The organism is Anabaena sp. CA = ATCC 33047, from assembly GCF_963870205.1.
GTDB lineage: Bacteria > Cyanobacteriota > Cyanobacteriia > Cyanobacteriales > Nostocaceae > Trichormus.
This window is the reverse complement of the sequence record NZ_CAWMSA010000020.1, coordinates 38893-81012: the sequence shown is the minus strand read 5'-3', so window position 1 is coordinate 81012 and position 42120 is coordinate 38893. Positions and strand designations below refer to the sequence as shown.

Genomic DNA, 42120 nt, shown 5'->3' with positions numbered 1-42120 from the left:
CTCCCCTGCCTCCCCTGCCTCCCCTGCCTCCCCTGCTCCCCCTGCTCCCCCTGCTCTGGAAGCTTACTCTCTGGGGAATCTTAATTTAGCTTAATGTTTTTCTCAGATAACATTGCTTTGCATAAACAGGTTAAAAGTTGTAAATTACCGATATTTTAAAATATAAGCTTGATTTAATAAGGGTTTTAGAAAATATTATGTTTCTTGAAGCTAATGCACTGAGTGTACCCGGTCACTGTGTTTTTTAATGAAAACTTAAGATTTTTGACAGATTGACCTTTGGGGGGCGATCGCTCGTATTGTAGAAGAGAACGGATAGCTGATTGGCTATTTTTGACTTGATTTTAGAGGATGTCGGAAATGTCTACCTTTACTAACTATCTTCGCTCGTTGATGCTTTCGGTTATTTTTAGTTTCGTGACTCCTTTCGTGTTCATCGGTGGCGTATTGCTATTTTTGGGTGTCAGTGGCTATATTCCCCTTCTGCAAGAGTTGGCTGAATTATGTGCCTCTGGTATCTTGACTTTTTTATCTATTTTTGGTAATGGCTCTAGTTTGAATGGGATTTTGGTAATTAGCCTCACTTGTGGTTTTGTGGGTGGGCTGTTTGATACTTACGTTTACTACCGTTACCAAATTTTGCGTCTTGATTCCTAGTGAGAGAATTGCGATCGCCAGATGTTGAGCAACTACATACCAAAATGCCAAGCATTCTCAAAACTAGAGTGTTTGTAATTCCTGACAGCAGTAAGTATTGGAGTTAATCGGTGAGTATTAATTAAGTTTATAAAAAAGCATCAATTAAAAAGTCATTAAATTACTAAAATCTATATATTTACTACCTTGCCTGAGTACAGCTAAAATTTTTCATGCTGGCATCCAGGAAACAAACCTATGTCTATTGACAAGGAATGTCTTTGTTGCTGGTTTAAGTTGTCAGGGATCAAATTCAATTGCTATGCAACGAGAATAGCAAACAAACATCTACGCCAACCAGAAAAATTTCATTAAAATTCTGAATGGTACTGCTGAAAAGAGAAGTGCTAAGGCGATAAATTAGTATTTTTACTTAGAAATCAGCACTAGCGATGCTCACAGAACTCGCCCTAGTTGGGTTATTTTGCCGCTATACCATTTATATTGAAATTATTACTAGGTTTTTTAGTTGCTCATGGTTTGGCCTTTCAAGTCCAAGTTTCGGAAACAAATTGCACGAATTGAAATTACAGGTGCGATCGCTAGTGCTACGCGCAAACGGGTATTAGAAGCCTTAAAGACGATTGAGGAAAAGAAATTTCCCGCTTTACTGCTACGCATTGATAGCCCTGGAGGTACTGTTGGCGATTCGCAAGAAATCTACAGTGCGCTCAAGCGTTTACGCCAAAAAATCAAAATTGTTGCCAGTTTTGGCAATATTTCCGCGTCTGGTGGCGTTTACATTGGTATGGGTGCGGAACACATCATGGCTAACCCCGGAACTATCACGGGTAGCATAGGTGTAATTCTGCGTGGGAATAACTTAGAACGCCTGTTAGAAAAAATTGGTGTTTCCTTCAAGGTAATTAAGTCAGGCCCTTACAAAGATATTTTGGCATTTGATCGGGAATTAACCGAGCCAGAACAACACATCTTACAAGAGTTGATTGACACCAGTTATCAGCAGTTTGTTCAAACTGTAGCCGAGGGGCGGTCTTTAGCAGTAGAAAAAGTGAAAAGTTTTGCTGATGGACGGATTTTCACTGGGCAACAAGCTTTAGAATTGGGTATTGTAGACCGCTTGGGAACGGAAGAAGATGCCCGACGTTGGACAGCAGAGTTAGTTGGACTTGATCCTGAGAAAACCCCCTGTTATACCTTAGAAGAACGTAAACCCCTATTAAGTCGGATTTTACCAGGGAGTCGTCAAGTTTCTTCTAAACTAGGCGCAGGAGTTGACTGGCTGGAATTTGAAATGTCTACCAGTGGTTTACCGTTATGGTTATATAGACCGTAGCGCAGAAAATAGGGAAGTGGGGATTGGGGGAATGAGGGGGATGAGGGGGATGAGGGAGATGAGGGAGATGAGGGAGACAAGAAGAATAACTAATGACTAATGACTAATGACTAATGACTAATGACTAATGACTAATGACTAATAACTAATTCAGGAGGATTTTGGCGTGGAGTGGCGAATGCAAGCGATTCGTGGAGCAACAACAGTTTCTGAGAACACAGTAGAAGCGATGCGAGAAGCGGTGACAGAACTACTAGACGAACTGGAAAGACGAAATCAACTCCACCCACGGGACATGATTAGTGTTACTTTTTCTGTGACGCGAGATTTAGATGCGATTTTTCCGGCGGCGATCGCCAGACCTCGCCCCGGTTGGGATAATGTAGCTATGCTAGATGTGCAGCAAATGCACGTTGAGGGTAGTTTACAGCGTTGCATCCGGTTTTTAATCCACGCCTATCTACCAGTCTCTACCCCCGTTTATCATATTTACTTGCGCGAAGCTAAGAAACTACGTCCTGATTGGAGTTTACCCCAGGCGTTACAAGCCCCACCGCAAGCAGTAGAGTCAAAAGTTTAACTCGGTTAGAAAAACTAGCTTCCGCCCGATTTTGCTAAATTCCAGGGCGGATAATTTTCTCAGCTACTTGGGGAAGCGATCGCTGGAGGAAAAACAACAGTTTAGTTTTACCGATTCGCATCTCATAGCGATCGCTTGTAAAATTATCCCAGAATTCATCTACCAACGCATCAGGTGAGATTTTCCCTTTACCCCGTCCTTGAGTCATCGGTGTATCCACTAAAGGCGCAATAATTTCAAACACTTTAATAGATGTGCTTTCCAATTGCCAGCGCAAGGCTTTTGTAGCAATATGTATTCCCGCTTTACTACCGCAGTAGACAGGCGCACTTTGTTTAGGAACTAATCCTAAACCAGAGGAAACATTAACAATAGCCGCTTCTTTTTTTGTCAGCAAATGGGGTAACATCAATTTAATCAATTGCAATGGAGCAATTAAATTAGTGCGTAATTCTGTCTCAATTAACTCTAATTTTATCTCTGGATTAATAAATTCATAGTTGTATTGAATCCCTGCATTATTAATCAAAATATTTACATTTGGGTAGAAATTAACTAGCTTTTGCAAAGCCTTGAAATCATTTAAATCAGCAACTTCAGTGATTATTTCAGGGAATATTTTCTTAACATCAGCTAATTTTTGGGGATTACGTCCAGTAATAATCACTGTATTGTTTTCTTGCAGAAACTTTCGCGCCAGTGCTAAACCAATTCCTGATGAACCGCCAGTAATTAAAACTGTATTACCTTGGGTTGACATTGTAAATTTCTTCACTGAACACTTGACAGCAACAGCAGCTACAAGGATTTGGGCAGCACTGAACCAATAAGGTGTAGATGGGCTAATGTTTTGATATAACCAACCAGCTAACAATGGGGCAATCATTCTAGCTAAAGCTTGTACTGTCTGAATATTGCTGTTGATTCGCCCTTGAGTTTTTTCCCCAACGCTTTTGGACATCAATCCAATTAAGGAAGTTTCTGCTAAAGGCTGTCCAATTCCTACAAGTACAATACTGATATAGAGAACCATCACTGAGCCAGTGATTGCGAATACGCCAGACAAAGTAAAAGCTAATCCGGTGATTAACGCACCATAAAATGCCATGCGGACTTCGCCCCATCTGGGCAATAACCACGGAATAATAATTGCTTGATCGAAAACACTAATTACACCAAATAGGGCAAATAACGGGGCAATTTGTGATGCTTGCCAATTAAATTGCTCATTTGCTAAAGCAGGTAAGTTAGAAATGAGCACAAACATCGCCATATTGACAATCAAAAAGCTTAACATCAGCCAGCGCAGATGCGGCAGTGCGAGACAGGCTTGCAATTGCGTGAAAGGATTTAACTGAGCAAAGCTAGGTTTGGGAGAACCCTGGGCTGGTGGTAAAGTTTCTGGCATGGCGAAATAGCCCCACACCAAAGCCACAAAAAAGGCGATCGCCACAACATACACAGGTAAACTAGGATGAATCCCAGACATTACCCCACTCACAACCGGGCCGACAATCAACCCCAGGGCTATCATCGCACTCACCCAGGAAAAAGCACGAGTGCGCTGTTGATGGGTGGTAGAATCTGCGATCGCAGCAAACACTATGCTAGCAGTACCATCAGTTAGCCCCACCATCAGCCATCCCGCAAACAGTACCGCTAATGCGCCGCCACTCCCAAAGATAAAATATCCCAAACTAGCCCCGAAAAGGCTCACCAGCATCATAAATCGCCGCCCATAGACATCACTAAGACAGCCAATTCCTGGCAGCGTCAAAAATTGGGCTAGTGAGTATGCGGCATATAGCAGCCCAACTTCCCACGCTGTGCCACCATAAAGCCCCACCAAAGTCGGCATAATCGGATTTAGGACTCCGAAGCCCAAAAATGCTAAAAAGCCTGTGTAAAGGATAAAAGGATGTAATGTTGTCTTCACCATTGCCAGTTGAGAGCGGTAAGCATTTGATAACATCTTGTTTAGATGTAATCTGAAACAATGGTGAAGTCATTAACTTATGTTAATTTTGCTGAAGATTTTTGCGAATGCGACTGAGAGACACAGGTGAAATTCCCAGATAAGACGCAATATGATATTGCTTAACTCTATTTTCTAAATTGGGGTACTCTTTCAAAAAGTTTTGATATCGTGTGGTAGCGTCATCAAGAAGTAACTCCGCCTCCCGTTTCTCCTTCTTAATAAACAACGCCTCAACCAATTTATGATTAATAGTTTGCCAGCATGAATGAACTGCACATAATTGCACGTACTGACTATAATCTACAACTAACAATAAAGAGTCTTCTAAAGCTTCAATAAAAAATTTGGCAGGTTGGTTTAAAACTAGCGCACTGTAGGCAGTAACAAAATGATTTTCTGGACAAAAGGATTTTGTGAATTCAGTCCCGGCTGAATTCACATAGTAGAGGCGTAAAATACCTGAAACCACAAAACCAATTTGGGAGGGAATTTCACCCGCCCGCATCAAAAAATCTCCATTCTTTAAAGTTAGTGGTTGAAAGACACGAGATAATTTTGCAATTTCATCGGTTGGAATCTCAACCAGATTTTGCAAAACCTTACTAAGTTGGAGATATGCAGAACTAAACATAGAGTTTAATCTTTCGAGAATTCTATTCCTGATGATGATGAAATCGAATTCCTAAAAAGATGTCATAAACAAACTCAAAAAAGTCTTTTTTCTGCAACAAACCTGAAGTTTGATAACAGCCTTTCTCATCTAACAACGGTTTCATCACATAATAAGCTGGCTGGTAATTGTACCAGGGAATAGAAGGCCACAAATGATGAATTAGATGATAATTCTGCCCCATAATCAGGATGTTGAGGAGTTTTCCAGGGTAGACACGGGCATTTTTCCAGCGATCGCGCTCCACAAACGGACGATGAGGGAGATAATCAAAAAATAACCCCAATGCTATCCCCACAATAAAAGCCGGGATAAACCAAAAATTGAGAATATAGCCTAAAAAGTGGTACTGAACGGAAATATACACAATTGAGACTACAATCAAGCGGCTGATAAACCACTCTAGTAATTCATACTTACGCCACAGTTGCCGTTGAAAGAAAAAGACTTCGTGATACAAAAACCGCACAGCAATTAGCCAGAGAGGCCCACCAGTGGAGACATAATGATCAGGGTCGTCTTTAGGGTGGTTAACATGGCCATGATGCTGCAAATGCACCCGCGTAAACACAGGAAACGCAAAAGCCAATATCAACGCACTACCATGTCCTAACATCGCATTAATTACCCGGTTGCGGTGGGCAGACTTATGACAAGCATCATGAATCACTGTCCCCGCACAATGCAATGCTAGGGTGTTAATGCTAAAGCATAACCAATGAGGCCATTGCCAAAGCCAATAACCAAAGTTAGACAACACCAACATGACCACAGCTGACAGAAATAACAGCATTGTGGGGTTAAAATCACCAGGAGGCTCTAAAAATTCCTTCGGTGGGACTTTTAGCGGCTGCTGTGCCTCCAATGTGAGCATTACTATCTCCTTTTTGTTCAAACATTACGAATATACGACAAAGATTAGTAAATAATAAAGTTTTGTAAGGTTTTGTTGAGCAAGATTTATCTACAAACTTTGTCTAGTATTAGATGAATAACGCTATCATTCCAGACAAGACTTGATCATTTGCTGATTAGGGTGTGCTATCCGCATCAGGAATAATCTTGATGTAAAAATTTCTCAGTGAGGAAGGATGTAACCCAGATTGGTGTACGATATCTACTCTGTGTCACAGTTCCGCCACCTCTAGCGTCGTTTAAGTCACGGATATAGCAGTGACTGAAAATCAAACGCTCCTCAATTTACTATGACTCACTAAATAGCTCCCTTGAATCAGCCCCTATGCAATTAAGAGATTCTGTACGCCGGACAAAAATTGTCGCAACAATAGGCCCCGCCACTAGCAGCCCAGAAATGCTAAAAGCAATTATTGAAGCGGGTGCAACAACGCTGCGGCTCAACTTCTCCCACGGCTCTCATGCCGACCATCAGCGTAATATTCGCTTAATTCGGCAAACTGCCTTTGAACTAAATCAGCCAGTGGCAATTCTCCAAGACTTGCAAGGGCCAAAAATTCGCTTGGGAAAGTTTGAAAACGGGTCTATAGTCTTAGCGAAAGGCGATCGCTTCACCTTGACAAATCGCCCAGTTGTCGGTACTCAAGAAATAAGCTGTGTCACCTACGATTATTTAGCAGAAGAAGTCCCCGTAGGCGCGAAAATTCTCCTCGATGATGGTCGAGTAGAAATGATGGTAGAGGCTATCAACCGTGAAAAAGGTGATTTACATTGTCGTGTCACAGTTGCAGGTAAATTATCTAACAACAAAGGTGTAAACTTCCCTGGGGTTTACCTTTCCATCAAAGCCATGACCGACAAAGACCGCGAGGATTTAATGTTTGGTCTAGACCAGGGTGTAGACTGGGTAGCATTATCCTTTGTGCGTAACCCCCAAGACATCATCGAAATTAAAGAATTAATTTCCAGCACCGGGAAACAAGTCCCAGTCATTGCCAAAATTGAAAAACATGAAGCTATTGAACAAATGGAAGCAGTTCTAGCTTTATGTGATGGCGTAATGGTAGCCAGAGGTGACTTAGGTGTAGAACTACCAGCCGAAGATGTACCCGTACTGCAAAAGCGGTTAATTGCTACAGCCAACCGCTTGGGAATTCCCATCATCACCGCTACCCAAATGCTAGACAGCATGGTGAGTAACCCCCGTCCCACCCGTGCGGAAGTCTCAGACGTAGCCAACGCCATTTTAGATGGCACAGATGCGGTAATGCTTTCTAATGAAACGGCTGTAGGTAGCTACCCAGTGGAAGCGGTGGCGACAATGGCCAGAATTGCCGAACGCATCGAGCAGGAAGAAGACAACGCTGCCAAATTACGGCAAGTACGAGATAATCGTCGCTCTATCCCCAACGCCATTAGCCAAGCTGTCGGTCAAATTGCCGAACAATTGGGAGCAGCCGCAATTATGACACTCACCCAAACCGGGGCAACAGCTCGCAACGTCTCAAAATTCCGTCCTCACACACCCATTTTAGCCGTTACACCCCACGTTAATGTCGCCCGACAGCTACAGATGGTCTGGGGAGTTAAGCCATTATTAGTCTTAGAATTACCTTCCACTGGTCAAACCTTCCAAGCTGCAATTAATGTGGCGCAGGAGCATAAATTGTTGTTTGAGGGTGATTTGGTAGTGATGACAGCTGGTACACTGCAAGGCGTTTCCGGCTCAACCGATTTAATTAAAGTTGAGGTAGTAACAGCAATACTCGGTCAAGGTATTGGACTCGGACAAGGTTCAGTCAGTGGTCGTGCTAGAGTAGCTCACACAGGTTTAGATACCAGTAACTTTAGCCCTGGTGATATTTTAGTCGCTGCTCACACTGGTGCTGAATATGTAGATGCGATTCGCAAAGCCGGCGGAATTATTACAGAAGATGAAAGTTTAACCAGTCACGGTGCTGTAATTGGGTTACGTCTAGGTGTACCCGTAATTGTGGGTGTGAAGAAAGCTACAGAACTAATTCGTGATGGCGCAATTATAACTATGGATTTGCAACGGGGTATAGTTTACTCTGGCGCAGTGGGAACACCATAAAAATTCAAAATGCAAAATGCAAAATCCAAAATTATCAAAAATAATTTTGGATTTTGAATTATCTCACATTATGGCTGTTGCTTAATCACAATTTTTGTAGGGTGGGCATTGCTTGAGATGCGCTCAAATCCTCAGCTTTACGTTTTTAGCAATGCCCACCTGACGCTGATTGAGAATAGTGCAAAATGTCAGATTTTGTAGTTGTTAACAACAGTTAAAACACATTTTCCATAATTATTTTATTGAAAATTTCAGTTTAATTAATTGTAATATTTCTCCATATTTTAGCTTCAGCAAAGCGACTTAAGTGCTTGACATTGGTAGTAGCAATTACAATATAACGAGCCGGAAATTCTTCTTTCAACATTTGCCACTGACTACAAATAATAATATCAATATCAAGACTTTTATTATCTGCTGTCGGGACACCTTGAATGCGAGCGTCAGCCCAAAGACTTGATGCTTTTTTCAATAATTCTGATGTGACTGGTAGGAAAGAAATAATTTCTCGAAGTTCATCTAAGCTTTGAATGCTGGGCGGTTGAGTCTGCTTGAGAGATGTTAATATTAAACTTCTTCTAATCTCGTAATCACACAATTCAGAAGAACAAACATAAATTCCGCGAGAAAGTAATCTATAAAGCCATTCTTCACAATCAAATACTTCACCAGTTTTGTGAGGATTAGTTAGAATTCCCAGCACGCCTGAATCAATAAAAACTATCATGACTCTGAATATAATTTTTGTCCCGGAAGTCTTTGTTCATCAACAGTCTTTTTGAATTCTTCAAAAAATTTTTGTCGCTGTAATGATTCAGTATCAGACATATTTTTATTCTGTTCAATAAGTTTTGCTAAAAGTTCCATAGCTCGTTGGTTTTTCAGCAATTGCTTTTCTCTATCCCATCCTGATTGATTTGTGCTATCTGTGTTGTCTTTCTCTAATTCCAGAAATTTTTTCAAACTCTGAGCATCAGATAATTCCAAATTAATAGGGTGAGGATATCCTTCTAAAATCAGTTGATAACTACTATTGTCACTGTCGCTAGCTGGAAGCAGAGCAATAAACCGAGCAACATTTAAAATTTTGCCACTAGGTAGTTCTATTGATGTATTCATGTTGTGATTAATCCGCTTTATTTTCAAAATTTACACGCTCATAAATCTGGCAATGGGGAATTTGACAGTTAGCAGAAACTCAAGTTAAATTTAGCCTACCATTTTTGACTATCTCCCGCCCAGATTATGCAGAATATTCTGTGACAATTAGCAATAAATTATGTCAGTTCAATTTGACAATCATCACCAATCAAAAATCGTAAGGCTTTAGGACGACGGGGAGCAATAGTTAATTGTGCGCGTTGACCAATGACGCTATCAATAATACGCTGATTAATTCCGACAATTTTCGCACCTTCTAAAATGACGCTGTGTTCTAAATCTGTATCGATCAGCGTGGTATTATCAGCAATGCTACTATAAGGGCCAATGAAGCAATTTTCTAAATAACAATTGCTGCCAATAACTACTGGCCCGCGAATTGTACAATTAATAATCTTAGAATTAACACCAAGTTGAACTCGTCCAATTATCTGACTTTTGCCATCAACTTCGCCTACATTAGATGTTGTTAAATAGGTATCAAGAATTATCCGGTTAGCTTCTAGTAAATCATCTTTTTTACCAGTGTCTAACCACCACCCATTTAGATGACAGGCTAAAACTTGTTTTTGCTGATCTATTAAACATTGAATAGCATCAGTAATTTCTAACTCGCCTCTTTTTGAGGGCTGAATTTGAGAAATCGCATCATGAATAATGGCAGAAAAAAAATAAACACCCACCAATGCTAAATTTGATGGTGGAACTTTGGGCTTTTCAATTAATTGTAATACTCGCCCTACATCATCCACCTTAGCTACACCAAAGGCGGTAGGATTGACAACCTCATGCAAAAGAATTAAAGCATCTGGTTGTTGTTTGGTAAATTGTTGCAGAAAGTTTTTTAAATCCCCTTGTTGAATCAGGTTATCACCCAGATACATAATAAAGGGTGAATCGGCTAAAAAAGGACGGGCGACTTTGATAGCATGAGCAAGTCCGGCTGGATGGTCTTGTAAAATATAGGTGATTTTAGCTCCAAAACGCTGGCCATCTCCGGTTTTTGTTTGTACTTCTTTCCCTGTTTCTGGGCTGATGATAATACCAATATCAGTGATACCAGCCGCAACCATTTCTTCAATTCCATACCATAAAATTGGTTTGTTGGCAACTGGGACAAGTTGTTTTGCACCTGTATAAGTGAGTGGACGTAGACGTGTACCTTTACCACCGGAAAGAATTAGTGCTTTCATAATATTTATGAGTTTAACAGTAAGTCTTTGAGCATTAGTCTTAGTCTTTGTCGCCAATGGGGGGGGTAAGTTCCGAGAAATTGTGATATTTTTCCACAAGCCAAAACAGAATAAGCCGGGCGACGGGCTAAGGTGGGATATTCGGCTGTAGTGATAGGAACAATGTTTTTAATTGTGAGGGGAAAGTTTAGCTGTTGAGATTCTTCCCAAATAGCCACAGCGAAGTCGTACCAGCTAATAACGCCACTGTTGGTATAGTGATAAATTCCCGCAATTGCTGGTGTTAACTGGGGTATAATTTGGGCGATGACGTGAGCGATATCTTGCGTCCATGTGGGAGTACCAATTTGATCTGCTACTACACGGATTTCTTGGCGTTCTTTACCGAGTCGTAGCATAGTTTTGACAAAGTTACTTTTACCAAATGTTCCATAAACCCAAGCTGTGCGGAGAATGATGTGATGGGGGTGAGTTTGCCCAATTGCTATTTCTCCGGCTAGTTTGGTTTTACCGTAAATATTTATGGGGTTGGTTGTATCTGTTTCTTGGTATGGGTGACTTTGTTCACCATCAAAAACGTAATCTGTGGACAGGTGAATTAAAAATGAGCCGAGTTTTTGACTTTCTTCGGCAATAATTTGAGGTGCGGTTGCATTGACGGTTGTGGCTAGTTCTGGTTCGGTTTCGGCTTTGTCTACAGCAGTGTAAGCGGCGGCGTTAATGATAATCTGTGGTTGGATTTCGCGGATAATTTGACGCAGGTTTTCGGGTCGAGTTAGGTCTATGCTAGGGCGTGCAAGTGCGATAAGTTGGTGATGGGGTGAAAGGATTTGCTGGATTTCTTGCCCGACTTGACCGTTGCTACCTAGTAGTAAGATTGATTTAGTCATATCTTGCAACATTCTCAATCAACTTCAGGCGATGCACAGCTAAAAATATAAAACTCCGAATTTAAGCAAATCTCAAGCAATGCCCACCCTACAAAAGATGTGAGTTTACTCATAGACTTGCGCGCTTTTAAATGGCTTACCATTGCTATCTTTGGCTGATAATATTGGTGGTTGTTTAATAGGCCAGTCTATGGCTAAATCTGGGTCATTCCAGAGAATAGTGCGATCGCCTTGTGGATAATAGTAATCTGTAGTCTTATAAATAACTTCGGCAAGTTCGGAAAGTACGAGAAACCCGTGAGCAAAACCTGGAGGTATCCACATTTGTTGTTGCTTCTCTGCACTCAGTTCATTACCTACCCATTGTCCGAAGGTGGGGGAACTTTTTCTTAAATCTACGGCTACGTCAAAAATATTACCAACAACGACGCGAATCAGTTTACCTTGGGGTTGAATGATTTGATAATGCAGTCCGCGCAAGACATTCTGTTTTGAACTAGAGTGGTTATCTTGCACAAAGTTGGCTGTAATACCCAGTTTATCTATAAATTTTTGTTGATTGTAGGATTCAAAGAAAAAACCGCGATCGTCTGTAAATATCTGCGGTTCGATGAGGAGAACATCGGGGATGGGGGCGGGGATGATGTTCATGGGAATGTTTTAATAGATGCTGGGTAAATCTGGCGATGTGAAATTTCGTAGTTTACAGCAAGTTAAAATTGTAACGGCATCGTCTGATAGGTTTACAAGAAGCGTAATAAAACTTCAACGGTCGTTTTTCCCGTGTTTTCCCAACTAAACTGATTTGCTCTAGCTATACATTGGATGGAAAGCTGCGATCGCAATTCTAAATCATTCACCATCATCTGCATCGCGTCGGTGATTTCTGCTGTATTGTAGGGATTGATCAGAATCGCCGCATCACCAGCTACTTCCGGGAGAGATGACAAGTTAGAGGTGATGACTGGTGTACCGCAAGCCATTGCTTCTAGTACCGGGAAACCGAAACCTTCCCACAGACTAGGAAAAACGAGAGCGATCGCCTGATTAATAATTGTAGGTAATTCACTGTAAGATACATAGTTGAGAAACTTTACTTGATTAGTTATCCCCAATTCTTTAACCTGCATTTGTAAACTTGGCGTGTAACGCGAATCAATAGGGCCTGCTAACCATAGTTCATATTCACTCTGATTTTTTAACCCAGCAAAAGCGGCGATTAATCGATGCAAGTTTTTATAAGGTTCGTGTCGCCCAATGTAGAGAAAATAGTTACGGGTAGGTAGATTTAAATAACGAAAGTGAGTGCGATTATATGCTAAGGGAATAGGAGTAATTTTACTGTCTGGAATTTGATAAAATTCGGTGATGTCCCTAGCTGTAGCTTGAGAATTGCAGATAATGTGTTGAGCCTGTTTCAAAACTTGAGGAACGTAGTAACGATAATAGGGTGTGATAGGCGAGAAGCGTTTGGGAAAGCGCAACGGTATTAAGTCATGAAACATGACAACATTACGGCAATTACTATATAAAGGTGCTTCTGGTATTGGACAAAATAACAGATGAGATTTCAACTGATGATAAATTTTTGGCAACTGCAATTGTGTCCATATTAAGCGACGCAAATGACCTTTTGCGCCTTGTACTGCTGTTTGATTAGGCGGTACTAAATAGCAATTATAGTCAGCCAAATTTTGAGCAACTAAGAGTGTAGGCTGAAGTTGTTGTAAGTGAGGTAGAAGGTTCAACGCATAAGTTGTTGTTCCTGTGGGTTTGGTTAACAGAAATGCCAGATTAATTAATAGATGTTTTGTCACGCGCTCAGGTTATAAAAAATTTATTGCTTAAGTAGCTGGTTGCAATTAAATATAAAATGTGGGATGGGCCGGACAGCCCGTCAACAGGCTAGAAGCCTGTTCCACTATCTAACAATTAATTAAGCCTACTTACTTAGTAAGTAACTGAAGAATTTTTGCAGTTGCTAATCCTCCACCATAGAGATTTTCGGAAACTTCCCTACCAGAAACATTCAGCAACGCATCTGATATACCATTAGCCACATCTGAAGAATTTAGCGGTGGTAGTAGGCGATTCCAACCCAACTGTACTAACTCTATCCACTCCGTTTCTGCTCGTAAAGTGACACAAGGAACACGATAGAAAAATGCTTCTTTCTGCACCCCACCGGAGTCAGTCGCTATAAGTTGAGCATTTTTCTCTAACATCACCATGTCTAAATATCCTACTGGCTCTATTAATTGTAGGGACTGACTAGCTTTTTCCCATAACCCTGCGCGCGACAAAGCAGCACGAGTGCGGGGATGAAGCGGTAAAACTACGGGGATATTCTGAGATATTGCCGCTAAACCTGTAAAAATTGCTTCTAAACGCTTGGGGTCGTCAGTATTTTCTGCACGGTGAATAGTAGCCAAAATGTACTTTTGCGGATTTAGACCAAGATGTTCTAAAATCAGACTTTTTTGCTCGGCTTTTACTGCATAGTCAATCGCCACATCATACATGACATCCCCAACCAAGTGAATTTTTTCCTCAGTAATTCCTTCATGGCGTAAGTTTTCTACGGCCGCCGTAGTGGGTGCCAAGAGTAAATCGGCGGCGTGGTCAGTGAGTACACGATTGATTTCTTCTGGCATTTGGCGGTTAAATGAACGCAAACCAGCTTCAACATGAGCTACAGGAATGTGTAGCTTGACTGCGGCGATCGCTCCTGCCAAAGTAGAGTTTGTATCACCATAAACTAGCACCCAATCAGGCGACTCAGCCAGCAAAACTTTTTCAATGGCTTCTAACATCCTTCCTGTTTGTGCGCCATGACTATCAGAACCAACACCTAAATGATAATTAGGTGCAGGAATCTCTAACTCTTGGAAAAACACATCAGACATATTTTCGTCATAGTGCTGACCCGTATGCACCAGCACCTCTTGAATACCAGGATGAGATTGTAACCTTCTAGAAACTGCTGCTGCCTTAATAAACTGTGGACGTGCGCCAACAATTGTGAGAATTTTCATGTGTTTAGTGTGCTATAAATTGTATACAAATTTATTAACTACATTTTCAGTTTTCAAAATTCACATTCAAGCGTTCTGCCCACAAAATTAAGTTTACCCAACGCCAAATACGGAAATCAAAAGCAGATTTTCCCTCTACTACTGCTTGAAATTCTGCTCTTATTTGGGGTAAATTCCAAGCAGGAATTTGGTTGGCAATTTCACTGTTTAGCACCCCTTCCACCCAAGGACGTAAACTGTTCAGCCATTTTTGCTCAGGTGTAGCAAAGCCGATTTTATCTTGACGGTCTAAAATAGCATTTGGGACTATACCGCGCATCGCTTGGCGGAAAATTGCTTTAGAAGTTCCATCCTCAGCAATAATAAATTCTTCTGGTAAAGAAAAAATAAAATTCACCAAAGCAGGTGTTAGAAAAGGAACTCGACTTTCAATCGAGTGTGTCATCGAATTACGGTCTTCATAACGTAAAAGCATTGGTAAGCTGGTTTCTGTGAGAGCAGAATAAAGTTCTGAGCGTAGTATTTCTTGAGCAAATTTACCTTGATAGATTGTAGGAATTAGTCCATTTTGATGCAACCAGTTTCTATTTAACCAGCTAGGTTTCACGTCTTTGTTCACTAATTGTCTGACTGATGCTTGAATATTTGGGGGTAAAAGTAGTCCTATAGCCCTTAACAACAACTTATTTTGATTAGTCCCTGGTAATTTTGCTACCCGTTGCCAAAACTCTCTAGCCTTTCTATATTGCCCTTGACATAATAAAGAAGCGAGTCGTGCAGCTAAGTAGGGACGGTATCCACCCAAGAGTTCATCTGCTCCCTGTCCGTCTAACATTACCTTAATTCCTGCCGCTTTTGCCCCTTGGAAAACTCGATACTGAGCATAAATGCTGGTACTACCAAAAGGTTCATCTTGCAAGTCAATGAGTTGATTCAAATCGGTGATTAAGTCTTCAGGAGCAGGTTGTATTTTATGTGCGACAACATTCGCCGCTTCTGTGATTGTATCCACCCATTTTTCTTCACTCAGAGATGAATCTGAGGCGATGTAGCTGAATGTATGGAGTTGTAGTTTTTCACCTTGCAGATGTCGCATTGACATAATAATGGCGGAAGAATCTATACCTCCTGAAAGAGCAGCCCCGACTGCTACATCGCTGCGTAAATGTAAATTGACGCTTTCTAAAAACAGGTGTTGTAGGTGTTTTGTAGCTTCTGTAAATGATATATCTAAATTTTGGTTTAGCTCTAACTGCCAATAACGCTCAATTTGGATTTGCTGGGGTTGCTCTAGAGAAACTTTCAGGAAATGGGAGGGTGGTAATTGTTTAATGTCAGCGAATAGGGTTTCATCACCATAATCAGTTAACCCAGAACGTAAGTAATCGTAGAGTCGCTGGGGGTTGACACGGCGTTTAATCCCAGTTAGCTTTAAGAGTGCTTTAATTTCTGAAGCAAAAGCTAGTCCATTTTGATAGTAGGTGTAATAGAGTGGTTTAATGCCGAAAAAATCGCGGGCTAGAAATATTGTGCGTTCCCAAGTGTCTAGGATAGCAAAGGCAAACATCCCGACTAATTTGTTTAAAGCTGAAACACCCCACTGGGCGTATGCTGCTAACAGCACTTCTGTATCGGAATGGGAATAAAATGGATGTCCTAAAGCTTCTAGTTGGGTTTGCAGTTCGATGTAATTATAAATTTCGCCGTTAAATACAATATAAAATCTGCCGTTGGCTGTTGCCATTGGTTGCCAGCCAGCAGAGCTTAAATCTAAAATTGATAGACGACGATGCAGTAAGTAAATGCGGCTAGCTTGCAAAGTTTCAGGATTGCGGGTAATCTGGACAGGAGATGTTCCTGACCATCCTAAGAAACCTAAGTCATCAGGGCCGCGATCGCCTAAAGAACTGCTGAGAGATTTTAAGATATGGGAATCAATCTCTGAATCATCATCTAATAATATGCCGGCAATTCCACACATTAGCTGATATTACGTCGCTTCATAGTGGTACTTTGTAATACTAGCCACATATTCTAGATTATGCCATTTCTTCACATATTCCAAAGCTAACTCAGAATAATTAGCTAACATATTCCTATCTTCTATACATTGTTTGATTACTTCATAAATATTATTTGGGTTAGCATTAATAATCGTTTTTAAAACATCTGTTGCCATTTCTTGAGGTAGGAAATGTAAATCTTCCTCAGCAATTCTTGCTATGACTGGTTTGCCCATTTTCATAGTTTCTACTGCAAATCCCCCGTACCAACCGATTAAAATTTGGTCTATGACTAAATCCGCCGCTTGATAAATTTTCATAGCTTGTGCATGAGGAATATTTTCCACCAACAGCACATCAATAAATTGACCATGAGTTTTTTGTAATTTCTCTAAAGCAGCTAAAATATAAGTGCTGCCTTTGGCTTCCCGGTTAGTTGGTGCATGGACAATCTTGATTTTTTTATGATTTAATTTAGGCGGAAATAAACCTCTGTCATCAACACCAACTGCATAAGGTAAAAAAGATGATTTTTCTGGAGGTAAAAAATAAAGCAAATCTGGATTTAATGCCCAAATATGCTTGACATAACGCTCCATTTTTTTTATACCTTCACGCCGAAAATGGTCTAACTGACCTGAATTACATTGACCATTATAACAGTTGGGATTATGACAAGCTGCTATTTGTGTCCTTTGCATAGTTGGATATTTTTGTCTGATATCACAACCGTTATAGGTAACAAATAGTTGACTTTTTTTGGGATAAAATGGCAGTTCAACCTGATTCAGATATTTAGCAGGGAAATGAATTAATGATGAGCCGAAATTAAAATGAAAAACATCATATTTATTTTTGATTTCCCAAAAAGTTGATAATAGTTTTTCTAACCGTAAAATTTTCAATGGTATATTTTGAATATTTAAATTTATATCAGCAGGATATTCTAACCAATTTTGTTGGGCAACTAACACCGAACTGGTTAACCCTAATCGCTTTTCTCCTTGAGCTAAACCCCAAGAATGACCACCAACAGATGTAGGTAAGTGTAGGATTTTCAAATGTTTTTTACCTCAAATCAACTGGTATTAATGATTAACTTTATTTGAATTTTCTGCAATAGTTTTTTCTATACCTATACTAAAAGGTGTAAACTTAGTATGGATTGTATTTAATAAGTGAATATCAGCAATTAAATCAAATTTTCGATATTCTTCTATCACTTCTAGATTCACTGATTTATGTAGAAAACTCCCTATAGTCTCAACAATCTGTCTCAGAGTTAAAACTTCATTTCCTGCTAAATTTACACAATTAATGGGATGATGATATAACAAAATATTTGTTAATATTTTTAGTAAGTCATCAATATAAAGCAAAGATATTTTTAACCCATCTAAATCATCTAAATCATGGGGATTTCTTGCCAGAAATATATTTTTTTCCTTATGTACTTTTTCAATTAAATTAGGGATAAGCTTATCAGTTTGGCTAGGGCCATAAACACCAAATAACCGAGCTATAGTAATATCCATATCATTACTAAACAAGGCTAGTGCTTCTTCTGCGTGAATCTTGCTGAGGGAGTACCAATTATTTCTGTTTAGGGGTGAAGTTTCTGTTAAAGGTTGGAAGCTTGGTTGATAGACATTACCCGTAGAAGTATAAATGAATCGCTTCACTTTCGCTTTACGTGCCATATCTGCTACTTTCACAGCACTAACAACATTGACATTGAGTAAATGTGAAGCTTGATCTGGAACTTGGCGATAGTGTGGTGATTGTGCTAGATAAACTACAGCATCAGTGCCAGGGCTAATAGAAAATGTGTCTGATAACATCCCAGTTTTTGGATCAATACCATTTTCTTCAGCAGAACTCACACCATAGACTTCTAATTCCAATAATTTTAAGTGGTTAAACAGATGCTTTCCTATAAATCCTTTGTATCCAATAATCAGTATTTTCATCTGGATATTCCTAAATCTTTATAAGCAGTTTGCAAGCGTTGGGCAAAGGCTTCAAGAGTAAAGTATTTCTCAATATATTGGCGGCTTTTAATACCAATATCCCTGAGTTGTTCTCTACTGTTATATAGTTTCAATAAGTCGGCTTTGAGCGTATCTATATGTGTATTAATAATTGGGCATTCTTCAGGGTGTAAAAGGTATTCTTGCGGTTTTCTAATAAAACACATCACAGGTTTTCCCATCGCCATGCCTTCCAGTGCAAAATAGCCATGAAAGCCTATTAAGCACTGATCAAAGATGACATCGGCGGTACGATATATTTCTAAGGCTTGTGCGTTTGGTATTCTTTCAACAAGACTCAATTCTATAGCAATACCTTCAGCTTGCAGTGTTTCTACTGCTTCTATTAAAAAGTGAGTTCCTTTGAATATGCGATGATTAGGCGCGTGAACAATATGCAGAGGTTGATTATGATTTATTTGCGGATAATTTGGTTGATACTTATCTCTATTGTGTCCATCTAAATCTACAGGCCAGAAAAATAAATCATTGCGGCTACCGGGAGTATATTCAATCATATCTCCCATTGAAAACATTGCGGTTGAATATTGTTGAAGCTTGCCTATATATTTTAGCCGTTTAGATTCATTACATATACAAGCTTGACCTACTAAATTGCACTCTGTACAGCAATTAGGTTCACCGAGTTTTTGTGTAGTTATTTGACTGCGGACATCAGCCCCGTATGTCCAGAAAAAAACCTGTATACCCAAAAGCTTATATACAATTAATTCTTTGAGATTGATTTGTAAAGGTTGCCAAGAAAAAAGTAAGCCGCGATCGCAATATAAATGTAACCTGTCAGCCCAAATACAAGCCCATCCAAAAATCAATAATGAGCATAATTTCCCTACCAAGGGGAAAGTAATCCATTGACTCAAATTGTAGTCAAAAGCTTGGGTAATAAAATAGGTTTCATAAACTAATGATTTTGATTTCACCCCTAACAGACTCTCGGCTTTGGCTTTAAAAGCTAGAGTGATAATAGGTGTACCCAACCACAAGCTTTGTACTGGAGATGAATGTAATTTTTTATAAATAAATCTGAATGGGGATAATAATATTACTAGAATTATCACCCCAATAGATAAAACATCATAAATTAGCCTAAATATAGTTTTCACGGTACTGGCTTGGTTAAAAGAACAGAGATACCATTAGGATTTGCTGGATTAAATTGATAATCTTTAATACCTAATTCCCTCAGCCAACCTTCGACTTCATCCTCAGTATGTTGCCAAGCATTATGAGGATGATACCAATCAAAGTTAACCATATTATTGGTTTCAAAATCAAATGCTTCATTCCAGAAACATTTTAAAAAATTGTAGTAAAGTAATCTTTGCACATCATGAGTACCAGCAGGGATACCGAGAACAGGAATTGGTTGAGTTAATGTAATTTTAGCATTGAGGCGGCTTAATTCTCGTCCTAACTCAGTGATACCTTCACAGGCTTTGTAGCAACTCTCTGGATCAAGTTGAGTAAATGATTCTCTAATATATTGGTCGCAAAATTGCCGGGCTGCTCCCATTTTTTTATAAACATAGAAAAATAATTGACCACCCGGTTTGAGTTTTTGATAAATTGCCAAGAAAGCTTTCTTAGTGTCAGGAGTATGATGAAGTACACCATCAGCAATAATAAACTCAAAGAAGTTATCGTGAAATGGCATATCCATTAAGTCAGCCTGAACTACATAACAGTTTGGCAGATGTTTTGTATTTTCAAATGTAGTAAAAGCTGCTTCAGAAATATCTACTGCAAAGACTTTTCCTGGAGTATTTTCAGCAATAAATTTTGTATTAAAGCCAGAACCAGGGCCAACTTCCAAAATATACTCAAACTTTTGATAAAAAGCTTGTAGTTCTTCTAGAGTAGAAAAACCAAATTTTTTGCAATACCATTCATACAAAAATTCTTGATGACTAGATTCTAATCCATAATTTTGGAAGCGTCTCCACTTGTCGGAAAATGTTTCATTAGTCAGGGATTGCTCTTTAGCGGATTCTCTTTCAAACTCCTCAGCTATAGACGGTAAGTTATATTTTTCTTGAAACCAATTTAAATTAGGTCTTAATGTTCCCTGTAAAAAACAAGGAACACCTTTTAAAACTGGATACCAAACCGGGGAACTGCTGTTTAAAACACCTTCAATAACTTCTTCTGCTTCTGACTGAAAAGTAGTAATTTCTATATCATCAAGCGTTCCAGGTGTACATAAATAAGAAGCCAATTCTGTTTTCATATTATCTATTGCCTTTTGATTATCACCTAATCATATATTGTTTAGTAAGTTTTTGCTTTGATTGAGAAATTTATCATATTGTTCTACTTGTGTTTTCAGGGTATCCCATGAACTATGATGTTTATCTATCCACAGTTTTGAGGCTGATGCCAAATCAGATAATTGGGCAGGATTTTTAATATATGCTTCCAGATTAACAACAAGTTCATCTTCGTTTTTACAGTTGATTACAGGTGGTATTTCACTGTAGTGCTTGAGAATTTCATTTTCATTAATATAAGTACAAATAGGAGCAGCAACGGCCATTGCTTTAAATACAATTCCACCAAACGAGCCAAGTTTAAATTGATCAACTACTACATGACAGGCTTTCGCTGTGCGTTCAAATTGAATAGTTCCCATTGGCTGACTCCAAAGTACGAAATCAACACAATTTTTAGCAGATAAAAGCTTGATACTATCTTGAACATTTGCGCCCCACTGACAACATACCAACCCGACTTTATAACCTGCTTGGCGCAGATGACAAAAGGCATTTAAAAAAATATCATTACCTTTATCGGCATACCCACTTCCAGATACCCAGTCATGACGTGTAGGAAAGAAAAACAAAAAGTCTGCGTTCAATTTCTTACATAGTTCTTGTCTTAATTCTTGCCAACCGTCTACTTGTAAACCATGATTTTCGTCGTAGGGATGATTCATCGCCGAAACACGGTTATCTGCTAAAAAGATGGCATTATTGATGCAGTCTGAGTTGGTGACAAAAACGTGTTCAGCTTCACTATATGCGATTGATGTTAATCTTCCCCGCGCGGTGGGTTCAAAAGGTATATCTCTTAATGTTCCGTGTTCAAAAGCGAAATAGGGATGTTTTGCTAATAAAGGTAAAATGGGGTCTGTAGAATAGCCTTGAATAATATCATAGTTATCGAACAGCTTTTTCCAAAATGGAATAATATGACGATAAGGTTCTAAGTCATCAAAGGATAGTTGATCTTCTCGTTCAGGAAAATTTCGTTGAAATAATTCAACTATTTCCTTAACTCGCTCATCAAATTCGCTACTTTCAGTTTTTTTTGGTAAGCTATTTCTAGATGGAATTAAATTAATTTTTTTAGAAAAATTATCAAAAAAGCTAGTTTTCTGTTTAACAATAGTTATGGTATAGGATTTTAGGCAATAAAAAAAAATAAATATGTAGTGAAAAAACTTAGATATAACCAACCTAGTCTTTTTAACACCCTTGAGAAAATTGAAGATTTTGGCAAGAAAAGGATATTTAGATAATAGCCGATTTATCAAGCAGATATACAATCTTCCAATTTCTAGGGCTTGCCACCACAACCAGGCTGAGATTTTTCGATTTTGACGTTTTGCTACTAAATAATAAATACAAAACTTGAGGAAACCTTGAGCAAACCACTTAGGGCGTTGAAAGTTTTTTAAATCAACTGCATTCCAATTAGGGAAAAATTGGTCTTTAATTTCTCCTTGAAAGTCTGCATCTTCCCATTCGGGACAACCCATAATGTGGTAATAATCATAGCAAATAACGTCACAATCAAATCCTAATTTGTTCAGTAATTTAGCGTTATTGTAGGCGTTGTTGGCTATGTTACCTATGTGTAAGATACTGGGCGATCGCCCATATTTCTCTTGGAATTTTTCTACTAATATCAAATAGTTCTTAGCTGGGATTTCCTGCATATTATTGGTAAATTCAGTTAACGAATTTTATTTTTTTAATAAAGATATTAATCATGTTGTTGAGCAATTGATTTATACTTCTGGATAACTCTGATTAAAATTATAATTTTCCAGAATCTATGGTGAAATTGCCGAATATTTTTGCAGTCCAGCCTTCAAGGAATTAATTACTAGCTGTTGATCGCTTTCATTCATGCCAGGGAATATTGGTAATGTAATTGATAAATCTTCAGCATCGGCTGCATTAGGATATTGTTCCGCTTTGAGATTATATTTATTTTGATAATAACCAAGGCGGTGTACAGCATGAGTTCCCGGCCTAGTTTGAATACCATCTGCTGCCATTGCTTCCATAATTGCGTTGCGGCGATTGACACCACCTGCCATGATTCTGATGACGTAAGATTGGTAACTGTGACCACACAGATGAGGTATAATTGGCAAAGCAATATCAGCAATGCCTTCTAGATAGAGATTGTATTGTTTAGCTAGATTGATGCGCTCAGATAAAAGTTGATTTAACTTTTGCATTTGTGCTATGCCGATCGCTGCTTGAATATCAGTGAACCGCAGATTATAACCCAAGTGATCAAAGCGTCCCATATAATAAGGCTTTGTAGCTTCAACATCGGGATTGGGCGAAGCACCATGATTTCTTAAAACTTTGAGTTTTTCTGCTAACTCTGGATTATTAGTTGTCACCATTCCACCTTCACCTGTGGTAATGACTTTCCGGGGATGAAAGGAGAAACAACCAATATCACCCAATCCACCGACTGGTTTGCCATTATATGTAGTACCAACGGCGCAAGCAGCGTCTTCAATGATGGCAAGATTATACTTGTGTGCGATCGCTAAAATTTCTGTCATCGGTGCAGCTAGTCCAAATAGATGCACTACCACTACAGCTTTCGTTTTAGGTGTGATAGCTGCTTCCAAAGCCACAGGATCAATGTTAAATGTATCTCTTTCTACATCAGCAAAGACTACCTTTGCACCAACATATTCTGCACAATGAGCAGATGTCACCCAGGTGAATGCAGGGACAATCACTTCATCTCCTGGTTCTAATTGCAAAGCCATAGCGGCCAGATGTAAACCAGCAGTACAGGAAGTAGTGGCTAGAGCATATTTTACTTGGTGTTGCTGTTGGAATAACTCCTCAAATTGGCGAGTCATTGGCCCCTGTGTCACCCATCCTGAGTCCAAGCATTGCTTGATCATCAGGATTTCTTGCTCGTCGAATGCTGGGGAAGTTATCTGCATTTATTTACCTATAAATTTATCTAAAATTATGCGATCGCCTTCATTTCGGTCTACCAACTCTGTGAAAACTTTGGTAACACTATCTGCTATGTCTAATCACTCGAATTTGTAGCCGTGCGATCGCCACTCCATAGCCACTTTTGAGCTAATCGTAGTTCTACCCGAACCACTCAGACCTGTCAACCAAACTGTCACACCACGCTGTTGCAGTTTTATTTAACCTCCACTAATCCAGCCAGACATAAAATTATAGTGATATGTGGTAGTTTGTCAATCTGAACCACAAGAAAATTATTGGCTCGCTGCATCTGCTAAAGCCTGTCTGAGTTTGCTCCGAATCTGATTTTCCTCTCCCATCCTGGCTGGAGCAGACAAATTAGACACTGGATTACCAACTTTCAGGATAGAGCAACCTATTTGTTGTAATTTTTGGGCAAAATTATCAATAATTGCTTCTGGTGCTTGTACTAACTCTTTATAGGTAATTACCATTTTCCTTTCCTGAGCAACTTGCCCTAAATCTCTATCAATCGCATGACGAATTCCTAGCAACTGTCGGGCTATTTGCTCTTCAGGAGGTAGGTTTTTCAGACTTGCGTAGTTTCTCGTTCTCAAAGACCACCATTTATCAACAGAACCCAGCCTTTCTTGACGCACCCGCCACACTGATTCTGCTACATCAATTAAATTTCTCTGTAAATCTATAAAAAAGACGTTAGGAATTTGCTTTAAAACCGGAATAAAAAAGTCACATAATAAGCACTTAAATAATACTGGTTTTTCAAATACATTCAAAATTGCATTTAATTCTGCACTTAATTGAGCGATATTGACTTTTTGTAAATCCCTTGTATCTGGTTCATGGACATCTTCACAAATTCCCAAATGGCGCGACCAAAAATAACCAAATTCATGGGGTTCTTCAATCCGTTTTGTCACGCCGTGCTGACTTTTGTATTGTCGGCATTCATGAAAGCGATCGCCAATCAGAATTTTTTGCATCACAGCACCCACAGCAGGAGTTTCATAAAATCTAGCCATCAAATTTGATGGATAGCCAATATCTAATCTAGATGCTAATATCTGACTTAATAAAGTAGAACCTGACCTTTGAGTTCCCAAAATTAATATAATCGGATAATTTAATCCCAACACTGCTTGTTTTTCGACCATATTTTGCAGTGGTATGAGCATTTGATTTAAATTTTCAAAAAAGTCTTCTTCAAATTGATTTTTTTGAAAATTAGGTAATCTTTCTTGTGTGTCAAAGGAAGAAACTTCTTTATAATTCTTATTCATGATGTAAATATTATTCTTATTTTTGTAAAACGTGAAAAGGCAAAACATAAAAATATGGGTATTCAGCCAATATTTGTTTACTTGTCAATTGACGTAATGAGGAGGAATTGTCATATTCCTTGATATAATAAAAGTAGGGTTTATCTTTTGTCCCCCAACGAGATTTAAAATTATAAACTCCAGTTTGCGTCAACCATGTCCCCCCCCAATTCCAGTAAAGACAACCCCGTTTTATCGCTTCTAACATAGCTTCATAGATAATCAGACTCATAGGTTGATAAATCCGATAGCTTGCCAGTGTAGCTGGTGTATAATACTCAGCAGTGCAATTGTAGAAAAAAACTAATAATCCAGCAATAATTTGCTCATCTTTTTCCGCTAAATATATGCGATAATCGCGGTCATAAGTAAATGTTTCTCGAATAGCAGAGAACACTGACCAAGGTTTCGGGATTCCCCCAATGGCTAAAATATTCTCATGATGTAAATCTGCCAAAGCTTGTAGTGATGCCAAAGAATCGGAATGATAGATATAAATCTCACTTTTCTGTGCTTTTCTCACACAGTTACGGGTTTTTTGGTGGAATAATCCCATAAGCATTTCGGAAATGCTGTCATCGTTGCTAGTATTGGTAGGTAAATCAACTAATTGTCCAATGCGTTTATCTCGGAATGTATAGGAACAGTGAGATTCATAGAAATTGACATCAGAATCTAAAGGATTAGATATTAATGTAGAAACTACTACAGATTCTTGACTAGCTAAACAGTCAAAAGCATCCAACAATTCTTGTTGAACTTTTTCTGGGTGGGATGCTTGGGGTGAAATAATTATTCCGCCATTACTACCATAAAAAGGTAGAGAGTTGAGTACATTTCCATAGATAGGGTGACGCTTAACGAATGATGGTAATGCACCAACTAAACGTCCAGAATCGTAAGCTAATAGATAATAATCTTGACTGTTAACTAAAATTTTTTGCAAGAAATTCCGATACTTTAATGAGCTATAGAGAAGAGATTCTTGACAATAATGCAAAAAACTTTCATAATCATCCTCTCTATCTTTTGTTAAAATATCTAATTGAATGCTCACGTTTTTTTTACCAGATTGTTTGACAAGCTAAGACGACTTTTTTGATTAGCCAATACCAAAGCAGTAGAACCGCTAGCAACCGCCACCCCACCAGCTAAACCTAAGTAATGTGCTACTTCTATTTCAAACTGATGTACTAACTGTCCTTGAGCAATCATCCCACTTCCTAGTACGACTGTAACAGCTTGTTTGTCAGCATCAGTAATCCAAGGTTGAGAGTGGGTAATCATAAATCAACAATAATTCAATTACTATTTGATTGTTTGCAAGCAGCGTGATAGATTTCCTCTTCAGCATTGATATCATCCCATAATGGGTTAATCAAATCCTTGGGTAGTGGAACTTGATCTGCTGTTAACCGCAACAAAGCAATCATTAACGGTACTGTTTTCTCTTCACCGTGATGCCGCACTAACCATTTTCGCAACTCCAAACCTTTGTTTTGGCGAAATTCTGGATTATCTACCAAAAACAGCAATGCTTGAGCAATATCACCGGGTGTACTAGCATTAACCATAGGTGCAACATCACCCGAATACAAAGGTTTATATTGCTCTGTTCGCAGTTTCATAATCACTGGTTTACCAATTGCTGCTGCTTCCAAAGCAGTTGCACCATAATAACCATAGACGAACTGATCTAATAAAATGTCACAGGAACGATAGTAATCAATTAACCGTTTTTTGCCTACGGGATTGAGAATTATAAATTGATTTTGCATTCCCGATAATTGTAATTTTTGCCTAAATTCACTAGCGTCATTACCCCAGGCGAGAAATATAAACCGAATTTCAGGTTTTTGTTTAGCTACATTAATTAGTGTTTCAAAATATGTTTCGTTCTGCCCTTTAACTTTTTTATCTAATCTAGATGTAGTTAGTACATATACCCCTTTACCATATTTTGCTTCCCACTCTTTTCGTGCTTTCCCTTCCCCTGGAAAATAACGTTGATCATCCATTGGATAAGGTAGATATACACCATTAGTTAAACCCAGCCGCCTACAATGTCCTAAAGTATGAGGATTAGAAATCATCAAAAACCTAGCAGCATTAAAAGATAAATTCATGATTTGCCCAAAATCATGACTCATACCTGCGGAAAACTGCAAATCTCCGCCAGTAGAAGCAACGCAGTAAGGTTTACCACTGAGATAAGCGGCTATGGGAATATTTGTACCGTATATCACATCAAATTGTGACAGGGCTGTTGCTAACTGGTAATATGGATATACGCCTTGATAAGTAATCAAAGGCTCATGACGCAAAGAAAGAGATGCTTTCAATAAATGCAGTAAAGGTGAGCGATCGCCTTCACAAAACTTGAGATATGCTGCATAAAAATCTGACCCTTCTAATGGTATGCGATAACAGGGTATTTCTAAACCAATATTCGGATGAGCATTTAAAAAATTTGCACCATCTAATAAATCTAAATGTTCACCATCAAAATTTTCCCATTCCGGTGCGCTAATAGCACTAACATCTGCAACATTTGGAAATAGAGCCACTTCCTGATCATATTTCTGCACTAACATAGCCCATTTGTGCATATTTTGAGCCATATTATCCAAGAAAGCACATTTCAATGGTTCTTGATGTTGATTAACATAACTTAAGGCAAATTCCCATACAGATTCAGAGTATTTTTGAAATCTACTAATATTGTTTGCTGTCAAATAGGGATGATTCCAAGGAGTGTAATCAATATTGTTATATCTTGTTTCTTCAACATTGTCATTGAGTGCAGTAACCTGATTGTCAACAGGTTCTATTGCGTTTTGTCTAACCTCCAATCTTCTTAACCAACTTGTTAATAATGGCTGGCTCTTTTTAATCTGAGATATTACAGGCAAATTAAATAATATATTTGTTATTTTCTTCATTAAGAGGCTATTTATAAATTAAATATTAAGTAGGGTGTGTTACGGCTATGCAAGGATTTCGGAACATAAGAGAGTCAAAATTAGCCGTAACGCACCATCTTTCTGGGTGGGTTAAGTGTTGCTATAAAGTACCAGGCAATTTAAGGCTTATACCGTTTCTTGATGTAGCTTGCTTGGCGTAGCCATAGATGCACTTTATTCTGCGCTGTAGAGACGTTGCATGCAACGTCTCTACATTGTTTTTCTGTGTAACTTCATAGAGAATTGGTATTACTTGATAACTCATCTCTAATACCTATAAAATTATTTAAATATATTTATATCAAGTTTTAGCTCACCAGACCAAGCATTAATAAATTTCCTCCGCCATTTCTTACCAACTGGGTAACGTAAAACAACATCTTTTACATCCTGTGGTGAAGTTAGTATCAATTGATTATCAACTTTTTTCATCTTGATACTTGCCAGCATTTCTAGCCAGTTAAGGTAGGTTTCCAAACCTAATGCTATCCAACCAGAACGCCGAGACAATGCTATCACCTCCTCATGCAATTTGCGGGTATCCTGAATATTTTGAGGATGAAAGTTAAATACCAGCACCCCAGGATAATTTACTTCTATCTGGTTAGCTAATTTTCGTATACGTTGCGCTGCTTGTTTTTCACTTAATTTCAAAGCATAAATTATCCCATCTCCAAACGCCGTTAATAAACTATAATGATCAGACCAAGTACCATCTAAGCGACGTACTCGCATAGGCAAAAAAGAACCGTTTAAAGCCGTACCATCTGTATTAGTATAATTTACATCTAAAGCAATATTATTTTCTTCCCAAGCTTTTAAATGACCAAGATAACCTTTGCTTAGATAGCCATGATTGCGTAAAGTACGAATTGGTTTTTTACTAAGTTGGCGAATTTCCGCCGCTTGTTCTGCACACAATCTATCATATTCCTCTGGTTTAGCTAAAGCATCTGGATGCAAGCCAATTTCCACATTAGATGGTAATTGAGCTAAAGTCTCTGGAGTGTGACGAGTTTGAGTCACTAAAAAATAAGTAATCGGTATATTATTAATGCAGCGCAATTGTTCAGCATATTTTTCTAAATAAGCCCAATCATCATCCCCGGTTAGAATCACAGCACCTTTAGCACCTTTTGGGAATGGTTCAATGAGTGGATAACCACTCAGAATAGATAAATTTTCCGCCAATAAAAAACCGAGATAGTCAGCCCAAGGTTGTGTAGAATATTCTGGCAAAATTTGTTCTTCAAACAAGTAATTAGCACGCTCATTATTAAAGCCAAATCCCCCCTTATATTCAGCTTCCTCAACTTTTTTAGCATCTCCTTGTCGATGTCGTATAATTTCTTCAGTAACATTAATACCTATCAATAAAATCCGTTGATTATCACCTTTATACCAAGCAACAACACAGCGTCCTTTATCATTAGTCCATACAGGTTCTAAATTATCTCCAGTAAAAGAAATATGTGGTAGTAAAGCATAATATTTAGGTTGACGACTATCAAACCATCTGAGTTTATTTTTATGTGCATAGTAAAACTGTTTACCTAATTCTTGATGACACTTAACAGGAATAGATAAAAACTCGCTAGCATCTGCCGAAATTATCACCTTTGGGGTAACACTATTGAGTTCTCCCACAAAGCCATAAGTGAATAAAATATTTGATATATCCAATAATTTATTCATAAAACATACGTGTTTTTAATCAAAAGGTACTGTGGCAAATAGAATATTATTGATGCGATTTTCTGGCTTCAGAAGGTTAGATAACTGAACTTGCAACGATGGAGAAATATATACAGACAACAAATACCACCACAAATCTGTTAACAAAGGCGGCCAAAAACCAAAAGAGAAATTTTTTTCGACAATCATCCCACTATTTTCAATTAGCTGAATTAAGTCAGGCATTGAGTATAAGTTTTTAGAAGCAGGATCTAATTTCTTGCCAGTATTAAGAGTATACAGATTATTTTTATTAACTGTTCTAATGATAATTTTGCCTCCTGGCTTGACTACACGCTTGAGTTCTGATAGAGCCTTTTCAGGACTTTCAAAATATAACAATGCACCTAAACAAACAGCATGATCAAAGTATTCAGAACTAAAAGGTAAATTTTCTGCATAAACACTATCTAATAAAGTAGCTGAAGTATTTTCTCTAATCATTTCCCAACTAGGAAAAACTAGAGGATCAACCCCTACAACATTAAATCCCAGTGTACTGAGCAAGGCTACATACTTACCAGGCCCACATCCTAATTCTAAAACTTGATTGCTTTGTCCTAACTCTATCCAATCTCCAATACAAGCGTGTAATGGATGAACAGCCATGTTTTTTGCATAATCTTGCTCAAATAAAAAACGTTTAATCAATCTGTCTTGACTTTCTTGCAGTTGACGAATTCTGGTTTTTTCAAAAATATTCATTGCTTGTTGATATCCTCTTTTATATACTCCACAGGAACACGTTGGTTAAGTAATCCAAAATCCAAAGCAGGAAATTCATTATTGACTTTAAACTTCAAATCAGAAACTTTCCGCGCAAATACTTCACTGTAAGGATAATTGTTTTTTATATCCCAACCATTAGCACAGTAAGCAGAAACATGATATTCACCTGCTGATAAGTAGTTTTGATGAAATTTAAAATAAATCGTGACTCTCCCCTCTATATCATGTAAATTTTGATAATCACATCCACTAGATTGCCAAAAAACGTAGACTCCATCTGCACGCATGATTTTTATACCAACATCGACAATAGGGACTAGCCGATTCGCAATTATTGTCACTGCAATTTCAAAAGGTTGTTGTTCATTGATGGCAAATTTTTCTAACCCATCAGCAATCAGGTAAATTTTTTCAATTTCAATATCAGGCTTATTTTCTTCTTGCAGTTTTGTCAGCATTACCTGATATTGCTGATGATCAACATAGGGAATTTGTAGATTTGCAATCCTCGCTTCCCATCCATCTTTTAAAATTTGAGATTCAATAATATCAGCTTTTTCCCAAGTACCTGTCTGATAATTAATAAATTCAATATCTAACTTTTCTTTGTTTAAAATTGATTGACTTTCTAAATAAAGTTTGAGTTTATATTTATTGTCTTCTAAAGGTAAATTTGTAGCTTTAATTACTATATGCCCACCTGTTTTTTTACCTGATTTAGCACTAAGAATCCTACATTCATATTGCTCCTTAGAATATAGCCTACCCCATTCAGAAGTTAGGACATCAAGGTAAACGTCAATCTCTGGATTTTCAAAATCTTGGAGTGTTAACGGAACAGTTTTATTCCCTATTGTTTCACCAGACAGATTGATATTACGAATATAATGTGTATCTGCTAAAATGCCATTTTTTTGATTAGATACGATTCTCAGCAGCAAAACATTAGCATCAGCCACATCTAAAAGATTCAATTTATAACTATTTTGCTGTTTTTTAGCTATATTTCCCGTTCTTGTAGCTTCATCTTCTCTTTTTCTATAATCTTCCTCATAATGATTTAATACATATTGTGCTTCTCCTATTTCTCTAATTGAACCATTATCTAACCAGATAGCTGTATCGCATAACATTTGGATCGCACTGGTAGAGTGACTAACAAATATTAATCCTTTTCCTTGCTCACAAAGTTCTATCATTCTTTTAGTGGCTTTACCCATAAAATAAGCATCGCCAACACTCAAGATTTCATCAACTACTAATATTTCTGGTTTAATTGCAGTTGTAATCGCAAATGCTAGTTTAGCATTCATCCCTGAACTATAGGTTTTCACGGGACTATATATAAAGTGTCCTAGTTCTGTAAACTCAATAATTTCTTCTGTTAAAACTTCAGTATCCGCTTTTTTACAGCCATTCATAATTAAGTTAAAGCGAATATTCTCTAATCCAGTTTCTTCAGGGTTTAAAAATGAAGTTAAACTTAACATGGCAGAAATGTTACCATTAACTTCTATTTTTCCAGAAGTTGGTTTTAAATTACCTGTAATGATTTTTAATAAAGTGCTTTTTCCCGAACCATTCGGCCCTATTATACCTACTCTTTGTTTAGCTTTTATAGAAAAAGTAATATCTTTCAATGCCCAAAATGAATCATGACGTAAATCTCCAGTTAACATTTCCAAAAACATATCTTTCGGACTTTTATAAACAGGATATGCCATTGATAAATTTTTAACTGAAATGATGTCATCATTCATAGCAAATTACCAAACATTACTTTTAATTTATCAAATATTTTGTAACCCATTGAGAAAACAATATGACCTAAAATAATTGAGATAATCCATGAGCTAGGGTGTTCAAATCTACCATAGTAAAGTGTATCTTGATAACACCAAGTGATGTAACTAAAAGGGTTTAGGTATAGTAGAGGACGAAATAGCTGGGGAACTTGTTCTGGTAAATAAAAAATTGGCAGTAAATAAACTCCAACAACAGTAAAAATTTGGACAAAATCTTTAATATCTTTAAAGTATACTCCTATTGCAGAAAGTATGTAAGCAATGCCTATCATCATCAAGGTTTGAATAAATATTAATAGAGGTAGAATAATAAAAGTAAGATGTATAGTCTTGAGATAGAAAATTATATATACAAGCAGAATGAGTAAAAAGATAATCTGGTTAATCAGTGAGGCAATAACACTTTTAATAGGTAATATTTCAATAGGAAATACTAGCTGTTTGACTAAAATTGCATGACTAACTATGACTGTAGTAGACTTTGATAGGATTTCTTGTAAAGTTAACCAAGGAATTAATCCTGATAATAAATAGGTGGTATAGTCGAGGGGCATATTTTTATTTTCCCCAATTTTGACTTTAAATACAAAGACAAATATAAATATATATACGCCTATCAAAGTTAAAGGGTGAATAATTGTCCAAATATTTCCTAAAACTTGCCCCTGATATTTATCTGTAATCTCTCGTTTCGCCATTTCAAAAATTAGTTGTCTATGTTTTTGAAATAAAGAGAAAACCTCCCGAAATTCCCACATAGATTTTTTTAAAATTGACATATTTTATATTGGCTCAATATCAGCTAATTATTCAAAAACAGGTGACACCATTGTTCTAAATTCAACAATGACCAAATTAATAAACGCCGATTTGCTTTACCTTGCAAATGTTCATCTACTAACTTTTGTACGGCTGATTTATCTAAAAATTTATAAATGTTAGCACGGTTATTTTCAGTTGTGCGACGGACGTAATCAATACTTTCGCCTTTAAACCAACTAGCATCAGGTGCAGAAAATCCCTGTTTAACTCGTTCAGTTAGAGTATTCGGAATATAATTACTCATCACTTTACGCAGGAGTAATTTACCGTCTTTGGTTCTCTGAAAATATTTATCAGTTTTATTTCCTGGTTCATTTTCATTTAATCTGACAACTTCTGTGAGATTGCCCAATTTTAACCGAGTCGGGATTTTCATGGCAAAATCTACTAGATCGTTATCGAGAAACGGAACTCTAGTTTCTAAGGAATGAGCCATACTCAATTTATCTTCTACGACTAAAAGCCCATGTAAAAAAGTTTTAGCTTCAAAGTAAAGAGAATGGTTTACATAGTCTTCTGGACGGGTTAACTCAACAGAGTGCTGTTTAAAGACGCTGCTAAAAATATCTTTGGTAGAAATATGTGCTACTTTTGACCAAATTGGTTGAAAAACTTGTTGGATTTCTGGCGGAGATAGTAACCTCTGCCAAAAACTATAATATTTGTCAACGTAATGCTCAAAATCATCATTGACTACTGCACGGTAATAACGCCAAGGATAACCAGCAAATAGTTCATCTCCACCAGTACCAGCAAGAACTACTTTGACAAATTTACTCGCTAACTGTGCTACGTAAAAATTGGGATAACTCTGTCCGACACGGGGTTCTTCTAAATGCCATGCTAAATTAGGCATTACTCGTTCCATATCTCCTGCTTTCAAAACCATTTCATAATGTTCGGTTTTGAACAGATAAGACATATACTCGGCTGCTTCTCGCTCATCATAACTGACTTCTACGCCAGAAGCGGAATTGAGGTCAAAACCACAGGTGAAGGACTTAATATAGGGAAGTTGTTGAGCTGCGATCGCTGTAATTGAGCCACTATCTATCCCTCCACTCAAATAAGCACCCAACTCTACATCACTAATTAACTGACGACTCACTGCTTGATGAAAAAGTCGATCTAATTCTTCGATATATTCCCTTTCATCATCAGGATTTTCTGGCTCAGTAAAGTGATAATCCCAATATTGTTTTTGTACCTGCTTTTGCGTAGCCAAGGATATTTTTAGATATGTGCCAGCCGGAACTAATTTTACTCCTTTGAATAATGTTTTATCAGTTAAAAAGTTTTGAAATGTAAAATATTCTTTTAAGGCTTCAAAATCAATATCTTTGCAGTAAGCAGGATGAGCTAAAATCGCTTTTACTTCAGAGCCAAACAAAAATTTACCATCTACTTGTGTGTAGTATAAAGGCTTAATTCCATAGCGATCGCGTGCTAAAAAAAGCTCTCTTTGCTGTCTATCCCAAACAGCAAAGGCAAACATTCCATTGAATCGCTCTAGACACTTATCACCCCATTTGGCATAGGCATATAGTAATACCTCGGTATCTGTCCGCGACCGAAATTGATAGCCCAAAGATTCTAACTCTATTCGCAGTTCATTAAAGTTATAAATCTCACCGTTATAGCTGACAATAAACCTACCATCCTGGGTAGACATTGGTTGATGTCCCGCAGGAGATAAGTCAATAATTGCTAGGCGGCGATGTCCTAAAGCTAAACAATTTTCTACAAAATGACCTTCTCCATCTGGGCCTCTATGAGCAATGGCATCAGTCATTTTTTTAATCAGCACTGGAGAAGCAGGTTCTCCATTCAAGTTTAATATACCAGCGATTCCGCACATTGACTGGTTTTGTTAAAAGTACACAACTGATTTCTAATGCTATGAGTTTAAACTCAGTGTTTAATCTGTCAATCCTACAGCTAAACGACGACGTGCTACTTCTTCTTTATGAGTTTGTCGCCATTGAATTAATTGTTGTAGTCCTTCCCGTAAATCTGTTTTGGCTCTAAAATCAATTTCTGAGGCAGCTTTTTCAGGACAACCAACACGATTTTTTACAAAGGTAGTTCCAGCAGGTTCATAGTGAATTTTTAAGTCTGAACCTGTCAGTTCTAATATGATTTCTGTGAGTTCTTTAATTGTTGTTTTAATGCCAGTACCCACATTATAAAACTCATCAGTAGCGTCAGATTTCATCCCACAGATATTAGCTCTAGCACAATCTCCCACATAGACAAAATCATAGGCTTGAGAACCATCCCCGTAAACAATTGGTGGTAAACCTTTGTCTATGCGATCAAGAATTTTCATGACGACAGCTACATAAGTACCTCGGTAATCTTGTCTGGGGCCATAAACATTCATGTAGCGTAAACCTACATAATCGAGGTGTTTATCAGTATTTTTGTAACGGTGATATATCGCCCTACACATCTGCTCACCCGCTACTTTAGTTGCTCCATAGAAATTTGTATTATTATAAGGATGATCTTCTGTCATCGGTTCGGTAATTGCATCACCATAAACCGATGCTGAGGAAGAATAAACTAATTTCTTGATGCGATTATTAATACAAGCTTCTAAAACGTTAAATGTGCCACCAATATTAACTTCAAAAGCTGAACGGGGAAAATCATAACAGTGGAGTAACCACAAAGCAGCAAAATGAAATACACCATCAATATCTTTCATTGCTGCATCTAAAATATCTCGATGTAAGATATCTCCACCTAGTTCAAAAATTTTGACTCTAGGATCTTTGAGTGCGTCTGCTAAATTCTCTTCTCTCCCTCTGGTGAAGTTATCATAAATTCTAATTTCTGCTACATCTTCTCTTAAAAGAGCATCTACTGTATTAGAACCAATTAATCCTGCACCACCAATAACTAAAAACTTTTTATCTGTTAAATCCATTTATTTACTCCTCAAATATCAAGTTAGGATATGACCTATAATTAAAAAGGCTCAGTATTACTAGGCAGCTATTTACAGTTAATAACTGACGAGAATTTCTTGTTTGACAATTAACACTACAAATTATCAGCTTCTACAGTCAAAGCTTTTCTAATAGTCGCCACAACTCGCTCAATATTCACATAGTCAAGTTCTGGCCAAATTGGTAAACTCAACACTTGAGTAGCTAATAAGTCACTGACTGGATTTGCTGGATATTGTCCTTTGTAAACTGGTAACTGGTCTTGAGGCACGGGATAATAAATCATAGTGCTGATACCTTGGTCAGCTAGATATTTCTGCACTTGATCGCGTTTCCCATCTAAAATCTTAATTGTATATTGGTGAAACACATGACCATCGGCGATTTCTGGTGTCACCACACCGGGAACATCTGCTAATAGCTGATTATAAGTTTTGGCTACAGCCCGTCTTCCTTCATTCCATTTGTCAATGTGGGGTAATTTTACCCGTAAAATTGCGGCTTGCAGTGTATCAAGACGAGAGTTATAACCTAAAACTTCATTATGATATTTCTTTTTCGCACCGTGTACCCGCAACATTCGGGCTGTTTCTGCTACTTGGTCGTTATCAGTAACAATTAAGCCACCATCACCGTAAGCTCCCAAGTTCTTTGATGGAAAGAATGAATAAGCACCGACATCGCCAATAGTACCAGTGTGTTTACCAGTAATGTTTGTGCGAGTGGTTTCTTGACAGCTATCATTACAACCTGAACAAGTGCCATAGTAACGCGCACCAAAGGATTGGGCGCAGTCTTCAATTACTTTTAAATTATGTGCTTGGGCAATTTCTAAAATAGCCGTCATCGCTGCTGGATTGCCATAGAGATGGACTGGCATAATAGCTTTAGTCTGCGGCGTAATTTTTTCTACTATTTTGGCTGGATCTATATTAAAAGTCTCTGGGTTAATATCCGCAAAGATGGGTGTTGCACCTACATTACTAATTGATTCAGCTGTGGCGAAGAAGCTAAAGGGAGTGGTAATTACTTCATCACCTGCGCCAATACCCAAAGCCCTTAGCCCAATGACTAAAGCATCAGTACCAGAGTTAACAGCGATCGCATGGCGTACCCCTAGATAAGCAGCAACCTCTTGTTCAAATAGCTTCACATCTGGCCCCATAATAAACTGACCAGATTCTAAAACACGAGATATAGCTTCTTGAATCTGGGCTTTTAGCGCATCATATTGGGGTTTGAGGTCAAGAACTGGGATATTATTTTGGCTCATGAGACCCTTATCACTTCTGTGTCTGAGATTTTTTGGTATTTAGCGTCTGTGGAATCAACAGCATAGCCATCAGCATCAAACTTTAGCACATCACCGTAAGCACTCATCCAACCAATAATTTTTGCTGGTACTCCGGCAACCATTGCGTAAGATGGTACATCTTTTGTCACCACTGCGCCAGCAGCCACAAAAGCATATTCATGCAAAGTCACTCCACAAACTATCGTGGCATTTGCCCCAATACTACTACCACGTTTGACTAAAGTTTTCAGGTAATCATTGCTGGTATTGCGTGGGAACTCACAACGGGGTGTTTTGACGTTGGTAAACACCATGCTAGGGCCACAAAAAACGTAGTCTTCTAAAATCACGCCTTCATATAAAGAGACGTTATTTTGAATTTTGCAGTTATCGCCAATAATTACGTTATTCGCCACTAAAACATTTTGTCCAAAAGAACAATTCTTACCAATCTTAGCTTTGCCTAAAATATGGCAAAAGTGCCAAATTTTTGTACCCTCACCAATTTCCGCACCTTCATCCACATAACTGGATTCATGCACAAAATAGTTAGCCATCTAAGGATTTCTGCGCCTCCTCTAAAATTTCTACTACTGCTACACCATTCCAACCATCAGAACGGGGTTTCTGTCGAGTTTTTAGACAATCTAAAAAGTGTTGACACTCTATTTTTAAAGGTTCAGCCGCCGCTACTTCCACAACTTCACTACCTGCGTCGTGATGGTTTAAAGTTTCGTCAATATATTTATGATGAATTGTCACCGTTTGCTGGACTTCATCGTAAACTAGCATTTGCTTTTGGGCAATGACTACTGTACTACGCTCAGTTAAAGGCCAATACCAAGAACAATTAATCTGAGCAGATTGACGACTTTGAAAGCGCAGGTCTACCTGGACGTGATCGGCAATGTTTGGCTGTAAAATAGCTTTACCTTGGGCTTGGACTTGTTGTAATTTGGGGTTGCCCAACAGGTCTAATACTACTGATACATCATGGGGGGCAAATGACCACCAGACGTTTTCTTCTGTGCGTACCTTGCCTAACTTTAACCTTTTGGTGGCGACGTGTAGGACTTCCCCAGCTTGACCACTAGCTAGATAATCCCGCATCCAGGCGATCGCAGGTTGATATAATAGCAGATGCCCCACCATGAGAATTCGCCCTTGTTGGTCTGCGTATTCCGCTAAATCACGCGCCTCATCAGTACGCAGCGTCATCGGCTTTTCGACAAAAACATCCTTACCTGCTGCCAAAGCTGCCTTTGCTAATTGATAATGACTAGGTGCGGGAGTTGCTAAAACCAATGCTGAGACATCAGTTTTTAAAGCTGCTTGAAAATCATCATAAGTAGCAACATCTGGGTAGGTTGAGGCGATCGCTTCCCGTAATCCCGGATGGGCTTCCGCAACACCTGCCAATGCCCCTAAACTGTGGAAATTACGCACGAGGTTTTTACCCCAGTTCCCCGCCCCAACAACAATTACTTGTTTTTCGCTCACATCCTTGACCACTTATCCATACCTATAACAGAGTTACTTTATCGTGGTGGCAATCGAGATGACGTGTCACCCCTCTTGTATCTAAGACTGCCTTGGCTTTATCTACCACATTGATGTAATCAATTTGACTATGGTCTGTGGCAATAATCACTAAATCAGCCGATGCAATTGTCTCATCTGTTAGTGGCAAACTGAAGAAAGTTTGACCAGCCACTTCAATTTCTGGCACATAGGGGTCATGATAAGTAACCGTGATTTTATCTTCCAATAGATAGTTAATTACCATAATTGCGGGTGATTCGCGCCAGTCACCAAGGTCTTTTTTATAGGCTGTACCAATAACTAATACCTGAGATTTGGCAGGGGCTAAACCCAACTCATTTAAGACTCTCCTGGCTTTTTCTCTGACAAATATGGGCATAGAACGGTTAATTTCCCCAGCCAAGGCGATAAAATGGGTGTTGAAATTGACTTCTTTGGCTTTCCATTCGAGATAGTGGGGGTCGATGGGAATGCAATGACCGCCTACACCGGGGCCAGGATAAAAAGGCATAATGCCAAAAGGTTTGGTGTTAGCAGCGTCTAAAACTTCCCAGACATTTAAACCGATGCGATCGCACAATAAAGCCAACTCATTCACCAAAGCAATATTAACGGCTCGAAAGGTATTTTCAAACACCTTGACTAATTCTGCCGCCTTGGCACTATTAACAGGTACTACGTGGTCAATGGTTTGCTGATAAAATAACGTTGCCACCGCTAGAGAAGATGGATCAGATGCTCCCACTACTTTGTTAGTGTTTTTTGTGGTGTAGCGTTTATTGCCAGGATCTACCCGTTCTGGGGAATGGGCTAAGAAGAAATCTTGACCCTGTTTTAACCCACTGATTTGTTCTAATACAGGACGCATCACTTCATCTGTAGTTCCTGGATAAGTGGTAGATTCCAGAGTAACTAACTGTCCTGGGCGTAAATGGTGAGCGATCGCATGAGTTACACTTTCTACATAACTTAGGTTGGGAGTCAAATTTTTAGTTAACGGTGTCGGGACGCAAATCACAATTACGTCCATATCTGGTACTCGATCAAAACCCAAAACTGCTTGTAGTTTGCCACTACTAACAACTTCTTTTAAATCTTCATCTTTGACATCTGTAATGTAATTATCAGCCATATTGACCCGTTCGGCTCTTTGGGGATTCTGCTCCACACCCAACACTTGATAGCCTACTTTCGCTTTTTCCACGGCAAATGGTAGACCTACATACCCCAACCCAACCACACCAACAATAGCTGTATGCGCCTTAATTTTTTCCTGTAATTTAACTAAACTTTGCGATTCGTGAGTCATATATTAGCAACTAGATGCAATTCCTCTAGCTAAATAGATTTGTTGTAGATAAATTTACTAGTGTATTAGTCTAACAGGTTTGGGAAACAATATTATTAGTGTTGAGCAAGTTATGAAGCGTGTAGTTTTAGTCACTGGTCACTATTGGCAGTCTAAACGTAAGGCGGGTTTTCATTGGTTAGCAGATGCCTTTTTGCGTCAAGGTTGGGAAGTTGTGTTTTTCACCGCACCCATTAGTTGGCTGTCTGTAATTCGTGGAGACTACCGCCTAGAATATCCTGTTGTGCGAGAAGCTAACCAACTTCAGCAAGTAGAAACAAAAATCTGGAGTTATGTCTGGTTCACACCTTGGCATCCTGCTAACTTGCGATGGGATTTACTTAACTATCTAGCCAGTAAATTATTCCGCCTTTACAGTCAATTTCCTTTGGGTGCAGTTGAACCTATGATTGAGAATGCTGACCTGATTATCTTTGAAAGCACCCCCGCCCTATTGCTATTTGAAAAATTTAAATTTCTTAATCCTAATGCTAAGTTTGTCTATCGTGTTTCAGATGATTTACGGTTATTACGTAATCACCCAGTTGTTTTAGAAACTGAAAAGCAAATTAGCTCAAAATTTGATTTGGTAAGTGTTCCTAGCCAATATATATACAAAAAATTTGCAGGATTGCCTAAGTTGCAATTACATTTACATGGCATTCGCAAAGATTTATTTGATAGTAACTATACTAATCCCTACTTAAATTCAAATTGCCCAAACATTATTTTTGTAGGTAACTCTTATTTTGACGTGGAATTTCTAGAATCAGCCAGCCAGCTATTTCCTGATTGGCAATTTCATATTATTGGGCCTATTAATAACCTACCAGCTAATAAAAATATTATTTCCTATGGAGAAATGCCTTTTAAAGACACAATTCCCTATATTAAATATGCAGATATAGCCCTGCAAATACGCTCTTACAGTCCTGGTATAGAGTCCTTGACTGATAGTCTAAAAGTAATTCAGTATACTTACTGTCAGTTACCGATAATTGCTCCTACCTATCTGTCATCTGCTCGACCTCACGTTTTTTATTATCAACCAAGTGATGCTGATAGTATTCAGCAAGCTTTAATTTCTGCACAAAACTTTGACCGTTCACAGATACAAACTGATGATATCTATTCCTGGGATGAACTAATATCAAAGTGGTTGCTTGATTTATATCAGTAAAATACAAACTCAAATTTGTGGCTTAACTGAGCAAATCTGGATCTATTCCTTGAGTACGCAAATATTCAGCTAGTCTATCAGCCCGTTGACGTTCTTGTTCCGCCCGTTGACGTTCTTGTTCAGCCCGTTGGCGTTCCTGTTGTAACTGTTCGGCTAGCTCTGTAGGTCTGAGTAATTTATCCCCCGTATCGAGACGATAAAATCCCAATAATTCCCCTTCTACTGTCACCCGCAATTGTAAAGGTTGACATATCCCATCGGTAATTAATTGATAAGTCTCACCCTCTAACCTGTATCCCCGTAACTTTTCTGAAATCCATTCGCCTTTAGGGTCAAATAACCAATATTCTCCAATTCCTAACTGTTCATACAGGTTTTTCTTTTGTTCTTGGTCTTGTTTTTGCGTTCCTTGGGAAGTCATCTCAAATACTACCTGGGGAACTTGTCCTTCTTCCCAAACTTTATAACTATCTCTACCTCCAGGCGGTACATCAAAAATTACCATCACATCCGGTGCTACTCTGAGTCTAGGAAAACCTTGAGCATAGTAGAGGAATTGATTAGCCAGGACTGTGGCTTGTCTACCTGTTAGGTATTGCTTGATTACTTCTAGGGTAGTGAGAATTGCGTAGAGATGGATGTAG

Annotated in this window: 38 protein-coding genes; 5 read left to right on the top strand and 33 right to left on the bottom strand. The window is 38.4% G+C overall.

Annotated elements, in window-relative coordinates; translation table 11 throughout:
• Positions 1–360 precede the first annotated feature (360 nt).
• The 3 genes from AACS98_RS05430 to aroH all read left to right on the top strand — a co-directional run bounded on the left by AACS98_RS05430 (position 361) and on the right by aroH (position 2573).
• Positions 361–657, top strand: coding sequence for a hypothetical protein (locus AACS98_RS05430; protein ID WP_066377280.1), 297 nt, complete (start codon positions 361–363; stop codon positions 655–657).
• Between the two features lie 514 nt (positions 658–1171).
• Positions 1172–1993 carry a signal peptide peptidase SppA gene (gene sppA / locus AACS98_RS05425; protein WP_066377114.1) on the top strand — a complete coding sequence of 274 codons (822 nt, stop codon included), beginning with the start codon at positions 1172–1174 and terminating at the stop codon, positions 1991–1993.
• Between the two features lie 178 nt (positions 1994–2171).
• Positions 2172–2573 (top strand): chorismate mutase, encoded by a 402-nt coding sequence (gene aroH, locus AACS98_RS05420; protein ID WP_197480145.1) that lies wholly within the window; start codon positions 2172–2174, stop codon positions 2571–2573.
• Positions 2574–2607: 34 nt separating this feature from the next.
• On the opposite strand, the gene AACS98_RS05415 is transcribed toward aroH, so the two are convergent.
• From AACS98_RS05415 to crtR, 3 genes are read right to left on the bottom strand one after another with little or no spacing between them, the layout of a single operon-like run.
• Positions 2608–4545: an MFS transporter gene (locus tag AACS98_RS05415; protein WP_084386876.1), complete on the bottom strand. Its 1938-nt coding sequence runs from the start codon at positions 4543–4545 to the stop codon at positions 2608–2610.
• 46 nt (positions 4546–4591) lie between these two features.
• Complete coding sequence (locus AACS98_RS05410) at positions 4592–5182, bottom strand: Crp/Fnr family transcriptional regulator (protein WP_066377112.1); 591 nt, start codon at positions 5180–5182, stop codon at positions 4592–4594.
• Between the two features lie 22 nt (positions 5183–5204).
• Positions 5205–6095 carry a beta-carotene hydroxylase gene (gene crtR, locus AACS98_RS05405; RefSeq protein WP_066377111.1) on the bottom strand — a complete coding sequence of 297 codons (891 nt, stop codon included), beginning with the start codon at positions 6093–6095 and terminating at the stop codon, positions 5205–5207.
• 366 nt (positions 6096–6461) lie between these two features.
• On the opposite strand from crtR, the gene pyk reads away from it, so the two are divergent.
• The gene (gene pyk, locus AACS98_RS05400) at positions 6462–8231 is read left to right on the top strand and encodes a pyruvate kinase (protein WP_066377108.1); all 1770 of its coding nucleotides are present in this window, start codon (positions 6462–6464) and stop codon (positions 8229–8231) included.
• A 256-nt stretch (positions 8232–8487) separates the two neighbouring features.
• Here the strand turns inward: pyk and AACS98_RS05395 are convergent, their stop codons facing one another.
• The 29 genes from AACS98_RS05395 to AACS98_RS05255 all read right to left on the bottom strand — a co-directional run bounded on the left by AACS98_RS05395 (position 8488) and on the right by AACS98_RS05255 (position 40257).
• Positions 8488–8958, bottom strand: coding sequence for a nucleic acid-binding protein (locus AACS98_RS05395; RefSeq protein ID WP_066377106.1), 471 nt, complete (start codon positions 8956–8958; stop codon positions 8488–8490).
• The gene (locus AACS98_RS05390; RefSeq protein ID WP_066377104.1) at positions 8955–9350 is read right to left on the bottom strand and encodes a hypothetical protein; all 396 of its coding nucleotides are present in this window, start codon (positions 9348–9350) and stop codon (positions 8955–8957) included. Before AACS98_RS05390 ends, AACS98_RS05395 begins: the two co-directional genes overlap by 4 nt.
• 158 nt (positions 9351–9508) lie before the next feature.
• Positions 9509–10585 (bottom strand): glucose-1-phosphate thymidylyltransferase, encoded by a 1077-nt coding sequence (locus tag AACS98_RS05385; RefSeq protein ID WP_066377103.1) that lies wholly within the window; start codon positions 10583–10585, stop codon positions 9509–9511.
• Between the two features lie 5 nt (positions 10586–10590).
• On the bottom strand, positions 10591–11475 hold the full coding sequence (rfbD, locus tag AACS98_RS05380) for a dTDP-4-dehydrorhamnose reductase (protein WP_066377277.1): 885 nt from the start codon (positions 11473–11475) through the stop codon (positions 10591–10593).
• 105 nt (positions 11476–11580) lie between these two features.
• Positions 11581–12126 carry a dTDP-4-dehydrorhamnose 3,5-epimerase gene (gene rfbC, locus AACS98_RS05375; RefSeq protein WP_066377102.1) on the bottom strand — a complete coding sequence of 182 codons (546 nt, stop codon included), beginning with the start codon at positions 12124–12126 and terminating at the stop codon, positions 11581–11583.
• Positions 12127–12218: 92 nt separating this feature from the next.
• Positions 12219–13292 carry a glycosyltransferase family 4 protein gene (locus AACS98_RS05370; RefSeq protein ID WP_066377100.1) on the bottom strand — a complete coding sequence of 358 codons (1074 nt, stop codon included), beginning with the start codon at positions 13290–13292 and terminating at the stop codon, positions 12219–12221.
• 129 nt (positions 13293–13421) lie between these two features.
• Positions 13422–14510: a non-hydrolyzing UDP-N-acetylglucosamine 2-epimerase gene (gene wecB, locus AACS98_RS05365; RefSeq protein WP_066377099.1), complete on the bottom strand. Its 1089-nt coding sequence runs from the start codon at positions 14508–14510 to the stop codon at positions 13422–13424.
• Between the two features lie 46 nt (positions 14511–14556).
• Positions 14557–16491, bottom strand: a complete 1935-nt coding sequence (gene asnB / locus AACS98_RS05360) for an asparagine synthase (glutamine-hydrolyzing) (RefSeq protein WP_066377097.1) — start codon at positions 16489–16491, stop codon at positions 14557–14559.
• 9 nt (positions 16492–16500) lie between these two features.
• Positions 16501–17574: a glycosyltransferase gene (locus tag AACS98_RS05355; protein ID WP_066377095.1), complete on the bottom strand. Its 1074-nt coding sequence runs from the start codon at positions 17572–17574 to the stop codon at positions 16501–16503.
• A gap of 27 nt (positions 17575–17601) precedes the next feature.
• Positions 17602–18483 (bottom strand): NAD-dependent epimerase/dehydratase family protein, encoded by an 882-nt coding sequence (locus AACS98_RS05350; protein ID WP_066377094.1) that lies wholly within the window; start codon positions 18481–18483, stop codon positions 17602–17604.
• Positions 18480–19667, bottom strand: coding sequence for a glycosyltransferase (locus AACS98_RS05345; RefSeq protein ID WP_066377089.1), 1188 nt, complete (start codon positions 19665–19667; stop codon positions 18480–18482). Before AACS98_RS05345 ends, AACS98_RS05350 begins: the two co-directional genes overlap by 4 nt.
• Complete coding sequence (locus tag AACS98_RS05340) at positions 19664–20791, bottom strand: class I SAM-dependent methyltransferase (protein ID WP_066377087.1); 1128 nt, start codon at positions 20789–20791, stop codon at positions 19664–19666. The genes AACS98_RS05345 and AACS98_RS05340 overlap by 4 nt, the downstream gene beginning before the upstream one ends.
• A 30-nt stretch (positions 20792–20821) precedes the next feature.
• Positions 20822–22501: a glycosyltransferase family 1 protein gene (locus AACS98_RS05335; RefSeq protein WP_066377086.1), complete on the bottom strand. Its 1680-nt coding sequence runs from the start codon at positions 22499–22501 to the stop codon at positions 20822–20824.
• 117 nt (positions 22502–22618) lie between these two features.
• Positions 22619–23767: a DegT/DnrJ/EryC1/StrS family aminotransferase gene (locus AACS98_RS05330; RefSeq protein WP_066377085.1), complete on the bottom strand. Its 1149-nt coding sequence runs from the start codon at positions 23765–23767 to the stop codon at positions 22619–22621.
• Between the two features lie 96 nt (positions 23768–23863).
• Entirely contained in the window at positions 23864–23962 is a 99-nt protein-coding gene (locus tag AACS98_RS05325) for an adenylyl-sulfate kinase (RefSeq protein WP_231867003.1), read from the bottom strand.
• A gap of 96 nt (positions 23963–24058) precedes the next feature.
• On the bottom strand, positions 24059–25066 hold the full coding sequence (locus tag AACS98_RS05320; RefSeq protein ID WP_066377084.1) for a sulfotransferase: 1008 nt from the start codon (positions 25064–25066) through the stop codon (positions 24059–24061).
• Between the two features lie 16 nt (positions 25067–25082).
• Positions 25083–26162, bottom strand: coding sequence for a GNAT family N-acetyltransferase (locus tag AACS98_RS05315; RefSeq protein ID WP_066377083.1), 1080 nt, complete (start codon positions 26160–26162; stop codon positions 25083–25085).
• Positions 26159–26392, bottom strand: a complete 234-nt coding sequence (locus tag AACS98_RS05310; RefSeq protein ID WP_066377081.1) for a DegT/DnrJ/EryC1/StrS family aminotransferase — start codon at positions 26390–26392, stop codon at positions 26159–26161. The genes AACS98_RS05315 and AACS98_RS05310 overlap by 4 nt, the downstream gene beginning before the upstream one ends.
• A 14-nt stretch (positions 26393–26406) precedes the next feature.
• Complete coding sequence (locus AACS98_RS05305) at positions 26407–28047, bottom strand: glycosyltransferase (protein ID WP_082803738.1); 1641 nt, start codon at positions 28045–28047, stop codon at positions 26407–26409.
• A gap of 303 nt (positions 28048–28350) precedes the next feature.
• Positions 28351–29763, bottom strand: a complete 1413-nt coding sequence (locus tag AACS98_RS05300) for a polysaccharide deacetylase WbmS family protein (protein ID WP_066377078.1) — start codon at positions 29761–29763, stop codon at positions 28351–28353.
• 15 nt (positions 29764–29778) lie between these two features.
• Entirely contained in the window at positions 29779–30507 is a 729-nt protein-coding gene (locus AACS98_RS05295; RefSeq protein ID WP_066377077.1) for a class I SAM-dependent methyltransferase, read from the bottom strand.
• The gene (locus AACS98_RS05290) at positions 30504–32291 is read right to left on the bottom strand and encodes an ABC transporter ATP-binding protein (RefSeq protein ID WP_066377072.1); all 1788 of its coding nucleotides are present in this window, start codon (positions 32289–32291) and stop codon (positions 30504–30506) included. The genes AACS98_RS05295 and AACS98_RS05290 overlap by 4 nt, the downstream gene beginning before the upstream one ends.
• Positions 32288–33115, bottom strand: coding sequence for an ABC transporter permease (locus tag AACS98_RS05285; RefSeq protein ID WP_066377070.1), 828 nt, complete (start codon positions 33113–33115; stop codon positions 32288–32290). The genes AACS98_RS05290 and AACS98_RS05285 overlap by 4 nt, the downstream gene beginning before the upstream one ends.
• Before the next feature lie 23 nt (positions 33116–33138).
• Positions 33139–35016, bottom strand: coding sequence for an asparagine synthase (glutamine-hydrolyzing) (asnB, locus tag AACS98_RS05280; RefSeq protein ID WP_066377069.1), 1878 nt, complete (start codon positions 35014–35016; stop codon positions 33139–33141).
• Between the two features lie 60 nt (positions 35017–35076).
• Positions 35077–36090 (bottom strand): NAD-dependent epimerase/dehydratase family protein, encoded by a 1014-nt coding sequence (locus tag AACS98_RS05275; RefSeq protein ID WP_066377067.1) that lies wholly within the window; start codon positions 36088–36090, stop codon positions 35077–35079.
• Between the two features lie 116 nt (positions 36091–36206).
• On the bottom strand, positions 36207–37385 hold the full coding sequence (locus AACS98_RS05270) for a DegT/DnrJ/EryC1/StrS family aminotransferase (RefSeq protein ID WP_066377066.1): 1179 nt from the start codon (positions 37383–37385) through the stop codon (positions 36207–36209).
• A complete protein-coding gene (locus AACS98_RS05265; protein ID WP_066377064.1) occupies positions 37382–37963 on the bottom strand; it encodes an acyltransferase in 582 nt (193 codons plus the stop codon). The genes AACS98_RS05270 and AACS98_RS05265 overlap by 4 nt, the downstream gene beginning before the upstream one ends.
• Complete coding sequence (locus tag AACS98_RS05260; RefSeq protein WP_232317110.1) at positions 37956–38906, bottom strand: Gfo/Idh/MocA family protein; 951 nt, start codon at positions 38904–38906, stop codon at positions 37956–37958. Before AACS98_RS05260 ends, AACS98_RS05265 begins: the two co-directional genes overlap by 8 nt.
• A gap of 22 nt (positions 38907–38928) precedes the next feature.
• Entirely contained in the window at positions 38929–40257 is a 1329-nt protein-coding gene (locus tag AACS98_RS05255) for a nucleotide sugar dehydrogenase (protein ID WP_066377061.1), read from the bottom strand.
• Between the two features lie 112 nt (positions 40258–40369).
• Between AACS98_RS05255 and AACS98_RS05250 the strand changes: the two genes are divergently transcribed.
• Positions 40370–41476, top strand: a complete 1107-nt coding sequence (locus AACS98_RS05250; RefSeq protein WP_066377060.1) for a GumK N-terminal domain-containing glycosyltransferase — start codon at positions 40370–40372, stop codon at positions 41474–41476.
• Positions 41477–41498: 22 nt separating this feature from the next.
• Here AACS98_RS05250 and AACS98_RS05245 read toward each other — a convergent pair.
• On the bottom strand, positions 41499–42120 hold a 622-nt coding region (locus tag AACS98_RS05245; RefSeq protein WP_232317109.1), incomplete at its 5' end, for a Uma2 family endonuclease.

What these genes read in the sequence shown, in the direction of transcription:
- AACS98_RS05430 (WP_066377280.1), top strand. Translation starts at nt 361, where the DNA reads ATGTCTACCTTTACTAACTATCTTCGCTCGTTGATGCTTTCGGTTATT.
- sppA (WP_066377114.1), top strand. Translation starts at nt 1,172, where the DNA reads ATGGTTTGGCCTTTCAAGTCCAAGTTTCGGAAACAAATTGCACGAATT.
- aroH (WP_197480145.1), top strand. Translation starts at nt 2,172, where the DNA reads ATGCAAGCGATTCGTGGAGCAACAACAGTTTCTGAGAACACAGTAGAA.
- AACS98_RS05415 (WP_084386876.1), bottom strand. Translation starts at nt 4,545, where the DNA reads ATGTTATCAAATGCTTACCGCTCTCAACTGGCAATGGTGAAGACAACA.
- AACS98_RS05410 (WP_066377112.1), bottom strand. Translation starts at nt 5,182, where the DNA reads ATGTTTAGTTCTGCATATCTCCAACTTAGTAAGGTTTTGCAAAATCTG.
- crtR (WP_066377111.1), bottom strand. Translation starts at nt 6,095, where the DNA reads ATGCTCACATTGGAGGCACAGCAGCCGCTAAAAGTCCCACCGAAGGAA.
- pyk (WP_066377108.1), top strand. Translation starts at nt 6,462, where the DNA reads ATGCAATTAAGAGATTCTGTACGCCGGACAAAAATTGTCGCAACAATA.
- AACS98_RS05395 (WP_066377106.1), bottom strand. Translation starts at nt 8,958, where the DNA reads ATGATAGTTTTTATTGATTCAGGCGTGCTGGGAATTCTAACTAATCCT.
- AACS98_RS05390 (WP_066377104.1), bottom strand. Translation starts at nt 9,350, where the DNA reads ATGAATACATCAATAGAACTACCTAGTGGCAAAATTTTAAATGTTGCT.
- AACS98_RS05385 (WP_066377103.1), bottom strand. Translation starts at nt 10,585, where the DNA reads ATGAAAGCACTAATTCTTTCCGGTGGTAAAGGTACACGTCTACGTCCA.
- rfbD (WP_066377277.1), bottom strand. Translation starts at nt 11,475, where the DNA reads ATGACTAAATCAATCTTACTACTAGGTAGCAACGGTCAAGTCGGGCAA.
- rfbC (WP_066377102.1), bottom strand. Translation starts at nt 12,126, where the DNA reads ATGAACATCATCCCCGCCCCCATCCCCGATGTTCTCCTCATCGAACCG.
- wecB (WP_066377099.1), bottom strand. Translation starts at nt 14,510, where the DNA reads ATGAAAATTCTCACAATTGTTGGCGCACGTCCACAGTTTATTAAGGCA.
- asnB (WP_066377097.1), bottom strand. Translation starts at nt 16,491, where the DNA reads ATGTGTGGAATTGCCGGCATATTATTAGATGATGATTCAGAGATTGAT.
- AACS98_RS05350 (WP_066377094.1), bottom strand. Translation starts at nt 18,483, where the DNA reads ATGAAAATACTGATTATTGGATACAAAGGATTTATAGGAAAGCATCTG.
- AACS98_RS05340 (WP_066377087.1), bottom strand. Translation starts at nt 20,791, where the DNA reads ATGAAAACAGAATTGGCTTCTTATTTATGTACACCTGGAACGCTTGAT.
- AACS98_RS05335 (WP_066377086.1), bottom strand. Translation starts at nt 22,501, where the DNA reads ATGCAGGAAATCCCAGCTAAGAACTATTTGATATTAGTAGAAAAATTC.
- AACS98_RS05330 (WP_066377085.1), bottom strand. Translation starts at nt 23,767, where the DNA reads ATGCAGATAACTTCCCCAGCATTCGACGAGCAAGAAATCCTGATGATC.
- AACS98_RS05320 (WP_066377084.1), bottom strand. Translation starts at nt 25,066, where the DNA reads ATGAATAAGAATTATAAAGAAGTTTCTTCCTTTGACACACAAGAAAGA.
- AACS98_RS05310 (WP_066377081.1), bottom strand. Translation starts at nt 26,392, where the DNA reads ATGATTACCCACTCTCAACCTTGGATTACTGATGCTGACAAACAAGCT.
- AACS98_RS05305 (WP_082803738.1), bottom strand. Translation starts at nt 28,047, where the DNA reads ATGAAGAAAATAACAAATATATTATTTAATTTGCCTGTAATATCTCAG.
- AACS98_RS05300 (WP_066377078.1), bottom strand. Translation starts at nt 29,763, where the DNA reads ATGAATAAATTATTGGATATATCAAATATTTTATTCACTTATGGCTTT.
- AACS98_RS05295 (WP_066377077.1), bottom strand. Translation starts at nt 30,507, where the DNA reads ATGAATATTTTTGAAAAAACCAGAATTCGTCAACTGCAAGAAAGTCAA.
- AACS98_RS05290 (WP_066377072.1), bottom strand. Translation starts at nt 32,291, where the DNA reads ATGAATGATGACATCATTTCAGTTAAAAATTTATCAATGGCATATCCT.
- AACS98_RS05285 (WP_066377070.1), bottom strand. Translation starts at nt 33,115, where the DNA reads ATGTCAATTTTAAAAAAATCTATGTGGGAATTTCGGGAGGTTTTCTCT.
- asnB (WP_066377069.1), bottom strand. Translation starts at nt 35,016, where the DNA reads ATGTGCGGAATCGCTGGTATATTAAACTTGAATGGAGAACCTGCTTCT.
- AACS98_RS05275 (WP_066377067.1), bottom strand. Translation starts at nt 36,090, where the DNA reads ATGGATTTAACAGATAAAAAGTTTTTAGTTATTGGTGGTGCAGGATTA.
- AACS98_RS05270 (WP_066377066.1), bottom strand. Translation starts at nt 37,385, where the DNA reads ATGAGCCAAAATAATATCCCAGTTCTTGACCTCAAACCCCAATATGAT.
- AACS98_RS05265 (WP_066377064.1), bottom strand. Translation starts at nt 37,963, where the DNA reads ATGGCTAACTATTTTGTGCATGAATCCAGTTATGTGGATGAAGGTGCG.
- AACS98_RS05255 (WP_066377061.1), bottom strand. Translation starts at nt 40,257, where the DNA reads ATGACTCACGAATCGCAAAGTTTAGTTAAATTACAGGAAAAAATTAAG.
- AACS98_RS05250 (WP_066377060.1), top strand. Translation starts at nt 40,370, where the DNA reads ATGAAGCGTGTAGTTTTAGTCACTGGTCACTATTGGCAGTCTAAACGT.